We start from the raw sequence: 57,671 nt of genomic DNA on the forward strand, positions 1-57,671 counted from the left end.
CTCGCCCAGCGCGCCCGCACGCGCGCCCCGGCGCACCGAGGGCCCCGCCATGCGCGGGGCCCTTCTCGTTACCCGGCCGGCCTTCCTTCCGGCCCGCGCGCTCCGGCGCACCGTAGGCCCCGCTTCGTGCGGGGCCTTCTGCGTTCCCGTTTCGGATCGGTGCTTCTCTTTCGCGTTCCCACCATTGCCAATGCAAGATTCAATAGGTTCGACGCAAGACCTCGAACAAAGGAAATATATACCGCTATCAGGGGCGTATTACACTTTACGCAGAAAGCGCGATGCGTATCGGCGCAGGTTCGTTGCGAAGACGGAGGGTGTCGCATGATTACCGATCTTCGAATTGACGAAGCCCGTAAGCGGTTGTATTACGAAAAGGGCTATTGGCAAACGAAGACCCTGATCGACGTCTGGAACGAGGGGCTCGAATCCCATCGGGACAATATCTACGTGAAGGATGGCGGCGGGCGTTTTCTTACCTATGGCGAGACCGATCTGCGCGCTTCCAAACTTGCGACCTGGCTTGAACGTCGAGGCGTCCGCAATGGCGACATCGTCAGCTTCCAAGTGCCTAAATGGGTCGAGTTCGCTGTGATCTACCTTGCGTGCTTGAAAGTCGGTGCCGTGATGCATCCCGTGGACGCTAACCTCTATGGCAAGCCGCTCCTGGCACTGCTCGACCGCGTTGCGCCGGTCGTGTTCATCACTCCTACCGAGTTCAAAGGCATGAGCTGCTCGGAACGCTGCGGCGCCATAGACGGCATCCCATCCATTCGGAGCATTCTGCTTATCGATCGCGAGTCGAAGGCGAAGGCTGCATTCGATGGCGCGGAACTGCTTTCCGATATGCTGGTGGCAGAGCAGCCTTTCGAAAAGGCCGCCGAGTCAAGGTCCGATGAGGTTGCATGCATTCTCGCCACCTCCGGTTCCACGGGATCGCCGAAAATGGTCTTGCATACGCATAACAACATCTTGTTTTCCGAACGCGCATATCTTTCGGTTCTCGATTTGAGGCCGCAGGATTGCATGTGGATGCCCTCGCCGCTCAATCATGCGACCGGTTTCTATCACGGTCTCATAGCGGCGTTCCTGCTTGGGAGCAGCGTGGCGTTGCAGCAGGAGTATTCGCCGTGCAAAGCGCTCGATTTCGTTCGCAGCAAGGGATGCACCTGGTCGCATGGGGCGACACCCTTCATCTACGACCTTCTCAAACTGCTTGAAGAACGGAACGTCAGAGACTATCCGCTGCGTCTCTATCTGTGCGGAGGGGCTCCTGTGCCTCAGTGGCTGATTTCGCGTGCCTATGAAAAGGGGATCCTTCTCTGCGAATCCTACGGTTCGACGGAAAGCTGTCCTCATGTCGTCGTTCCTCCCGAGAAATGCCTTGAATGGAACGGTCGGTGGTCAGGCATTCCTTACGAGGGCATAGAGGTTCGCGTCGTCGACCGCTCACGCAAAGCCGTTCCCTTCGGCATTCAGGGGGAAGAGGCTTCTCGAGGGCCGCATCAATTCGTCGGATACCTTAATGAGCCTGCGCGGACCGACGCTGCGCTGGATGCCGATGGATGGTTCTATAGCGGCGATTTGTGCGTTGAAGATGACGAGGGACGCATTCGCATCACGGGAAGAATCAAGGATGTCATCATCCGCGGAGGAGAGAATATCTCTTCGAACGAGGTGGACTCCTTTCTCAACGGGTGTCCTGGCATCGGGGAGCATGTATCGATAGGGATGCCGGACGAACGGCTCGGCGAGAGAATCTGCACCTTCGTCGTGTCTCAGGGCGAGCTGCCGAGCCTCGATGAGGTGAAGGCCTACCTGGCGTCCAATCACGTGCCTAAGCGCGTTTGGCCGGAAAGGCTCGAGCCGATAGATTCCCTTCCCTACACGGCAACGGGGAAGGTGCGGAAGCATGTTCTGGCTGCCGAGCTGAAGAAGAGGATGGAGGAAGGGGGATGATGACGTGAAAAGCACCGAATACAGCGTCACCCGGTCGAGATCGACCTTCAAACCACGCGTCGCGCCAGACGACCTGCCTTTCTACGAGGCATCTGACGACTCGATCGCCATCGGGGTAAGCGGAGCGCTTCCCTCTGCGTACTCAGGGGATGCGCGCACGCCCGTCGCCGAGCCTGCGTACGTGGGTTTCTTCGATTCCTCCGAGGAAGCCCGGGATACGTCGTGCGAGTTTCTAAGCCTTGCCGATCTTCCGGAAGGCGTGAAGCTCGATTACGCGTTCGTGGGGAGCTTCAACAACAATGCCTTGAAGATCATCTGGGACATAGACGATGCAACCTATTCGATCGATTGGGTTGCGTTGAAGTCGTTCACGGGAATGCAGCTGAAATACGTCCTTCCGAAGAAACGCTCTCCGATCGTGTTCGCCTTCGCAGAAGAAGACGCCTTCGCATACTGCGACAAGGATCCTTGCATCGAGTGCAAGTTCCGCTGCAAGGTAGGGATGATTGCCTATTTGTCAATAGGCAATCTTGGAATCGTGCGCATGCCTCTGGATAGAATGGCAACCCCAATGCCGGCGTCTTCTTCGGGAATATAGATCATGAACAGGGAATTCTATGCAATCATTGCGTATCTCAATGATTCTTTCGCAAAACAGCTCACAGCATCAATTGGATATTTCCATCGTTCCAATACAAAATAGTCGCCGTAAGAGCTATTCAAGCTCGAGAAAAAAGTCGCGTGACCAAAAGGAGGATGTATGAATCCCAACGCGAAAATCTCCGATGAGCAGTTCGAGGCTTACCTGAAGCAGATTCGCGAGCTGGCCGAAGGCCCGTTCGATGAGATGCAGAAGGAAATCGAGGTCACGAACACGTTCCCGGAGGAGTTCTACGAACTCGCCAAGAAGAACGATCTGTATCGTTACTACCTGCCTTCCATATACGGAGGATGGGATCTTTCCGAGCTCGAAATTCTGCGTGTGCAGGAAGAATTCTCCCGCGGTCCTGGCGGAATGCGCATGCATCTCCATCATGCGGCCGACCTCAACTGGCGCATTCTCGATGATTACGGCACCAAGGAGCTTAAAGATCAGCTGATGGACAAGTTCCAGGACAAGTCCGTCTATATCAACTTCGCCCTGACCGAGCAGACCGGCGGCACGGGTGCCGACATCCACACCACCGCCATCAAGCAGGCCGACGGCACCTATCTCCTCAACGGCGAGAAGTGGCTGATCAGCCACACCGACTGCTCTGACTACACCTATGTCATCGCCGTCACCGACGAAAGCAAGGAGAAGGACGACCGCCTGTCCGCCTTCGTCGTTCCGAACGATGCTCCCGGCTTCGAAATCGTCCCGATGTCCCACATGATGGGCTGCCGCGGCGCAGGCCATGCCGGCCTGAAGTTCACCAACGTCAAGCTTGATCCCAAGTATCTGCTTGGCGTAGAGGGCCAGGGCATGGAAATCGCCATCCATTCGCTTTCCGTCTCTCGCGTCCACATCGCGTGCTCCAACCTCGGCATGGCCCAGCGCATGCTCGAGATCTCCCTTAAGCGCGCCAATGACCGCGTGACCTTCGGCAAGCCGATCGCCACCCGTCAGATGATCAAGCAGAAGATCGCCGAGATGCAGAAGATGATCCATGTCCTCCGCACCGCCATCTACGACTTCGCGCGCGACTACGACATCAACCCGACGAACGAGTACGTCACCGAGAAGGCCGCTATCTGCAAGCTCTTCTCCATCGACACCGTCAAGCTGGTCTCCGACGAGATGCTCGAGATCTTCGGCGGCGACGGCTACTTCGAGGACAGCCCCTACGGCCCGACCGAGCGCCTGTATCGCGACTGCCGCGCCATGTGGCTCGAAGAGGGCGCTCCCTGCGTCCAGCGCATCACTATCGCGCGTCAATGCCAGGACTTCGACGGCCAGATCAAGTACAACTTCTAATCCGTCACGGGAAGTCTTGTCTGGAACGGAATCGCAGAGGAGGGCTGACGGTCTCGTCGGTCCTCCTCCTTTGCATCGGGATGCATCAGTTCCCGTCACAGTTCTAAGGAGAAGATATGAGCAAGCCTCTTGAGGGAATCAAGGTCGTCGACCTCACGACCTTCCTGGCTACGCCGACCACCGGTCGTGCTCTGGGCGAGTGGGGCGCCGACGTCATCAAGATCGAGGCCGCCAAAGGCGATCCAGGCCGTGTGAACCAGGCCGTCGTGTTCGGCATGACGGCCGACGACGACGAGAATCTCGGCTTCGATATGGCGAACATGCATAAGCGTTTCATCAGCCTGAATCTCAAATCCGAAAAGGGACTCGAGGTTATGCATAAGCTGCTCGCCGAGGCCGACGTGTTCATCACCAACATGCGCGCCAAGTCTCTGGCGAAGATGGGCCTCGACTGGGAGAGCCTGCATGCTCGGTATCCTCGGCTCGTCATGGGCCATGGTCTCGGCTACGGCAAGAAGGGTCCTGAAAAGGATAACGCCGGATTCGATGTCACCTGCTACATGGGTCGCGGCGGCGTATTCGGAACCACGGTGAACAAGGGCGACGCCCCTATGATCCCGACCAACGGCTACGGCGACTTCCAAGCCTCCATGTTCCTCGCATCCGGCATCCTCGCCGCCCTTATCGGTCGCGAGAAGACCGGTGCCGGCGATTACGTCACCTGCGCCTTGGAGCATGCTGCGATTTACGCGCTCTCTACCGGCATGGTTTCCGCGCAATACGGCAATCAGTATCCGAAGAGCCGTCGCGAGGTCAACAATCCGCTCAACAACGTCTTCCATTCCAAGGATGACAAATGGGTCGTCCTCTGCCTTCCCGAATACAATCGCGACTGGCCGAGGGTCATGAAGCTCATCCATCGCGAAGACCTTGCCGAGCATCCCGATTATTCCGATGTCCAGGCTGTGAACAGCAAGGGCCTTGCCGGTGAGGTCACCGATATCCTCGATGAGGGATTCGCGCAGTTCACGCGCGACGAGCTGCTCGATATGTTCGGCAAGAACGATATGCCGTGCGAGCCTGCCCAGACGCCGCTCGATGTGTACGAGGATCAGAACGCCCTCGTGAACGAATACATCAAGCAGGTCCCCTATCCCAAGGGCGGCCGCTGGTGCCCGACCGTGCCCGTCCAGTTCGAGCTGAACGAGACCGCCGAGCTTGAACCTACCGGAATGATGGGTTCTTCTACCGAGGAGGTCATGGTCGAGCTCGGGTACACCAAAGAAGAAATCGATGCGGCAATGGCCGATGGCTCCGTGTGCGGACCCGTCAAGCTTGCGGTTCTTCAGGGCAAGTAACCATTCGGGGCAGGTTGGGTGAACCGTCGCGTGCATTCACCCTGCGATTGCGCGATCCTTTGAGGACGAGGAGCCCTCCCGAGCAGGGAGGGCTCCTCGTCGTTTTTCATCAGAATGCCGAAATTGACCAGATATCATAGGTCTGGACAGCGGCATTCGCACCCTATCCATAATGCAAACGATATAATCCATGAAATATAGCCTTGCCTTGCATGTTCCCGAGCCATGGGTGCGGGCGCGTTCGGCGCGGTGGAGCGAAAGGGGTTCTTTTGAATATCTCCCAGCTTCAATATTTCTGCAAGCTCGCAGAGCTGCAGCATTATACGAAGGCCGCTGAACAGCTGTATATCACGCAACCCACGCTCTCGAATTCCATTGCCCGGCTTGAAGAGGAGCTCGGGGTCCCGCTCTTCGAGAAGAGCGGAAGAAACGTCCGCCTGACGAAATACGGCAAGGAGTTCAATAAGTACGCGACCAAAGCCCTGAATGCCCTTCACGAGGGCAGCGATATTCTCAAGGAACAGATCGGACAATACAGCGGCACGGTATCCGTCGGAACCATCTATACGATCCAAGACTGCTATATTCCTCAGTTGATCAGGGAGTTTCGTGCAAAGTTCGGTTCAGGTCCTCTTATCGACCTCTATCAAGGATTGACCAGAAGCCTGATCGAAGGCTTGGAAGCGGATGCGTACGACGTCGCCTTCACCGCATTCGTCGACGGCAAGGATCATCTTGCATTCGTGCCCGTGCTTCGTCAGAACCTCGTCGCCATCATTCGCAAGGACAATCCCCTCGCGGAAAAGCGCATGCTGTCCTTCGATGATTTCGACGGCCGCTCCCTTGTCACGTATCGCGAAGATACGTCCTTGGGCGGAGAGGTCAAATCCCTGCTCGAAACGCACGACGTCGTGCCGAGCGAACGGTGCGACGATGAGATCACCCTCGCCTCTATCGTTGCGGCAGGAGAGAATTCCATCGGCTTAAGCCTCGATACGGTCGGCGCCTCGCTGTTCGACGAGCTGACCGTCAGGCCTGTCGAAGAGGTTCCGGACGGGTTCCATACGGTATATCTTGTATACAAGAAGGGGATCTACCGCAGTCCCACGGTCGAACATTTCATCGAGCTTGCCACGCAGATGAAATACGAGAAAGAACCTCCTCGCATCGACGCGAACCGATAAATGACGTTCGCCAGGACGCCGCGGGAAGCCGCTCATTCAAATGTCCTCCCGAAAGTCACCTATAAATTTACATAAATAAAGTCAATCAATTCGACGAAATACCGACATCCAATCCTATTGGCGCTCATTGCAGCCACCTCATATCATGAGACCAGGTTGGTATTTGATGCGGTTGTCCTGCGTAATTGCAGCGAATGCCAACCATGGGGTTCGGTACGGCTTGCAAGAAGGTCAAATCGATTAGGAGGAATGCCGTGAGCGCAGTTCAGAGGGCAACGAAGTATATGTTTGCCATCGCCACCGTATATATGTGCTATTTGACGCATGGCGTGCAGGCTATCATCTTCAGCCAGAATCAAGTTAATTTCTACACGCAGTGGGGCTTCACGGACGCCACGGCCGGCGCCGCGGCGGTCGCGATGGCGATCACCTGGACGGGCGTCGGCAAATTCGTCAGCGTTTGGATCGGTGGCGAGATTTCCGACCGTATCGGCCGCAAGATCCCTGCCGTCCTCGGTGCCGTCATGTATGTCGCCTGCTTCGCCATCATGCTCGTGAGCACCAACGTCACCGTCGCATGCGTAGCGGGCTTCCTTTCCGGCGTCGCCACGTCCGGCTTCTGGGATGGAGCGCTGTATCCGGCGATTGCCGAGGCCAATCCCAAGTATGCCGGTTCTTCCACCATCGGCATCAAGGCGGTCATCTCCGTTTCCGGCATCGCGTATCCTCTGCTTGCCGCCTGGAACGCCGGCGACTCCTGGCATATCAACATCATCATCCCGATCGTCATGTCGGTCATCTGCGTCGTCTTCGCCGCCCTTACCCCGTTCGTGTATGACGACGAGCGCAAGCAGAGCGTCGTCGATGACAGCAAATCCAAGAACGCCGCCGAGGCCGAGATTCAGGCCGCGAAGGACGCCATGCTCCGCACGCCTAACGGTCTTGAGAACTTCATCACCCTGTTCTTCGGCTTCGTGATCATGTTCATCATGTACGGCGCCCAGCAGTACTCCAAGCAGTTCGGCATCACGAACCTCGGTCTTGATCCCGTCGCCGCTGCCGGTTTGACGTCCATCTACACCGCCGGTTCCATCATTGCGGTTCTCTTCTGGGCCTTCATGATGGGCAAGCTTCGCTGGAATCCGCTCAAGGTCATCCTGATCGACTCGATCCTCGCCTCTGTGGCTCTGGCCGTCGTGATCCTGGCGCTTCCGCTCGGCATCGGTGCCGGTGCCGTCTACTTCGGCATCGCCGTGCTCGGCTTCTCTGCCGCGGGCGGCATGCTCCAGACCGGCGTCACCCTGCGTCAGCTCATCGTTCCCGGTCCTCGTGGCCGCAACGTCGGAATGTACTACACGTTCATGGGCTTCGCCTCCGTGTTCCTTCCCTTCATCGTCGGTTCCATGACCACCGCCGTCGGAGAGGCGAGCGCCGTTTGGATCATGATGGTGCTGCTGCTCGCTGCCGCGATTCTCTCCACCCTCATGTGCCTGTATCTGGTTTCCCAGTACAAGAACCTCTTCGGCTATAGCGCCATGGAGCCCATGAAGGACTAGTCGGCATCGTAGTCGTACCGCCGATCGCCTAATCGAAGGAGGCTGCCGAGGAATCGGCGGCCTCCTTCCGTGTATCGGGGTCGAATCGCTCGAACGAATCTATGAGATGTGGCATAAGGAAGACTTGGCTTGTCGAGCATGCTTCGTCTCGCCGCCGAGCAATGCGGCCGCGAGGCTCTTTGCGTTTATGCTGCGCGACCATACCCACGGCAGTCGGCATCTGCCGTTGCTCGGTGGCGATTGCCGAAGCCATCACGCGGTGCACCTTGCGCCTGCACGCGTCTATACTGAGTCGATCAAGGCGCATCAATCGAGAAAGGCAGCATCTATGAACAAAGCCGTCGTCACCGTCGTCGGAAAGGATGCCGTCGGCATCATCGCCCGCGTATGCACGTATCTGGCGGATCATCGCGTGAACGTGCTCGACATCTCCCAGACCATCCTCGACGGTTTCTTCAACATGATGATGGTCGTCGACGTGACCGATGCCGATGTCGAATTCTCGAGCATCGTTGAAGACCTTGAGGGCTTGGGTGAAGAAATCGGCGTACGCATCCGCTGCCAGCGCGAGGAGATCTTCACCAAGATGCATCGCATCTAGCCGCGCGCAGCAAGCGCCGCCCGGCCTCCCATGCGCGAGGTGCCGTCATCCGAGGGCGGTTCCGTCTTCGTGCATCATCCCCGCCAACCGAGAAGGAACGTTCATGCTGAATATCACCGAGGTCCATGAGACCAATCAGATGATCGAGCAGGAGAAGCTCGACGTTCGAACCATCACGATGGGCATCAGCCTGCTCGATTGCGCGGGCGACACCGTCGAAGAACTCGCCCAGGCCATCTACGGTAAAGTGACCGCCTGTGCGAAGGACCTCGTCTCGACCGGTCGTGCTATCGAACGAGATTACGGCATCCCTATCGTGAACAAGCGCATATCCGTCACGCCCGTCTCGCTCGTCGGCGCGCGCGTCTGCAAGGCGCCGGAGGACTACGTGCGGCTGTGCCACGCCCTCGATGATGCGGCAAAGGCTGCGGGCGTCAACTTTCTCGGCGGATATTCCGCTCTGGTCAGCAAAAGCATGACGAAATCCGATGAGCTGCTGATCCGCTCGATCCCCCAGGCGCTCGCCGAAACCGACTTCGTATGCTCGAGCGTCAACGTCGGCTCCACGAAGACGGGCATCGACATGGACGCCGTGCGCCTCATGGGCGATATCGTCAAGCAGACCGCCGAGGCCACGGCCGAACGCGACGGCCTCGGCTGCGCGAAGCTCGTCGTATTCTGCAACGCTCCCGACGACAATCCCTTTATGGCCGGCGCCTTCCACGGCGTGACCGAGGGCGACGTCGTCATCAACGTGGGCGTTTCGGGTCCTGGCGTGGTGAAGCGCGCGCTCGAGTCCGCGCGCGGCGAAAGCTTCGAGGTGCTGTGCGAAACCATCAAGCGCACGGCGTTCAAGGTGACGCGCGTCGGTCAGCTCGTGGCCCAGGAGGCGAGCCGTCGTCTCGGCGTGCCGTTCGGCATCATCGATCTCTCGCTCGCGCCGACCCCGGCGGTGGGCGACAGCGTCGGGGAAATTCTCGAGGAGATAGGTCTCGAACAGGTGGGCGCTCCCGGCACCACGGCGGCCCTCGCGCTGTTGAACGATCAGGTCAAAAAAGGCGGCATCATGGCGTCGAGCTATGTCGGCGGTCTTTCCGGCGCCTTCATTCCCGTGTCCGAGGACAAGAACATGATCGACGCCGCGGCATCGGGCTGCCTGACCATCGAAAAACTCGAGGCTATGACCTGCGTTTGCAGTGTCGGCCTGGACATGATCGCGATCCCTGGCGACACGACGCCTGCGACCATCGCCGGCATCATCGCCGACGAGGCGGCCATCGGCATGATCAACCAGAAGACGACTGCGGTGCGCGTCATTCCCGTCGTCGGAAAAGGCGTCGGCGACGTCGCCGAGTTCGGCGGCCTATTGGGGTACGCGCCCATCATCCCCGTCAACACGAAGAGCTGCGAGGCGTTCGTCAATCGCGGCGGCCGCATCCCGGCGCCGGTGCATTCGTTCAAGAACTAGGAACGGTCTGGGCGATGAAAGGGCGCGATCTTAAGGAGGACGCGGCTGCGCGGGTGCGCGTTTCGGCGCTGGGCGCTCCCTATGCATGGGTCGAAACCCTCGACGATCCGCGCCTCGATGTGTTCGCGCGTCTGACCGAGGTCCAGCTCCGCAACAAGCTCGAACCTGAGAAAGGCGTCTTCATCGCCGAGAGCATCAAAGTGATCGATCGCGCATTGGATGCGGGCATGGTTCCCGTTTCGGTCCTGATGACGCCCGAATGGCTGGATGCGGCGGCCCCGACCGTCGCGCGCATCCAGAAAGCTTCGAAGCCTGCGCCGACCTTGCGTGGCGGCGTTTCGGGCGGAGGCGTTTCGGCGCGGGCGGCTTCGTGCGGGGGCGATGGTGCGGAAGGGCCCTCGGCATGCACGTCCGTGTTCGTGGCTCCCGTCGAGGAGCTGAAGCGCTTGACCGGCTTCGCGCTCACGCGCGGCATCCTCTGCGCCATGCGACGCCCGAAGCTGCCGAGCGTCGAAGAGCTGTTGGCGGGCGTTCGTCCCGGCGGCGCGCGCAGGATCGCCGTGCTCGAAGGCATCGTCGACCACACGAACGTCGGGGCAATCTTCCGCTCGGCCGCCGCTCTCGGCGTGGATGCCGTGCTCGTTGCTCCGACGTGCTGCGATCCTCTGTATCGCCGATCGGTGCGCGTATCCATGGGAACGGTGTTTCAGGTTCCATGGACGCGCATCGGCAATGACGCGCATGATTGGCCGCGCGCCGGGCTCGAGGAACTGCATCGCCTGGGATACGTCACGGCCGCCATGGCGCTTTCGGACGATTCCATCCCGCTCGATGACGCACGGCTTGCAGCGTGCGAAAGGCTCGCGCTCGTGTTCGGCACCGAGGGCGACGGCTTGACGGCCCGCACGATCGAGGGATGCGATTACACGGTGCGGATCCCGATGGCGCATCACGTCGACAGCCTGAACGTCGCTGCGGCATCGGCCGTCGCGTTCTGGGAGCTGTGCCGGTAGAGAGGGGGAAGATCCTCATGCTGTTCGAAGATGCCTTGGGCATACGTAAAGTCGCGGTCTCGAAGGACCGGGTCGAGCTCGAGATGGATATCGTTCCCACTCTGTTTCAGCCGCACGGATTCCTGCATGGGGGCGCAACGCTTTCGCTGCTCGAGACCGCGGCGAGCATGGGAGCTGACGAGCGGGCCGATTTCACCTACGAAATGAGCTTCGGCACCAGGGCCGATATCCGGCATCGAAAGCCGGGGAAGCGCGGTGTGCTGCACGGCGTCGCCGAATTTCTGGATGAGGAGGAGTACGCCCCGGGCGCTCGCAGGCAGACCTGGCGCGTGACGGCGCGCGACGATGCGGGCGACGTCGTCTCCGAAGGGACGTTCCAGACCAAGATCGTCACCATCGAGTACTTCGAGCGGAAGAATCATTCCGGCAGAGACGGCCGATGAAGCGTGGTCGGACCGCTTTTCCGATGCGCCGATCGGTTCAGCCTCCCGCATGCGGACCCTTTGCGACGAGTGCGGCGTCGGGCAGGGTCTCGTTGGTTCCAACGCCCGCATGCGGGCTCTTTGCGGTGATGCAGGCCGCATGTGTTCCATGCTGGTAGAATCGGGATGCAATCAGAAACCGTCTTCGGCACTTCTCGGGACGATGACGCGAGGCGAAGCGTGAAACGGCGGGCGACCTGTTGCAGCGCAATCAAAAGCCGTCCTCGACGCTTCTCGGGACGGCGCATACCAGAAGGGAACGCCATGGTTCTTTCGGACCGCGATATCAAAGACCAGATGAGCAAGGGCCGCATCGTCATCGAACCGCTGGTCGAGGACAATATCCAGCCTGCATCCGTCGACGTGCGCCTCGGGTCGAATTTCCGCATCTTCCGCAATTCGTCGCATGCGTTCATCGATCCCCTGACCGACCAGCCGGGCCTCACCGAATCCATAGACGTCGCCCCTGGCGGTACGTTCATCCTGCAGCCGGGGCAGTTCGCGCTCGGCACCACGCTCGAACGCATCGCCGTGCCCGATGATATTCTGGGCAAGCTTGAAGGGAAATCGTCGCTTGGGCGTCTCGGCCTCATGATCCACTCGACGGCCGGTTACGTCGATCCCGGTTGGGAAGGGGAGATCACGCTCGAGCTTTCCAACGTGGCCACGCTTCCCATCGTCCTGCATCCGGGCATGCGCATCGGCCAGATGTCGTTCGAACGCATGACCTCGCCGGTCGAACGTCCGTACGGTAGCGCGGGCCTCGGCAGCCACTACCAGGGGCAATCAGGGGCTTCTCCCGCTCATCGCCTCTAAGGGCATTTACGTAAGGGCACCTTCGGAGATTGCAGAAAAATCGACGGCCGCCTCGGTGCGAAGCGGCCGTCGATGGTGTTTCCCCTGTGCGTCAGCGAGCGCGAATCTAATGCTTCTTCAGCGCCCTTGTACCTGCAGCCGTGCCGATGGCCGCTGCGGCGATGAGCGCCGTCGCGACGAACGGCAGGGAGCTCATCGGATCGCCCGTCCGAGGCATCGTTCCGCTAGACGTGGTCTTGGTTGCGGTTTGAGTCGTGGGGGCGGGGGATTTCGCCTCAGGCTTCTTTTCAGGCGTCTTCGGATCGCTCGGAGCCTTGGCGGTATACGCCAGCTTCGGAATATCGAAGTCTTCCGCTGCACCCTGAACGCCCGCGGAATTGACGGGCAAAAGCGTCGCCTTGGTGTTGGTGGCAAGCTCGTAGTCGCCCGGCTCGGTCGGAGCCTTGGCCAACGCGACGTCGTACGTCAGCTTCACGGGCGCGAAGTTGGAGATCGGCTCGTGCGCGGTGAACTCGTAGGCGTCCGCATCCGCATCGTACATCAGGGTGAAACGTGCATTCGGGGATCCCGTGCTATGGAAGCTCCAGGCGTTCTCGCCCTCTTTCGTGGCTTCGAGCTGCTCGTCGCCGACGCTGACCGTTGCCGTTCCGGGGACGAAGTCGAAATCGTAGCTTTCGCCCTTGCCCATGGAGTCGGTGATCTTCGACCCGGCGCCGCAGGCATACAGGATGTTGTTGGCGATCTGCGTGAAGTCGAGCGGCATGCCTCCGTTGAGCTGGTTCATGAACTTGACGGAGAAGTCGGAATCGTCGCCTGTGCGCACGGCGTAGCAGGCGTAGCCTTCGCCCTTCAGAGCCTGCCATACGGTGTAGGCTTCATAAACCGCACGGTCAGGCGCCATGGCATGGTCGGCCTGGGTGCCGTGCTCGATGAAGGCGAAGCTTGGATCGGTGATGGCGCCCGTCGCGGGATCTTTCACCATGCTCGTGGCATCGTTGCCGTAGGTCTTGAAGTCGCGCGCATACGTATTGCCGTCGTTCGCAACCCATTCGACGAGGTGGGCATAGTAGGTATCCCAGTCGCCGTAGGGCATGGCATAGGTGGCTGAGCCAGGCGTGCGCGCCTGGCGCCATTCGTCGATCATGCCGAAGTACACGAAGTTCTTCGGATCGATCTCGCTTGCGGCCTGCTGAGACGTCGGATCGGTGTACGAATACTGGTAGTAGATGTCCTTGACCATGCCGTCTTCGGCCGTGAACAGGCGCGTCAGGCCATCGCTCACCAAGATGACATGCTTGCGGCTCGCGGGCGTATCCGTATCCGCATCAAGCATGGCTTTGGCTTTGGCGAGGCCGTCCTGCATGTTCGTGCCGGATTTCAGATCGCCCGTGTAGCCCCCTGCGATGGCTCCCTTGAACGCATCGACGTTGCCGGCGTTCAGCTCCGAGAGATCCTTTTCCACATGGCCGTCGCCCCTGAACGACACGACGCCCACCTTCACCTGGTCGGCGCCCGCCACTTCGGCGACGAGCTTGTCAAGCGTCGCCTTGGCGTCGTTGATGGCGTCGTCTCCGCAGCTTGAATTGTCCACGACGAACACGATGTCGGATGAAAGCTTGGCCTCGGAGCTCGGTAGCTGGAGCGTGACGCGGGCGGTCTTGCCCTCGTCGACCCACGTTGCCGCCTTCGATTTGGAAATCGTCCAGGTGCCGGCATCCGCCCATGCGGGTGCCGGAAGCGCGATGAAGAGGGCGGCGCCCAGCATGGCAGCGCATGCGAGGGCCAGAATCCCCTTCTGGCGCAGTGACGGTATGGTCTTTCTCATTGCGTCCTCTCTTCCCCTATGAATATCCCTGCGGTGTAGACCGATGCGTGCATTGTACGCCTCGATAGCGATGAAATGTTCAAGAAGTGGCTGTTCGCTGCATATTTTCGGGGTGCATTGCGCGCCGAACGGACGCGAAGGTGTGGAATCGATCTATGCGGAACGGTCCGCATGATGAAGGGGAGACGCATCGACGAGGCAGAGAGGCGCACGGCGTGCGTTCGCCCGTCGTCTGATACCATGGGCGCATCATGATTCCATGTGGGGAGGCGCCGTGAGCATACGCAACGAACGAGGCGAGCTCATCGCTCTCGAGCCTCTCCTTATCGGCTCGTCGGTATCCCTCTTCTTCCTGCGTGCGTTCGTGGATCATTCAGGGCCTCTCTCGCAGGTCATCGGCAATGCGGCGCTCCTATGCCTGATCGCCGGCGTCGTCGCCGGATTGGCGATGGCCGCCGCGGCCGTCGTTTCGTGGAGCTTCGGGTCGCATCGCGGATCGATGCCCGTGGCTACCATCCACGGGCGTATGGGGCTGATCGTGGCTGCGGTCATGCTGCCGATCGTCGGCTGCGCGTTCGCCCTGCCGAATCCCGGATTCGTGCCCGCGATCATTGTCGGAGGCCTTTTCTGCGGTATCGGCATCGCGCTCCATCTCGCCTTATGGGGTGCCATCTACTCGACGTTCGTCCCGCAGACGATCCTTTTGAACGCATCGGTGTCCTACCTCATGGCGTCGATCGCCCATGGTGCATTCCTTGCGAGCCCTCTCGCGCTTTCGGGTGCGGACGGCATCTCGGTTCTTGTCGTGGCCGACGCTGCGGCCGGCCTCTGCATGGCCGCGGAGCTTCGGCGGGGCGCATCCTCGCACTTTCGCGATGGCGAAGCCGTCTCCGATGCTCCCGCTTCGACGCATGCGTCCGATCTTTCTCGGGGCATCCTGACGCGCGCATCTTTCGTCACGTTGGCCAAGGTTCTGTGGAAGCCCCTGGCAGGCGCGATGATCGTCGCATTCATCCTCGGGCTGATCTGGAATCCCGCGCCTGCCGGGGAAGGATCGGGCTCCGAAGCGGGTACGCTTTGGGGCGCGGTTTCGGGCCCTCTGCTCGCGGTGGGCGTCATCGTGCTGCTGCTGAAGCGCAGCCCGCGGGAATTCACGCTCCACTCCATGCAGAGCGTGCTGCTTCCCGCCTCGGTCACGGTGCTCATGGTCATGCCGTTCTTCGATACGGGCGATCCGCGCGTCATGGTCGTCACGAGGGTTCTCACCACGCTTTCCTTCGCCATCGTAGGCATCGTGATCTGGACGACCTGCGCCGCATCGGCCAGGACCTCCGATCTTTCGGCCGTCGTGGTCATGCCGGTCGCGTTCGCGATCATGGCCGCATGCTTCGCTGCAGGCATCGTTCTCATCTGGCAGATCGGCGAAGGAGGCAAGCTGCTGTGCCTCGCGGTCACGGCGGTCTATCTTATCGTCACGAATGTGGCCATGGCGTTCGAGGGCGATACGCGGACCCCGCGCGAAATCGAGAAGGATGCGGCGGCGCGTTATCTTGAGGAGCGGACCCGCCTTGTCGTCGATCGGTTCGGGCTTACGGGCAGGGAGGCCGAGGTTCTCGGCTATCTCTGCCGCGGTTTCAGCCAGGTGTATATCGCGCGGGAACTCTATATCTCGGAGAACACCGTCCGCACGCATGCGAAGCATATCTACGCGAAGACGGGCGTGCATTCCCGTGAAGAGCTGCTCGAGCTCCTTAACGGCTAAGGCGATGCGGAATACCCGATTCTTGCATCAGATGAATCATCCGGCATAAGGAAAGTCTCTCATTTTCCATGTCAAAGAAACAGGAGACAGGCCGCTCCTTTGCGGACCCCTCAAGGGCCAAGGCGGTGTTCCGGCGGCACAGCTCGGTATTCACCAGGCTAAACGCACGCATCACCGAAGCGGGTGATGTGTCCGCGCGGGGGAAATCATCGGCTTAGGCGATAGGCATCTCCCTTTCCGCGCCGTACATTCCTTCCTGTCGGCGCAGCCGACATCAGGAGGGGTCGCGTGGGGCGCGTCATCATCCCGAGACGATCGGGGAGCCGTGCGCGGCGTATCGAAAGGAGACATGATGGCTGAGAAGATGAAGGTATCGCGGCGCTCGTTCCTCAAGGGAGCTGCCGTCGGAACGTTGGGTGCGGCATCTCTTGCGGGACTGGCGGCCTGCGGTTCCTCGGCATCCGACGCTGCGGCGACCAAGCCCGCATCCGACGGATCGATGGCGACGGGCAAGGCATACGACGTTCTGGGCACATCGTATTCCTCGAACGGCCGTGCGAACGACGGCGCCGTGAAGGCCGCCACGACTCCCGAGGAATACCTTGCGGCCAAGGGCGACGGCGTGCTGAGCGCGGGCGGCGCCTGCGACGCCCTCGGCATCGCGCCCGAGGACTTCATGCTGAACGTTCCCGCCTGGCTAGGCGAGAAGCCTGCGCTCGAAGCCGAGGAAGACGGCAGCTGCGACGTTCTGGTCATCGGCGCCGGCAACGCGGGAACCACGGCAGCCCTCAAGTGCGCCGAATCCGGGCTCAAGGTCATCCTCGCCGAGACCCAGACGTACGACGAGTACGACGAATACGCCTGCGACATGGCCATGTACAACTCGAAGCTCTTCCTCGACAAAGGCACGCCCGAGATCGATCCCATGGACATCTTTAACGAGTACATGCGTCTGTATCGCGGCCATGCGCACCAGAGCATCGTGCGCGATTTCGCCACGCGCGGCGGCGAGGTGCTGGACTGGATGGTGGATACCTACATCCCCGCCGAGTACACCGATGCCTACGCTAAAACCTCCAACTACAAGGGCAACGACAACTTCTCCGGCATCTGCGCCGGCCAATACTCCTTCCGCGGCATGACCCAGTGGCGCGACGTGGACACCAACGTGAACATGTGGCCGTTCGTCATCCGCACGCTGCACACCGCCTTCGAGGGTTTGGGCGGCGAGATCCGCTGGGGATACCAGGGCATCGAGCTTGTCGGCGGCAACGGCGAGGCCGTGACGGGCGCAGTCTTCAAGGATATCGACGGTGCCTACAAGCAGGTGAACGCCAAGGCCGTCATCTGCTGCGCCGGCGACTTCGGCGGCAATCCCGACATGAGGCTCGACCTGTCCGACCAGATGCGCAATCTTGCCTGGTCGTTCGGCAAGGATCGCACCGACGTCGCTTCCACGATGGGCATGGGCCGCGACGGATCGGGCATTCGCATGTGCCTGTGGGCAGGCGCCACGATGGAAGGCGGCCCGCGCGCCGGCCAGGCCGCCGGCATCAACGGGGTTCCCGGCTTCGCGTTCGGCGGCGCATGGCCCTGCTTCGGCGGCGATGGCAAGCGCTTCATGAACGAAAGCCTGATCAAGCATGGATCGAACGGCTATTTGGACATGCTTCCCGCCGATTCCCTGCTCGTCAACGTGACCGATTCCAACTGGGAGACGTACCTGAGCTATCAGGGCTACGGCCATGAGACCATGGACCGTTCCAGCGACTACATGGTCGAAGAGGTTCGTGAGAACATGAAGAACTACGTCACCGGCGCCGACGGCTTCGACGTGCGCGCGTTCGCCCGCTTCGGCAAGGAATACAGCAAGGTGTATGCCGCCGACACGCTCGACGAGCTCGCGGATATCGTCGGCTATACGGGAGAGGCCAAGAAGAACTTCCTTGTCGAGGTCGCGCGCTACAACGAGATGTGCGAGGCCGGCAAGGACTCCGACTGGGGATGCGATCCCCAGAACCTGTTCGCCATCAAGGACGCCCCCTTCTTCGCCTCGTTCTCGAAGACGTCCAACCAGGTGAGCGGCGGTCTGTGCCAGCATGCGGCCGTGTGCACCGACGGAAGCTACCGCGTGCTGTACGGCGATAAGACCCCGATCGAGGGACTGTACGCCGCAGGCAACAACTGCGGCCAGCGCTACGGCATCCAGTACGCCACGCCGACTGCCGGCAATAGCTGCGGATCTGCCTTGATCAGCGGATACTGCGCCGCTGAGCATGTCGTCGAATCGCTCGGGAAATAAGGCCCTTCCCCTTCGCCCCTCCATGGGGAAGGGCGTGCGGCGCGCGTGCGCTACCATGATGGCCGGCCGTCTGCAAGGGCGGCCGGCCTTTCGTCGGAATTCGGAGGTGCGGTATGGAGAAGCGTCCGGTGCTGCTCAAGGTCGAGCTGCCCTTTCGCCTGAAGGAACGCGATCATTTCGCGGAAGACATGGTCGTCGGCTGGGACAGCGAGCGCATGCGTACGTATGTGCAGGCTCTTATCAGGGAGATGCTTGCGAACGCCGGGCAGTTCGACGACTGCCAGGTTCAGGCCGTGCGCTACGGCGGCGGGACGGCGAGCATGGCGGGCCAGGCGCTTGCGGATATCTCTGCGGCCATCCATCGCGTCTTCGATGTGGCGCCCGATGCGTCCGTGACCATGAGCGCCGCTGTGTCCAATATCTCGGGCGCGACCTTTCCCTTCTTCAAGCGGGCAGGGGTCCAGCGCTTCGACATGGAGATGATGGCCCTGTTCCAGCCCATTTTCGCGCGATGCAACAACGTCGATGCCTTCGATTTCTTCGCCATAGCGTGCGACAGCTTCCTTCATGCGTATGCGAACGACACGCTCGGGCTCGTGCTCGCCTATGGGATAGGAGGCGTGTCGATGCAGGATTTCCGCAGAAGCTGCCTTGCAGCGACCGGGTCGGACGCCGTGCACGTCTCGTTTCTGAAGGCCGACAAGGGCGATCTGCCATCTCATGACGAGACGGCAGCCCAGGAGGCGCAGGCGCGCGAGGTCTTCGGCGCCGCCGGATTCGTCGAATACCTGCCGATGCGGTTCGCGAGGCCCGGGCATGAGGATCGGTTCCTCGCATCGTATGCGGCAGGCGCCGACGTGCTCGCGTTCGGCCTGGGGGCCGAAACGCGTTTCGGTGGGGTCGTGAGCACGAACACGTCGGATTTCGACACGTACGCGAACCATTCGACGGACTATACGAAAATCACCGTCGCCACAAAGAAGGCGTGAGCGCCGGATCCTTCTCGTTTCAAATGGCATTTCATGCATGTCATATATGCCGTACGTTCTGAATAGGCGAATCGACATAGGCGCGAAATGCAGGCATCGTCACGTATTTTCCCTCTTTTCGACACCGTTCTGTTTACGTATCATGTATGACGTCGTCTGCGTGGACGAAGCGCGCACTGCGCTTTTCCGTGCGGACGACCGAGCCGTTCGATCGAAGCAGAAGGGATACTCCAGCATGAGCGCTTACGAAAAAGCACGCTGGTTGAACGTGCGCATGTTCCGCACGTTCGGCATCGCTGCTTTGTCGGCCCTGATCGCCGCATCGCTTTCTCCGATGGCAGGCGCATCTATATCGACGAAAGCATATGCCGACGACCCGTCCACGGCAGAGTCTTGGGTGCAGGACTACAAGCAATTCCAAGGCCGCGATACCGTGTCCGACATCACCTGGTTCGATTTCACGGGCGCGACGAACACCACTGCGGTCGCTCCGCGTAACGACCGCGCGCTGTCGGTCGGCACGACATGGGAAAAGGAGCTTTCTCCCGATTACGTCGTGCATGTCGAGGTCGTGGGCCTCAAGCCCTTCGATGCCACCGACACTTTCAAGGCTCGAGTGGAAGGCACGGCCGATGCGGCCCTCTACGACGAGAACGCAATCAATCGATACCGGGACGGCCAGCCTGCCGACGTCGTCTTTTCCAAGCAGGATTCCTATTCCCTTCTGAAGACCTACGGCGTCACGGTTCCGGGAACCCCGGTCATCCGCCCCAATAAGGACGGCGGCAACATAGGAGTTCAACTCAAGGTTTCCGCCACCTATCGCGGCGAACCCGTCAAGCTCGACATGATCGTCGCCTCGGGCGAAGAGGCCAATTCCGAGGAGAAGGAGATCTACACGACCGACGGCGAGCCGTGGGAGCTTCTCACTCAGGTTTCCGACGATACGACCGAAGTTTCCTATAAACCGTTGACGTACAACACGGGCATGTGGATATCCAATACCCAGTATCCGGCGCGATACTGGGGTAATCTCAATCCGGCAGCTTCCGCGCATTCCATTGCGGACACCCACGGCGCGATCGGCGGCACCCAGACCTTCGGCGACGGCATCGGCACGCAGGTGTTCGGCCCTGTCATGACGGCGCAGAACGGAGCCATTCCCGCAGGTTGGCAGAAATACGACGCAAACGGCAACAACAGGCTGCGTTACTCGCTGCCCGTGGTCGTCGCTCGCGATGTCAGCAATATCGGGATCTACGTCAATTCGCGCGGAGCCCAGAGCACCATGCTCGGCATGGTGCTGAACGACGAGGGCGACGCTCCCGCATCGTACGGCGAGGCCACGCATGTCATCAATCTCAAGGGAGACATGCCGTATCTGGGTTCCGTACGTCCTGATATGGGCATAAAGAACGCGGACTCCACGGCATGGACTTCCGATGACGATACGGGCGACGCGGACGAAGGCGAAGGGCAGCTGATGAACGGCGGCACGTATGCCGTTTACCGCGCTTCGGACGATACCTATGAGCTTACGGTCCAGGCGCATCCTGGAGCAACGGGCAAGGCCTATGCCAAGGGTTGGGTGGACTTCAACAACAACGGCACGTTCGACGAGGGCGAAGGGTCCGAAGCAGCCGAGGTCACGGCAGACGGGGATCTCAAGCTGAAGTTCACGGACATCAAGCAGAACGTCGATACGAGCATCGCGGAATTGGGTACGCGCGTACGCATCTCTCGTGACGCTAAAGACGTGGAGTCGCCTACAGGCCAGGCATTCTCCGGCGAGGTCGAGGATTTTCTCGTCCAGGTGACCGTTCCGCCGCGCGGCTCGCTCGAAAAGACATCCGCCAAGCAGGGCAAGCCTCAGGCGGCGACCGTGGCGTTCTCTTCCTACGGCATGCTCGATCATAGCACCGATGCCAATTCGATCAACGAAGCGTCAGCTCCCGTCATGGTGAAGCCCGACGGCACGATCGTCCAAACATCTGAACTTGATGGAGATGGCTATTATGCCGTGAGCGGCGAAGGCAGATACAAGATCGAAGCGTCCGGCAAAGACGTGAAGGCCGCATTCGTGCCCGAACGCGGCTTCGCAGGTCCGGCACAAGGCATCGCGATCCGTCGCGTTGATGCCAATGGCCAGACCACAGGTTGGAAGAGTACGAATGATGCGCTTGAGAACGTGAGCTACGCTTCCACGATGGACGGCATGTTCATTCCTACGGTCGTGCCGCTTGCGCCTATGGCTATCCCGGCGACTTCCGAAGACATTCAGGGAAAGCCCCAGTCCGGCAAACCTTCCTTCTCATCCGAAGACGAATCCGTCGCGTCGATGGATTCCTCGACGCTTACGCTCGTCGATCCTGACGGCAACGAGGTCAAGACCCTCGCGGTGAAAGACGAGGGCACGTACGGACTCCATTCCGACGGCACCGTCGTTTTCACTCCTGAGCCTGGGTTCACCGGCAAGGCTTCGGGCGTCAAGGTACAGATGAAAGACTCGCTCGGAAATGCTGCGCAAACCACGTATACGCCGTTCGTCAATCCGGTCGTGCCTACGGCGCAGGGAGCCTCCTCGACGGGAGAGCAGGGCGTGAAGCAGCAAGGCACCGTCGCGTTCACGGCCGGCGTGGGCAAGAATTCCGACGGCACCACCGGTACGGTCGATCTCGATCCGGCCACGGCGATCCTCATCGACGGCAGCGGCAACCCGGTGAGCTCGCTGACGATTCCTCATGAAGGCACGTATAAGATAGAAACCACGCAGGATGGCAACGTCACCGTGTCGTTCACACCTGAAGTCGCTTTCACGGGAAAGGCCACTGGCGTCACGGTTCAGATGAAGGATAAGAACGGCACGCCCGCCACGGCGAAGTACCTGCCGACGGTCATTCCAGTCGCTCCTTCAGGCAACGATGTCGTGAGCAGCGATATCCAGGGTCAGCCTCAGACGGGCACGCCTACGTTCAAAGGCGGAAACGATGAAGTCGGCATTGACGAGAACATTCCTCCCATGATCGTCGACAAAGACGGCGGTCTCGTCGAGTCTCTCGTTGCGGCCGGCGAAGGCGCCTACCGTATCGATACGAATACGGGCACTGTCACGTTCTCTCCGGAGCCCAGCTTCACGGGGAAGGCTGCCGGCATCACGGTTCAGCGCACGGATATTGTCGGCAACAAGGTAACGGCGACGTATACCCCGACGGTCATTCCCGTTACGCCCGCGGGCACGCCTGCCACCTCCACAGGCAAGCAGGGTCTGCCTCAGGCCGGGACGCCCACGTTCGCTCCCGGTACGGTGAATGTCGGCGGCGTCGATAAATCGGTGCCGCTCGATCCTTCCACGTTGACGCTCGTCGACGGCGATGGGAACGAGACCGATAAGGTTACGGTCTATGGGGAGGGTTCATACGTCCTGAACTCCGACGGATCCATAACGTTCACGCCGAATCCCAGCTTCACGGGGACGGCTACCGGCGTCAAAGTCCAGATGAAGGACAAGAACGGAACGCCTGCGACCGCTATGTACACACCGACGGTCACTCCTGTCACACCCAAGGGCACCGATGTGACCTCGACCGGCAAAAAAGGGCAGCCTCAGACGGGAACCCCCGTCTTCACGCCCGGCGATCCGGATGTCCCCGTCACCATCTCCGCTGGCAATCCGGCGAAACTTGTGGTGAACGGTGTGCCGACCGATGAGACCGCCGTTCCTGCGCTTGATGCGAAGGGCAACGAGGTCGGCACCTATACGATCGATCCGGCCACAGGCACGGTGGCGTTCACGCCGCATGCCGACTTCGTCGGCACGCCTGTTCCTGCAACGGTTCAGGCGCTCGATGTGAACGGGACGCCCGTGACCGCCACCTATACGCCGACGGTCGTCGATGAGCCGAATCCCGTTCAGCCGGATGACAAGAATCCGAGCAAGAAGCCCCAGGGTGCTTCTTCTACCGAGCAGGGTGGCAAGAAGGTTGCTCAGCAGAAGACCTCATCAAGTTCGTCAGGGTCTAAGATCCCGAAGACCGGCGATTCCTTGCCCTTGACGGCTCTCGCGGGTATCGCGATCGCTTCCGGCACCGCTTCCGCGGCCATCATCGCATGGCGCAGGCAGGAGCGTCGCCCAGACAGGAGCATCTGACGGCGGCGGCATCGGACGGGGAGCAATCGGCTCGGCATGTCCGACGTGACAGACTAGAGTGAAGGCCGGGGCCTGAAGCGGATGTCGTTTCAGGCCCTACGGCTTTAAGAGCGACTTGAACCTGCAATGTCGACGTCGCGATCACGGCCTATGGAACCGTATCTGCCGAATGGCTCGCACGGTCGCGCTCTTCATGCAGGGACAGCCCGGCACGGTTGCGCTCTTCACGTCGAGTCTGTGAATCCTGCGGTGCTGCCCTTGTTGGCCGCATGCGCGCCGTTGCAGTCGCGTCGATCTAGGCTCTTTTATGGAAGTCGCTGATGAGTTCCTGGCGGTTCGCCATGCCGGTCTTCTTCAGGATGTTGTGCACATGCACCTTCACGGTGCTGAGCGCGATGCTCATGGTCGAGGCGATGTTCTGGTTGTCCTTGCCGAGCAGCACCTGCGTGAGCACTTCCTGCTCTTTGTTGGAAAGCCTGTAATGGTCGGCGTATGCCTCCATGCCGTCGTTGATAAAGGCGGTCAAACGATCGCTCTCGGTGACCGGAGGCCTGCGGAAATGCAGGTTGAGCACTCGTAGGTCTGCGTTCACCGAGTAGAGGGCGCACCAGAGCATGAGCATGTTCTCCATCGGATTGCGCTCAGGGAAGATGAAGATCGTGCCCTTGACGAACTCCGGAGCTTCCACGACGAACATGAGCATGACGTTTTCGAAGACGACGGCGGCGCCCAGGACGAACATGCCCCAGAACAGCTTTCCCTTCTTCTTGGCTTGGCCGCGCATGGCTCCCGTCGAGCGGGCCGTCTGGTATACGGCGAAGCCGAGCGTCCAGAACAGGAAGACTCCGCGCATCGAGACGAATACGAACTCATGCACGTTTCCATGGGGGATGGCGAGTTCGACGATCACGCTTCCGAGCGCGAATGCCACGCCGGGCGCAATGAGCATCGCGCGGTTCTTCACCTCGAAGAAATCGCAGACCATAAGCCACAGGGGGACGAACACGCCCGCACCGGTCAGAATCATGCCGTACGGCTGCCCGACCAGATAGATATAGGCTCCGCGTTCGCTGAGTTGGTCGAGGGAATGGCGCAGGAGGAAATCGTCCTGGAACACCACGGCGACGTCGAAGAAATAGAAGAGGAAGGCGATCGCCGCAAGCAGATAGACGCGCCTTCGCGACACCACGTAGGTGGAGAGGCTCAGGGCCGCGGCCATGACCGCGATGAGAAGAATCACGAGCGTGTAATAGAACAGCGCTAGGTTGGCCATGAAAACCTTCCTGCCCAAGCGGGTTGCAATGCCGATTCAAAGTTTAGTGCTTTCGAATCCCTAAACGGACGAGATTGTAAGTTTTGCTCTTTTAGTCTATTGAACAGGTAGTTTATATTCTAAACCCGGTTTACATCCCTATAGCCACCCGTATTAAGCATGGTAAATGTGCATATGACATCCATATAATGTGCATATGAAGGTGCCGGACGGAGATGAATCCGACGGGGTCGCGAGCCATCGTCGAGAAGGCTGTCCCTATGAGGCGTCGGAATCATCGCTGGGCACGTAATCACGAGGACGGGAGCGATCCCGTCGTAGAGAAAGGAGCCCGACATGGGCGTCAGCCTCAGTGGTCGCAATTTCATCAAGCTTCTCGACTTCTCGACCGAAGAGATCGAGTATCTGCTCAAGCTCTCCAAGAACCTCAAAGATATGAAGCGCGCGGGCGTTCCGCATCGCTACCTCGAGGGCAAGAATATCGTCCTCCTCTTCCAGAAGACCTCCACCCGCACCCGCTGCGCCTTCGAAGTGGGCGGCATGGATCTCGGCATGGGCGTCACCTACCTCGATCCCGGCAGCTCCCAGATGGGCAAGAAGGAATCCATCGAGGATACCGCCCGTGTTCTCGGCCGTATGTATGACGGCATCGAATTCCGCGGCTTCGCCCAGGAAGACGTCGAAGAGCTCGGCGCCAAGGCCGGCGTGCCCGTCTGGAACGGCCTGACCGACCTGTGGCATCCCACCCAGATGCTCGCCGACATCCTCACCGTGCAGGAGAACTTCAACTACGAGATCAAGGGTCGCACCCTGGTGTTCATGGGCGACTGCAAGAACAACGTCGCTCGCTCCCTCATGGTCGTGTGCTCCAAGCTGGGCATGAACTTCGTCGCCTGCGGCCCGAAGCACTGCATGCCCGCCGATGACGTGATCGAGGCCTGCAAGCCCATCGCCGCCGAGAACGGCTGCTCCATCCTGCTCACCGAGGACGTCAAGGAAGCCTGCACCGGCGCCGACGTCATCTACACCGACGTCTGGGTTTCCATGGGCGAGCCCGACGAGGTCTGGGCCGAGCGCATCAAGGAACTCGAGCCGTATCGCGTGACCAAGGAAGTCATGGCCATGGCCAAGCCCGAGGCGATCTTCCTGCACTGCCTGCCCGCGTTCCACGACACCAACACCACGATCGGTGCCCAGAAGGCCGAGCAGTTCGGCATCACCGAGATGGAAGTCGAGGACGAGGTGTTCGAATCCGCTCAGTCCAAGGTCTTCGACGAGGCCGAGAACCGCATGCACACCATCAAGGCCGTCATGTACGCCACCCTTAAGTAGAGACTGGAGACACTGACATGCCTTACACCAAAGGAGAGGGAAAGCGCGTCGTGATCGCCCTCGGCGGCAACGCGCTCGGCAACTCCCCGGCCGAACAGCTCGAGCTCGTCAAGAGCACCGCTAAGAACATCGTCGACCTCATCGCCGACGGCAACAATCTCATCGTCAGCCATGGCAACGGCCCTCAGGTCGGCATGATCAAGAATGCGTGCGACTTCGCCCATTCTCGTGACGGCAAGACCCCCGATGTCCCGTTCCCCGAGGCCGGCGCCATGAGCCAGGGCTACATCGGCTATCAGCTGTCTCAGGCGATTCTGAACGAGATGAGGCGTCGCGGTATCATGCGCTCCACCGCGAACATCATCACGCAGACCGTCGTGAGCCCTGACGATCCGGGATTCAAGAACCCGACCAAGCCCGTCGGAGCCTTTCTCACCGAGGAAGAGGCCAAGGCAAAGGCCGAGGAGACCGGCTACGTCTACAAGGAAGACGCCGGCCGCGGTTGGCGTCAGGTCGTGGCGTCCCCGAAGCCTGAGCGCATCGTCGAGTTCGATGCAGTGCAGGACCTCATGAATGCCGGTTATATCGTCGTCTGCACCGGCGGCGGCGGCGTGCCCGTCTTCGAGAAGGACGGCGCGTATTCCGGCGTTCCCGCGGTCATCGACAAGGACCGCTCGAGCGCACGCATGGCTGCCGACTTCAAGGCCGACATGCTCATCATCCTGACGGCGGTCGAGAAGGTCGCCATCAACTTCAACACTCCCGAGCAGAAGAACCTCGACCACATGTCCGTTGCCGACGCGCAGCGCTACATCGAGGAGGGCCAGTTCGCTCCCGGCTCGATGCTGCCGAAGGTTCAGGCCTGCCTGGAGTATCTTGCTGACTATCCGTCGGGCAAGGCTCTCATCACGTCCCTTGAATGCGCCGAGGCGGCCATCAAGGGCGAGACCGGCACCACCATCACGGTGGACTAGAAAACACCTTGCCAAGTTAGATACGGCTCTATCCAGACCCGCCCATGAGGCAGGCGGGTCTGGGAGGCTATGTCCCTGGTCGCCCATTGGGTGTTAGACGGGATCGATGGGCCGGTGCTGCGACCTTTCTTCGATTCCAAGCCTTTGCCGGGTCCGCACATGAGGCATGCGGACCTGGCGAGGCTGCTTCCAGCTTTCTCCTTCCGGGAAAAGGCGACCCCCCTCTGTTCCATAATCCACAGAGCTCAGGAGGATACGTATGTCCGAAGCAGCTGCTGCTGCGCCGACCGCGTCGGCCACGCAGAAGAAAAAGAAGAAGTTCAACGTCCCCACCGCATTCACCATTCTGTTCATCATCACGATTCTGGCCGTCATCGCCACGTGGTGCATCCCGGCAGGCAAATATGCAAAACTGTCGTATGTGCCCGATAGCGGCCAGCTCATGATCACCCAGCCTGATGGCTCCACCGAGATGCTGGAAGCCACCCAGGAGGCCCTTGAGGCCAACCCCGAGACCGCCGGCATGGCCGTCCAGGTCAGCAAGTTCGTCGACGGCTCCATCACCAAGCCGATTTCCATTCCGGGCACCTACACCGAGCTTCCTTCCAAGAGCAAGGGCCTCGATGAGATCACCTTGTCGATGGTGCGCGGCACGATCGACGGCGTCGACATCATGGTATTCATCTTCGTCCTGGGCGGCCTGATCGGCGTCGTGAACCTCTCCGGAGCGTTCGAGGCCGGCCTGCATGCCCTGACCAAGAAAACCAAGGGTCGCGAGTTCCTGCTCGTCTTCCTCGTCTCCGTCTTCATGCTCGTCGGCGGCACCACCTGCGGCCTTGAGGAAGAAGCGGTCGCGTTCTACCCGATTCTCGTGCCTATATTCCTGGCCCTCGGCTATGACTCCATCATCTGCGTCGGCGCCATCTTCCTCGCCGGATCCATGGGCACCACGTTCTCGACGATCAACCCGTTCGCGGCCGTCATCGCATCGAACGCCGCGGGCATCAACTTCCTCGAGGGCATCGGTTGGCGTACCGCAGGCCTTATCGTCGGCGGTATCGCGGTCATCGCATACCTGTACTGGTATTCCAAGAAGATCAAGGCCGATCCTACGTTCTCCTACACCTACGAGGACCGCGAGCACTTCGCCGAGCTCTATGCCGTTCGTGCTTCCGGCACCGGCCATGACTTCAACTGGCGCAAGAAGGCCATCCTCATCCTCTTCGTCGCCGCCTTCGTCATCATGGTCTACGGCGTCATGGCTCTGCACTGGTGGTTCCCGCAGATGGCCGGTTCGTTCCTGCTGATCGCCATCATCTGCATGATCATCTCCGGCAAGAACGAGAAGGAATGCACCGAAGCCTTCACCGCCGGTTCCGCAAGCCTCGTGGGCGTGTCCCTGATCATCGGCCTTGCTCGCGGCATCAACCTGATCCTCGACGAGGGCCTGATTTCCGACACGATCCTGTACTGGGCGTCCAATGCGGTCGCCGGCATGCCCGGACCGATCTTCGTCGTGATGGTCATGCTCGTGTTCTTCCTGCTCGGCTTCATCGTTCCGTCCTCTTCGGGCCTCGCCGTTCTGGCAATGCCCATCTTCGCGCCCCTCGCCGACGCCGTCGGCATCGATCGCTACACGATCGTCTGCGCATACAACTGGGGTCAGTACGCGATGCTCTACCTTGCGCCTACGGGCCTGGTCATGGCAACGTTGCAGATGTTGGACATGAAGTATCAGCATTGGCTGAAGTTCGTCACGCCGATGGTCATCTTCCTGCTCGTGTTCGGCAGCGGCATGCTGATCGCCCAGACCTTGGTCTAGGGGGACGTGCACGGATCCATGTTCGTGCGTCGAGCATAATCCCGCCGTCGCTCCCTGGCCTAAGGGACACGCGCGAACCCATACCGTCGGCTCGAACGATCCGACGTGCCGAGGAGGCCGCCTACGGGCGGCCTCCTTTTTTCTGAGGGTCTTTCTTTGGTAGCGTGTCCACGCGGCTGGGGATGCCTTCGTCCCATCCCTCGCGCGCGGCTATCTGGTCGAAGCGTGTCCATGCGGCCTAGGATGCCGTCGTCTGCGCGCAGCCTCTCTCCGACCATGCGCCAATCGAGCTCTCTGCATGAAGTGCGAGGGGCGGCAAGCCGCCCGCTATGCGGATGGACGCGTGTCGCTTTGCCATGTACACCTCGCTGAACCTCGAAGCCCCCGCTATGCGGGTGGACGTGCGATTGCACGGGCGGTCGTGATTGTGCGGGAGGTCATGACCATGGCTGATGGCCATGATTGTGCGAGTCATCATGAGTACGGCCCGTTTTTACCGAAGCCCGCAGGGACGTTCGCGTCTCCATTGGCTCTTCGCGGGTGCCTTTGCCGCGGTGCGAAGGCGATCGTCGGCTTGTGCCGTTCAAGCCCGGCATCGATGCTTTCCTGTGAATATATAATCTATTCACTACCTAAAATACGAATAATATAGCTACAAGAATAACTGGTAATACTATGTAAGATAGTTAAATCATGAATAATTGACAGGTATGATCCGAGGGTATTAGAGTGGGGTCGTTCGAGATATCGAGAGGAAGGATTGCCATGAACGATGCATTGAAATCCCTGCGGCAGATGAACAAGGCGAACAAACTCGTTCGCTTCGCATTCAAGAAGTTCGGTCCGAAGAGCTACAAGCGCGGTCAGGGCGCCCTGCTCCAGGCGCTTCTTGACCATGATGGAGCAACGCAGCGAGAGCTTGTCGATGAACTGGGCGTAAGCCGCGGCGTCTTGAAGGATTGCGTCAAGAAGGCCGTCCGTCGCGGGTATGTCGTCATCGGCGATGCCGAGGCGGCGAAGACGTATACCGTCACGCTGACCGATGAGGGTCGCGAGGTCGCGGTCAAACGTCGCAAGGCGCACGAGAAGACCGCGGAAGAAATCCTGTCCGTGCTGACGCCTGAAGAGCAGGCTCAGCTTGATGCTCTGACCGAGAAGCTGATCGTTGCTATGAAGGACAAGGGCGTTTCCTGCAAGGGCAAGGGCCGCAAAGTCCATCGCAAAGGTCATTTCAAGAAGCATGGCCATGCGCATGGCGAGTGCACGCATGTGCATCACCATCATCACGCGTAATCGCTGCGCATATCGTCGCCGCCATTACGCGTAATCGTTGCACGCACGCGCATCGCTGCCATCGCGCGCAATCGCTGCGCGTATCGCCACGGCCGTCGCCACTGCCATTGCGACCATTGCGCATGGTCGCCGGGCATGAGGGGCGTTTTATGGAGGCTAGAGGCTAGATGCCGGTTAAGGAAGCTGTCTCTGGTTCGTTGGATGCCTGTGGCGGCCGAAGATGCCGGCAATATCGATGGATATAGAGGACAGCCGTCGCTTTTCGTCGTATCGGTTATGTCGCGATACACGATCCTAGGCGACGGCCGTCCGTTTTCTTCCGCAGGGCCGGCGTCGACTTCCGACACCGTGATCGGCGCATGACTTGACGTATGACCCCGGCAACGATCGGCGCACGATCCGGCTAGACCCAGTGTACGACGAAGTAATTACGTGCGGCGTTCTCCCCGTATTCCAAAACCGATGCGATTTCCAGCGCCGCGATCGGCACATGACCTGGCGTATGACCCGACGCGCGATCGGCACATGACCTGGCTCACGACTCTCCTGTACGACCCGGCTCGCGAGTCTCCTGTAGGTGAAAACCCTCTCTACTGCCAAAAAATTAAAGCTTAGTATACCCTATAGGGGTATATTTTCAGCACATATGTTGTAACAACAACCGAATTTCATCTCATCATGGATACTTTTGTTGTAAATACAACATAAATTGCGTCCGAGACTCTCTAAACAGCGATTTTTTGGCATCGGCTCTGAATTTTTCGATGTAAAACGCCCTATACCCCCCTGTCCCATTCAATCCACTTCGGGCCAGCAACCTTGAATTGGGAGCGGCTTTGCGTCAGGCCAGCACCTTTACATCAGGAAAGGTTTGATATCGGACCAGCAGCCTTGAACTAAGGGTGGTTTGGTATCAGACCAGCGGCTTTGCGTCAGGAACGATCTCGCATCGTTTGTACGTCGGGGACGGTTGGCACCGGACGGAACGCTATGCCGTCGTCGCGAGGATGAAGTGTTATGCCGCTATCGTGAAAAAGAAAGGAGAAAAGGAGAAGAAGGACGAACGAAAAAAGAAGAGCAGGTCAAAAGATCTCACCGTTTCTGCAAAGGAAAGAGCCGCGCCGAGAGCGAGGGTGAAATCTTGTCGGTGCCGAGGCCGAGAACGGGATCGAGAACGAGAACAAGGGTAAAAACCTCGTCGCTACCGCGAGGGAATGAACATCTCCAAGAGTTCCTCGCGCGAGTCCGCTCCGGTTTTCCGATAGATGTTCCTCACATGCGTGTAGACGGTATTTTCCGATATGACCAGGGTCTTTGCGATATAGACCGACGAGTGTCCCCGTCCTATGTAGCCGAGGATCTCGCGCTCTCGCGGGGAAAGGCGGAATGCATCGCCGATTTCTTCCGCCTTCTGCTTGAAGAACGTATCGTCCATCGCAGGCGCCGCGTGCTCCGCAGCGGCGGACATTCCGTCTTGATCGTCCGCAACGGCGACGTTCTCGAAACCGCCCTCAAGACTTCCGAGCTCACATCCTTCTCGCGACGAATCAATGAGACGCGCGTTTCCGATGATGGGCGGAAGTATGAGGTAGGCCGCATATACAGCGATGATGGATGTGGGGATGAACCAGGTCTCGGAGGGTGACGAGGCGGAACCGCTCGCCAATCCCGCCGCGCTTGCGAGTGCAAATGCAAGCGTGAGACCCGATACCACGAGCGACGTCGGGAACTCTCCTGCATTCGATCCTGCAAGCCCCAAGCCCAGGGCAAGCAGTGCGGCAATGCAGAAGAACGTGTAGGTGACGGCGGAAAACGCTTCGGGCATGAAGGCCCAGTGTTCGGGCAACGTGATGAAGACTACGGTGGCGAGTGATGCGATGGGAAGCAGCACCTGATAGAGCGTATGCAGAAGCGGTCCGTCGGAGGGGCGCAGGCAGAATACAGCGACGATGAGCGCCCCAAGCGCGCCGCCGACGGATTCCGCGCTGATCGCGTCGAAGAGCATGGCGTGCGAGACCCCCATGAAGTATGCGAACATCGCCAGCCCGACGATGGCCGGCATCAGGACCGATGCGAACCGGCGCATCATGCCCTTGGAATCGAAGGGAGCCTCCTCCGAAACGTTCGCGAAGGAATTCGCTTTCGCCGGTCGAGTGCCTAGCTCGAAGCGAGATGCATCCGATGGGTTCGCATCGCCGCGCTCCGATGCGTTCGCGCGGGCTTGCGCTTCGCCCTCCCGGTCCGTGAGATGGACAGCCTCTTCGATGCGGGAGGCATCAGGGGAAGTCGCGCTGATGGCACCCTTCTTGTCAGGAGAGGTTGCGTCGATGGCAATAGCGTTCTCCGCGTCGAATTTCGTCGCTCGGACGGCCGCCGCGGCGCTTATGGAGTCTTCGGTCGCAATCGAGCCTTGTGCATGCTTGCGGTCAAGCAAGGAAGTCAGAAGAGGCCAGAACGAACCGGCGAGCACGAGCAGTGAGCACACTGCCACGAGAGGTGTAGCGGGAAGGTACGTGAACAGCCAGTTCGTAACTGCCGTCGTGCCTACGGTCAGGCAGAGCGTTAGGAGCAGCCGTCGGGGCCCTTCTCCCGAAAACGACTTCGCCCATATGATGAACAAGGGAATGATACATATTCCCGCCAAGGTGCCCGAAGCGCCGACCGCCATCGGCGCGAAGGGGAAGACTCCCGCGCACGACAGGTAGAACGTAAGCATCGATGTCGCATAGAGGGCGCACGCGATCCAGGGCAGGACTTCGGAGGATAGAGTCCCGGAAGGCAGGATGCTGGAGGGCAAGGCGCCGGAAGGCCGTGCGCCAGAGGGCAGGACGTTTGAGGACGGCGCACCGGAAGGCGAGGTGCTGGAAGGCCGGGCACCGGCGGACAGGACGTTGGAGAATCGGGCGCCGGAGGACAAGGCACCGAAGGGCAGGGTGCCACGGAACATCGTTTTGCCAGGCAGCATCTGTCCGCCGAACCCGCCTGTTTTCAGCGTTGCGAGGAACAGTATGGCGGAGGCGAAGATAGCACCTGCCATCAGAGGCTCCACGAACGCCTTCACGATACCGTCGGCTATGGCGATACCATTGAAGGGGACGACGTTGGGAGAATACAGGGGAATCGTTGCGAAGAATGCGATGAACGCGAGCAGACGCATGGCGTATGCGTCAGGGTTTCCTGGGTGCTCTTCCATGCGCTCCTTCTTTCGGGATAAGGATCATGCGGCATCGGTCTTGCTGCGTCGTTCTCAAGCTGGCTCGTGAGCACCAGAACGGTACGCTCGGGGCCGCGCGGGGAAAGCTCCTCGGCAAACCGGCGACCTTTGAGATGCGTCTTGCGCGGCCCCGGGATTCGCATGCTGCGTTCCAAGGGGCTCGCATCATAGGGGTTTCCCAGCATCGCATCTCGTATCTTAGGGGATTCGCATCGCGCCGCCGTCCAAGATACCTAATTTCCTTGATGCCTGAAAGGCCAGTTCATAGCTAAATGCATAGTTTCCGCGATGTGCAGGCGGCAAGCAGCCGTCTAGCATTGCCGGCAACGTCGATGAACCTGCGAGCAATGCCAACGCACCTGCAAGCAACGCTAAGACGCTTGCCTGCATCATATGGGCATGCAGACCTGTGGCAAGCGAACCTGTGGGCATGAGAACCCGCGGTTCTGCAACACGCGGGTCTACGGATCCGCAGACCTCGCAGACTCGCGGGCATGCGAACCCGCGGACATGCAGACACGCAGACCTGCGGAGCTCGTTTCATCGGCGCTCGCATGACCGTCGCCCGCGCTTACGGAGGGCGCTCGTCCGCATAGGTCGGACGAATCGGATGGGTCGGCGGCGCAAAGGAAAGAGGGAAGGGAATCGCAATGTCCGAACTGACTCGTAGGAATTTCTTGAAGGGCCTCGGCATCATGGGCGCCGGCGGCGCGGCTGCGGCGGCACTGGGCGGATGCGCTCCGAGCGCATCGGGGATCGGCGCGGACGGCTCGTCTTCAACGACCGCAGCCGAGCTTCCCAACCAGTCATGGCGCGTCGCCCCTGAAGAGGTTTCCGACTTCGCGCAGGAAATCGATTGCGACGTCGTCGTCTGCGGCCACGGTTTCGCAGGCATCACCGCCTGTCGCGAGCTCGCCGAGGAAGGCAAGAAGGTCTACCTCGTGGAGAAGCAGACAGAGGAGGGCTATGCTGCGGTCGGCAACGAATTCGCCTCGCTGAACGCCAGCATCCTTCAGGAGCGCGGCGTGCCCCATATCGATCCGGTCGAGTTCTATCAGAACTATATGACCATCACCGGGAACTATCCCAACCAAGAGCTCGTGATGAAGTTCTGCCAGAACTCCGGCGCGAATTCCGATTGGTATCTCGAAGGCCTGAGCGATGATGATTTCGCGACGATGACCACGGCGTTCTTCCCTCAGACCGAGCATCAGCTCGATCATCTGGGCGCCATCAAGTTCTGGCCGTCCGTCTGCAGCTTCTACGGCGATTGCAACCAGACGAAGATCCATGGCTACAACCGCGAGGCGGCCAAGGCCGCGGGCGCCGAGTTCCTTTTCGCGACCGAGGCGCAGTACGTGATCATGAAGGACGGCAAAGTCGCCGGACTGGTGGCTTCCAACGAGAGCGGCAACATCAAGTTCGCCTGCAAGGCGGTCGTCATCGCGTGCGGCGGTTTCGGCGGCAACGTCGAGATGATGAACGATCTCATGCCCGATATGTACCATGCGCTCGTCGAGGGGGAAAGCCTCTCGTCCATGTCGCCCAACAACGGCCGCGGCGTGCAGATGGCCTACTGGGCCGGCGCGCATCTCGAGACGTGCCCCATCCCGGGCATGAACATGAAGGGGCTGTCCGTTCCCGGCAAGATGAACTGCCTGCCGCAGGCTGTCTGGCTCGATGAGCGGGGCAAGCGCTTCTGCAACGAGTTCTATCCGACCGCCGAGCAGCGCGGCCTGCAGACCGTGTACAAGACGCGCAAGACCAAGTTCGCCGTCCTCGACGCCAACTTCCCCGAGTACCGCCAGTACACGATCCCCCAGCATGCGGGCTTCAACGCCACCGACGAGAACATCGCCAACCTGCAGGCATCGCTCGACAAGGCCTATGCGAAGTTCAAGGGCACGTACGAAGAGCCTGCGGGCGGGGAAGAGAAGAAGCAGATGGGTCCGATGGTCGAGGTCGAATACATCGCCGACGACACGCTCGAGGGCCTGGGCCGCCAGCTCGGCTTCGAGGGCGATGCCCTGCAGACCTTCCTGAAGAGCATCGAGGATTACAACTCCTATTGCAAAGAAGGCGCCGATCAGGAGTTCGGACGCGATGCCGCCGTGCTCTTCCCGGTCGATACCGCCCCGTTCTACGCCTGCACCTTCGATCCTGCGCTGGGCGAGACGATGGTCACCTGCGGAGGCATCCTGACCGACGGCGACCAGAATGCGGTCGATGCGAACTACGACCCGATTCCCGGTCTCTACGTGTCGGGCAACGACTGCGGGCGCCGCTTCGGCTACGAATACATCACCCCGATTCCGGGCATGTCGCTCGCCATGGCCATCACGCTCGGGCGCGAATGCGGCAAGTCCGTCGGGAAATTCCTCGCGACCGCGTAATCGACGCGCGGCATATCGGGTCCGGGCGCACACCCCTCCGCGCGTCCGGGCCGCAAGAAGGGCCTCCGTTCGAACGTGTCGAGCGGAGGCCCTTCTATTACCGTCTTGGCCGGTGGGCCGGGTTTCTTCATTTCCCCGACAGTTCGGCCTATGCGCCGGCGAATCAAAGCGCGTTGAAGCCGTGGATGCCGCCGATGAAGACGAAGATGACGAATGCCCAGGTCGGATTCAGCCGGTCGCAGATGCTGGTCGCCGCTTCGGCGCGCGGGCCGCAGACGCCGCCTCCGATCTTGCGTCCGAACCACCGGATGATCTTCCCGGCCGTAACGAGCAGGATCTTCGCGCCGAAAATGGAGGCGCCGCCGAAGATGAGCGCCCATCCGATGACGGAGAGGGATAGGGAATCGGATGTTTCCGCCGCCCCCTGCACGATGAGCCCGATGAGGAAGATGACGGCGAACGAGCGGATCCAATAGGTGCCGTCGAGATAGGGCAGGGCATGCTCCCATGCGCCGATCTGCTGGATGGGTTCCTGCTTCGTACGATTCTTCTTCGCCATGGTCGTCTCCTGCGCGCTCGTATCGCTCGTATCGGACAGGTTGCATTATCGCGCAACGTGCGCGCATCGCATGCGTCGTCGAGGCATATTTCGGATGAATCGGCCTGCAGAAAAGGGCGTCCGTCGCGTTCAACGGCATATGCGCCATGCATGTCGGCTCTTGGACGACCTGCATGGATGGCGCGCCGGAACGTTCCCGGCAGCGCGTGTCCCGATACGTCTGCAAACAGGAGAATATGAACCGTCCGATGCCGCCCGACGAGCGTGCGGGCTGCTGCCGATGCCGCCCGACGAACGTGCGGGCTGCTGCCGATAGCAATGGTACCGACGCCCGAAGGCTTGTGGCGCGCGACGCGCATTCGGGCTACTATCGGTATGAGTTTCCTGGGGTGAACAACGATCGGCACGCGTGCGTCTCGCAGCCGGTCGAGGTTCGCGCTTGCTGCGATAGGATGTGCGTTCATGATAAAGGTACGGCTCGTGAGGCTGCTCGCCCACGCGCGGAAATACATCGTATATCAGGTCGTCTGGCAGTGGATTTCGCTCCTTTGCCAGATCGCCATCGTGCTGTGCGTGGCCGCTCTCGTATCGCACGCCGCGAGCGGCGACCTTGCGACGGTGGATGCGGCGTGGCTTGCCGGCATCGTCGCGGGGGCCGCCCTGCGCTTCGTCTGCGACCGCAAGGCGGCGAAGGCGTCGTTTGCGGCGAGCGTGGACGTCAAACGCATCCTGCGCGGGCGCATCTACGACAAGCTGCTGCGTCTGGGCGCCTCGTACCGACAGAGCGTGGCGACCTCCGAGGTCGTGCAGATGGCGGGCGAGGGCGTCGAACAGCTCGAAACCTATTTCGGGCGCTACCTTCCGCAGTTCTTCTACGCCATGCTCGCGCCGCTCACGCTTTTCGGCGCGCTTTCGTTCGTGAACCTGCCGTCTGCGCTGGTCTTGCTCCTGTGCGTTCCTCTCATTCCGGCAAGCATCGCCGCGGTCCAGACCGTCGCGCGCCGCCTGCTTTCGCATTATTGGGATGCCTATGCCGGGCTGGGCGATTCGTTCCTTGAGAATCTGCAGGGCATGACCACGCTCAAGATCTATCGAGCCGACGGCGAGCACGCACGCCGGATGGACGCCGATGCCGAGCATTTCCGCCGCATCACGATGAAGGTGCTCACGATGCAGCTGAATTCGACGACGGTCATGGACATCGTCGCGTACGGCGGGGCCGCCGTCGGCATCATCACGGCGCTCACGCAGTTCTACGCAGGAAACGTCGGATTGTTCGGCGTCGTCATGATCGTCCTTCTGGCCTCCGAGTTCTTCATTCCCATGCGCGTTCTGGGATCGTTCTTCCATATCGCGATGAACGGCATGGCGGCGAGCGACCGCATCTTCGCCCTGATCGATGCGCCTGAAGGGAAGAAAGGCGATATCGAGGTGCCGTGCGACGGCATCGACATCGTCCTGCGCGGCCTCCGCTTCTCGTATGCAGAGGGCCACGAGGTGCTGCGGGGCGTGGACTTGGATGTTCCCCAGGGCAGCTTCGTCTCTCTCGTGGGCGCGTCGGGCTGCGGCAAATCCACGATCGCAGGCGTTTTGATGGGGCGCAACGAAGGGTACGAAGGAAGCGTGCAGGTCGGAGGCGTGGAGCTTTCCGACGCATCGGAAGAAAGCCTGATGCGTGCCATCACCACGCTTCCTCACAACAGCTATGTATTCAAGGGCACGATCGCCGAGAACCTGCGCATGGCCGCACCCGATGCCACGGACGGGCGTCTGTGGGGCGTGCTCGAGGAGACGCGGCTCGCCGATTTCGTGCGGATGCAAGGAGGCCTGTCTTTCGAGCTCGAGGAACAGGGAAGCAACCTCTCGGGCGGGCAACGGCAGCGTCTGGCCTTCGCCCGTGCGCTCATGCATGATTCGCCCGCATACATCCTCGACGAGGCCACGTCGAATATCGATGTCGAAAGCGAAGAGGCCGTCATGCGTGTCGTGCATCGACTGACGCGCGAGCACGGCAAGACGGTGGTGCTGATCTCGCACCGCCTGGCCAATGTGGTCGCTTCCGACCGCATCTGCCTGCTGGAGGGCGGCGTGATCCGCGAGTCCGGCACGTACGAGGAGCTCATGGCCGCCGACGGGGCCTTCCGCGCGCTGTTCGATCAGCAGATGGCGCTCGAACGATTCTCGACGCAGGAGGTCGTGGCATGAAGGACATGAACGCAACGTCCGCGCGCCGCTCGGGCGCGGCCATCATGGGTCGTCTCATCGTCCTGGTCAAGCCGTTGGTGCCCATCATGGTGCTGGCCATTCTCCTGGGATCGGTCGGCTACCTGTGCGCCATCTTCATCACGATTCTGGCCGCCTTCGGCATCTCGGCCGGTCTCGAAGGCGCTTTTGCGGGGGCGTCTTTTCCCTCCGAGGCTCTGGTCGATATGCCCGTCGCAGGACCCGTCGGCATCCCGGTGCTCTTCGTCGCCCTCGCCGTCATGGCGGTGGCGCGCGGGCTTCTGCACTACGGCGAGCAATATTGCAACCACTTCATCGCATTCCGCCTGCTCGCCATCGTCCGCCACCGCGTCTTCGCCGTGCTGCGGACGCTCTGCCCCGCGAAGCTCGAGGGACGCGACAAGGGCGATCTCGTTTCGCTCATCACCTCCGACATCGAGCTGCTCGAGGTCTTTTACGCCCATACGATATCGCCCATCGCGATCGCCGTCATCGTCTCCGCCTGCATGGCGGCGTTCATCTCGACGCAGAGCGCGGCCGTCTCGCTGGTCGCCCTTGCAGGCTACACGGTGGTGGGCGTTCTTATCCCGATCGCGCACGGCCGTCGCGGCGCGCAGGTCGGCTTCGCGTTCCGCGAATCGTTCGCCCGGATGAACGGTTTCATCCTCGAGTCGTTGCACGGCCTGGACGAAACGATCCAGTACGGGCAGGGCGCCGTGCGCGGCCGTGCCATCGACGAGCGCTCGCGCGCGCTGGGACGGCTGCAGGAGGGGCTTGCCGGCATAGAGGCATCGCAGCGCTCGATGACCAACGCCGCCATCCAGCTCTTCTCGGTTCTGGCGCTTGCCGTCTCCGTCTTCCAGTTCGGCATAGGGTCCATAGGGTTCACGGCCATGATCGTCTCGACGGTCGCCGTCATGGGTTCGTTCGGTCCGGTGGTGGCTCTTGCGAGCCTTTCGAACAACTTGAACCAGACGCTTGCCGCCGGCGAACGCGTGTTGGCATTGCTTGATGAGAAACCCCAGGTGGAAGATATCGAAGGGGAACAGCCTGCCTCGTTTCATGGGATGGTTGCCGACGATGTGTCCTTCGCGTACGCCGACGACGAGATCCTTTCGGGCATGTCGTTCGACATCCCGAAAGGCGCGGTCGTGGGCATCCACGGCCAGAGCGGCAGCGGGAAGTCGACGCTGCTCAAGCTCATGATGCGTTTCTGGGACGTGACCGGCGGGTCGCTGTCCGTACGTCAGGCCTCAGGCCCTGCGCGCGATCTGCGCCATGTGAACACGACCGATTTGCGCAGCTGCGAGTCGTACGTGACGCAGGAGACCTGGCTGTTCCACGACACGATCGCCCGCAATATCGAGGTCGGGCGTCCCGGCGCATCGCGCGAGGACATCGTCGCTGCGGCGAAGGCGGCTTCAATCCATGACTTCATCGAGACGTTGCCGGACGGTTACGACACGAACGTCGGCGAGCTGGGCGATACGCTTTCGGGAGGGGAGCGTCAGCGCATCGGCATCGCACGTGCGTTCTTGCACGACGCGCCGCTCATGCTGCTGGACGAGCCGACGAGCAACCTCGATGCGCTTAACGAGGGCGTGATTCTGAAATCGCTGCGCGACCAGGCGGGTGAAAGGACCATCGTGCTCGTATCGCATCGCGCATCCACGCTCGCCTTCGCCGATACCGTTATAGAGATGGAATCCGGCCGCGCGAGCTGAGGAGGATTTCCAAAGACGAACTCATGAGGCGCTAAGGATTGCGTTCCGATTGCGGCCTGCAGCCTCGCGCCGGTCGTGCGATCCGGGGCCATTGCCCCTGGCCAGGGCGCTTCTCGGCCGGAAGCTCATGTGCGGTTTCGGCGCCACGCGGAGGGCGTCATGCCGGTTTCCCGGCGAAACGCCGCGCACAGGCCGCTGCGGTGCTTGAATCCGACCTGCCGCGCCACGTCGTCGATCGTCTCTTCGGAAAACGCGAGCAGCTCCTCCGCTTTTCTTATGCGAAGACGGATGCCGTATGCCCCGATGCTTTCTCCCGTCACGCGTTTGAAGGTCTCGCACAGGTACGTGCGTCCTACATAGAGCCGTCCTGCAAGCTCGGAAATGGTGAGAGGCTCATCGATGGTTTCGGAGAGAACGGTCTTCGCGGCGCCCACGATATCCTCGTCGGCATGGCGGCCTGCGGCCTGGCGACGCATGGCCTCGTCGTGTCGGTACGCCGCGAAGCTCCCGATGGCTTCGCGCATCTTCCCTGAATAGAACAGCGATGCTCCCGGCTTGGAGGCGTGCCGCATGGACAGGGAGCGCAGGATCTCCCGGAGTTCGAGCGATTCGTCGAGCGAAATCGGGGCGTTCGTTTCTTCGAAAGCTGCGGCGGCTTCGGGATTGCGGTCCAGGAACGGCTCGAACAGGATCACGTTGGCGGCTCGGTATACCTGGTCGGTTTCCAAGAGGAATGCATACGATCCCGGATGCATGGTGGCTGCCATGACGTGGTTTTCGAGCCCAGGTGAGAACGGGGCGTTCATTTCGAGAGCCGCATGGTCCCAGGGCGACCGGTCCGGCGTTTCGGATGCGGTTCGGCGCAGCGCCTTCATGTCCGCGGCCGATACAAGGGACAGCATCGCGTAGGGGGTCTCCGGTTTTTCCTCGAGGATGGTCGGGGCGTTCATCTTGACGCACAGCATGACGATGGCGCAATCGTCCTCGATGGGGCTCGACCACATCCATCCGCGCGCGAGCATCGAATCGATGCGCATGAGCGATCCATAGGCGATGGGAGCCGGAGAGGCTCCGAACTGCATGAGCTGCGTGGCGAAGACGCTGCGCACGCGCGGATCCAGCGCTGAAAGCGCTCGTTCGAGATCGTTTTCGACGGCGCGAGGCATAGAGCCTCCTCACTAGGTCTGCACTGTTTCGTACGGAATGCGTTGCCAATCGTTCGTCTTGCAGAATGAGGCGGCGCGCATCTTCTTCCAATAGTTAGACTACTTTAACAAAATAGGACCCGCATGTGGAAGGAAGGAACAGCATGTCGAAAGGAAAGGAAGCGCAGAAGGGGGTTCTGACCAGGCTGCTCGCCTTCGCCGGACCTCATAAGCGCCTTACGTTCCTCGGGTGCGCGCTCTCCGGCGCATCCATGGTGGCGAGCATGGTTCCCTATGTCGCCATTTGGCTTGCGGCTCGGGATTTGATTCAGGCGGCGCCTGACTGGGCGGCCGCGACGAACGTCGTCCAGTACGGCTGGATCGCGTTCGGTTTCGCCATAGGCGGCCTGGTCGTGTATTTCCTCGGGCTCATGTGTACGCATCTCGCAGCGTTCAGGACCGCGTCCAATATGCGCAAGCAATGCGCCGAGCACCTGATGAAGACGAGTCTCGGGTATTTCGATACGCATGCATCGGGATCGCTGCGCCGCCGCATCGACGGATCGGCTGCCGCGACCGAGACGATGCTCGCCCACAATCTCGCCGACATCGTGGGCACGATCGTGCTGTTCGTCGGCATGGTCGTCCTGCTTCTCGCCTTCGATTGGCGCATGGGGCTGGCGTGCCTGATGGCAGCCGTCGTATCGGTCGTCTGCATGATGTCCATGATGGGCGGCGACCGCGCTCGGGTGATCGCTGAATTCCAAGCCTCGCTCGAGGATCTGGGAAAGGCCGGCACCGAATACGTGCGCGGCATTCCCGTCGTGAAGATATTCCAGCAGACGGTCTATTCGTTCGCCGCGTTCCGCCGCGCGATCGAGACCTACAGCGAGAAGGCCCAGTACTTCGAGGGAAAGATCTGCCGCATCCCGCAGAGCATAAACCTCACGGTCACCGAGGGCGTCTTCGCGCTGCTGGTGCCGGCGGTGGTCCTGCTGGCTCCTACCGCCGCCGATCTTCCAGGATTCATCTGCGACTTCGCTTTCTATGCGGTGTTTTCGGGCATCATCTCGACGGCGCTCGCGCGCGTGATGTTCGCGGCGAACGGGCTGAACACCGCAGGCGATTCGCTTTCGCGCATCGAGGAGGTCATGGCGGCTCCTGAGATGTCCGTTCCAGAGCATCCGCAGCGTCCGGCGGACTTCTCGATAGAGTTTCGCGATGTGAGGTTCTCATATGCGGGCGCCGATGCCCCGGCGATCGACGGGATTTCCTTCAAGGTTCCGGCGTCTTCGACGTTCGCGCTGGTCGGACCGTCGGGTGGCGGGAAGACGACCGCCGCGAGCCTCATTCCCCGATTCTGGGACGTCGATGAGGGCCAGGTGCTCGTCGGCGGCGTGGACGTGCGCGACATCGATCCGCATGAGCTGATGGCCCTCGTGTCCTTCGCATTCCAGAACGATCGGCTCTTCCGCATGAGCGTCTTCGACAACGTGGCCATCGCGCGTCCGGGCGCCACGCGCGCCCAGGTGGAGGAAGCGCTCGAGGCGGCGCAGTGCGCCGATATCGTAGCGAAGCTTCCCCAAGGCCTGGAAACCCAGGTGGGATCCGAAGGCGTGCACCTGTCCGGAGGCGAGCAGCAGCGGATCGCCTTGGCGCGCGCCATTCTCAAGGATTCCCCCATCGTCGTGTTGGACGAGGCCACGGCCTTCGCCGATCCCGAGAACGAAGCGCTTATCCAGAAGGCGATCGAGCGTTTGGCCGAAGGCCGGACGGTCATCATGGTCGCCCATCGCCTCTCGAGCGTCGCCCATGCCGACGGCATCGTGGTGCTCGATCGCGGGCGTGCGGTCGAGTCGGGAACGCATGACGAGCTCGTCCGCGCAGGCGGGCTGTATGCACGCATGTGGAAGGACTTCTGCACCGCGATTGACTGGAAAGTCGGAAAGGAGGTGTCGTAGATGCTGTTCGGGGAAAAATTCAAGCATGCGTACGCGCTTACCGATTCCGGCGTCGCCATCGCGCGCCGCGGTACGTTCTGGACCGTCGTCGTCAATCTGGTCGACATGGGCGGCATCATGTTTCTGTATCTGCTCATGAAGCAGCTCATGGACCATCTGTCGGGAGAAGGCGATCTTCCGGGCATCGTCCCGTACGCCGTCGGGCTCGTCGCGTTCCTGGCCGTATCGTTCTTCGCGCACTTCAAGCAGTACGGCGCAACCTACAGCAGCGTCTACGGAGAGGTGGAGGCGAAGCGCCTGTCGATCGCCGAGCGCCTGCGTCGTCTCCCGCTTTCGTTCTTCGGCCGTCATGAGCTTGCCGATCTGACGGAAGTCCTGATGGGCGATGTGGCGACGCTCGAACATGTCTGGTCGCACGTGCTCGGGTATCTCTACGGCGCCTATATTTCCACGGCGATCGTCGCCGTCGGGCTTCTTGCGTTCGACTGGCGGCTGGCCCTCGCCGCGCTCTGGGGCGTGCCTGTGGCGTTCGCCCTGCTGTTCGGTACGCACCGGAAGGTTGCGAGCAAGCAGTCCGAGGTGCGCATCGCAGGCGTGCGCGTGGCCGAGGGCCTTCAGGAGATGCTCGAGAACGCGCGTGAGATCCGCGCGACCAATCAGGAGAAGCGCTATCTTTCCGGGCTCTTCGGCATGATCGACGACCACGAGCGCAAGATGGTGCGTACCGAGCTCATGTCGGGCATGTTCATCAATGCCGCCGCGGCCATCATGCGCCTCGGCATCGCGTCGACGGTGCTCGTGGGCGCCTCGCTCATCGCGACAGGACAGATCGGGTTCATGACGCTCTTCGCGTTCTTCCTGGTCGTGACGCGCATCTACGGGCCGTTCGATCAGGCGCTGGCTCTCATTGCCGAGGTCTTCTACTCGGAGGTGTCGGCGACGCGCCTGCAGAGCATCTACGACGAGCCTATCGCGGGCGGGAAGGAATCCTTCGCGCCTTCGGGCCATGACATCGCGTTCACGGATGTGAGCTTCGGATACGATACGGACACGGTGCTCGAGAACGTGTCGTTCACGGCGAAGGAGGGCGAGGTCACGGCGCTCGTCGGTCCGTCAGGTTCGGGAAAGTCGACCTGCGCGCGCCTGGCTGCGCGCCTCTGGGATGCCGATTCCGGCACCATCGAGGTAGGCGGCGTGGATATCCAGACCGTCGAACCCGAGGTGCTGCTCGGCGATTACTCCATGGTGTTCCAGGACGTCGTGCTCTTCGACGACAGCATCATGGGGAATATCCGTCTGGGTCGGCGCGACGCCACCGACGAAGAAGTGCTGGCTGCCGCACGTGCTGCGAACTGCGATGATTTCGTGAGCCAGCTGCCTCAGGGATACGATACGCCCATCGGCGAGAACGGCGCCCGGCTCTCGGGCGGCGAGCGCCAGCGCATCTCCATCGCCCGCGCGCTGCTCAAGGACGCTCCCATCCTGCTGCTCGACGAGGCTACGGCGTCGCTTGACGTAGAGAACGAGACGCAGGTCCAGCAGGCGCTTTCGCGACTGATCGCAGACAAGACCGTGCTCGTCATCGCGCATCGCATGCGCACGGTCGAGAATGCCGACAAGGTTGTCGTCCTGAAGGAGGGCCGTGTGGTCGAGCAGGGAACGCCGGCTGAGCTGCGCGCGCGGGAAGACGGTCTTTTCGCGCGCATGACGCGGCTGCAGAAGCTTTCCGAGGCGTGGTCGATCTAAAAAAGGGGGACGGCCGCGTTGAAGAAGGAACTCCCTGGGACGATGCCGCCCCAGGGAGTTTTTTTTAGATCGCCGTGCAAGTGGCCTTCATGGCAAAGCTCTACCCCTAGGACGATGCCGCCCCAGGGAGTTTTTTTAGGGCCGAACTGCCCTTCAACGTGCATTGAAAACTCATTGAGACGAATACGGAAAACAAAATCGCTGCCCGACAATTCGCCCGCAATGGATACGCAAGATCATTGGGCTGCGGCATCTGCGTGGACGAATGCCCGCAGGACGTCTTCGCCATCGAAGGCGGCATCGACGATTTGCACGCAATGGACGCACAAGATCATCGGCCATGTTTTGCACGTTAGAATGCAGGCAATAGCGGCGGAAGGCTTCGGCCGCTATCTGAAAAAGCCCGATGCGTCTGGCTCCCGTCTCTTCTATGCTCTCGAGGCGGTATCGCTTTGGGATGAGCTCGAGTTGCCGGTTGCATTTTGGCCGGAGGCGGCTTCGTTCGACGATGCCGATGAGTCGTTCGAGTCGGTCGAGGGAGACGACGAGCCGGAACCGTTGCCGTTCGACGCGTTCTGATCGGAGCCTGAAGAGCCCGAACCGTTCGTTCCGGATGAACCGTTGGATCCGGCATTGGCATCGCCTGCGCCGTTCGAGGCATCTGCGGAAGATCCGTTTTTGCTGTTGGACGAGGCATTCGAGTTCGAATCCGCGGTCGAGTCGGCGTTGCTTCCCGTCTTCGTCGACGATGAATCGTCGTTCGCTGCGGATTGCTTGTCCGCGTCGGATTCCTTGGAGTCGGACTGGCTGTTCGAGCTGCCGGTATCGGACTGTTCGGTTGCCGGCGTGTCGCTTGCAGTGCCGAAGACGGCGTCGGACACGCTCGATTTCTCTCCGATGCCCCTGCCTTCCGTCACGGCGAAGATGATGAAAGCCGAAAGAGCGATGGCGATAAGCCCTGATGCGATAGCGACGATCACGACGCCTCGTTCCGTTTTCGCCCGATTGGCGCGGCTTATTCTGGTTGCGCGGAGGGTTGCCGTCCGTGCGCTGTGGGATCGGGCAGCGCTTCGCTCCATGGGAGGCAGTGCGGAGTCAAGGGTGTCGGAGGATGGCATTGCACCGCTTTCACCATAGAGGACTCTCGTACGCTGCGCGTCGTAGGCGTCTTGCATGCTGCGGAGGATCTTCGTGCCCTGCGCGTCGCAGGCCTCTTGCGCGCTCTGCGCGCCGTGCACGCCGGGGGTTCGCAGGGTGCTTACATAGGGATCGCGTGCGGTTGCCACGGTTTCGGCCCGATCGCTTCCTGCTAGGCCGACTCCAGGTAGAACCTCGGTTTTCCCGTCGGGGCCGAAGACGCCCGTCGCCTTCTCTTTAACCTTGTCGGCCGACTTTGCGATGGTGTTCTTGTATACCTGCGTCGATACGGTCGACACGATAGAGCCGAGCGCGACGCCGATGACCGACCCTGTAAAGCCGATGATCGATGAGAAGAACATCGAGGTCAGAGCAGCAAGAGCTGTTGCTGCGATCTGGATCGGAGATATTCCGGTGAAAATGCCTTTTCGCTCGGGTTCGGGTTGCTTTTCGATGTCGGGCGACGCGTCGGCCGAGACCTGACTGGCTGAAATCCGATCGGGACTGGCTGGAATCCGACCAGTCGGGACCCAGTCAGCCGGGGCTTGGTCGGCCGGAACCCGATCGGCTGAAACCCGATCGGCTGAAACCCGATCGGCCGGGCCTTGATGAGTATATTGAAACGAACTGCTCATATCGACTCCTTGTTCGACTCTTACCGTAGTTGCGGGATGGCAGAGACGGGAAAAACGTTACGAACCGTAAACTCATCCCGACGTGCTCTGGATATTTGCTGCATCGTTTCGCGATAGTGCGCGGAGCGCTGAAGCCCGCTCGGTCCCGTCCAGCATGTATGCAGGCTGCATTCATGAAGTCCAGCCTCAGCGCGGAGTGCTGAAGCCCCGCTTGAACTCGTCCAGGGGTTCGCTTGATTTTGTATAAGGTACCGCTTGGCCCCACCCGGGGGTTTGCCCGGTTCTATCCAAGGGCTCGCTTCTGATTTCATCCAGGGGTTTTGCGCGACTGTCGAAATGCGTGCGCACAGATTCACTCCCAACTGACAAGAAATCAGTGCTTAGGGGGATTTTGCAAGTCGAATGTGCGGGCAAAGCTTTCGCATAGATCAATATCAAGGCTTGTATTGAGATAGGCACAAGATGTAGTTGTTGAAATCATCCTGTCTCATAAGATTCGATTCATATTTTGATTCCCTATACCCCCTAAGCGTCTATATTTTGGCAGTACGAGGCGAAGTACGCGCGTTTTTTCGTTAAGCTCTGATTTTTTTGGAAGATGTCCTGCCGTGCGTTTGCGAAATGAAGGGTTCAGGCGGCGACCCGCCCGACGAATCCTCTAGCATACCCGACGGACCCTCTGACGTCGGCTTTCGTCACACGACGAGATCCCTTGACACTGGCTTTCGTCACACGACGAGATCCTCTGACGCCAGCTTTAGGCGCCCGACGGGACCCTCTGATACCAGCTTTCGATGTCCGACGGAACTTCCTGACGTCAGCTTTCGATACACGATCGATCGCTACACGCCAAGCAGCCTTCGGCTCGATTCCGTAATCCTCTCAAGCGCGTCCTCGCCGCGCAGGGCCGCGATGCCCTCTGCGGCGCGCCGAAGGTCGGCGATCCATTCGTCGGCCGATCCTTCGTATCCGGCGGCAGGCGGCCAGTCGGTTTCCAACAGCAGCTGGGCTATCGGTACGGCTTTCACGTATTCTCGACCTTTGCGCGTCGCAAGCGATCGGGTACCGAACGAGAACCGGCATCCGAGCTTGATCGCGCGCGCGAGCTCCTGCGACGATCCGCTGAACCAATGCAGGATGCATGTGCACGACTCGATTGCATGCATGCGTTCGAGCAGATCGAGCACCGTATCAGCGCTCTTCACCGCATGGATGGAGAGGATGCGGCCTCCTTCGGTCGCGCAGATCTTAAGGACGCGGGAGAACGCTTCGACCTGCAGGGCTTTCGCTTCCTCGACGGTTGCGGGGCGTCGGCACCTTCCGCCTGCCTCTGTCTCGTCGTCGGCCGCGATGCTTCCCTCAAGGCATCTCTTCCCGAAGTCGAGGCCTATCTCGCCTACGAAACGCGTCTCGCGCGCCAGGTCGGCGGATGCCTCGACATCCTCATACGTCACGCGCCCGTCGGCTACCCACCAAGGATGCATGCCTGCTCCGATGTGCACGTTCTTGCACGGGGCGAGCGCCTTGCGCGCCGATTCGTATGCCGCAGGGGAAACGGTTGCGGCGAAGGCTCCGATTCCGAGCGCCTCTGCTTCATGCGCAATGCGTGCAGGGTCCTTCCAGAAGTCCAGGTGACAATGCATGTCGAAGAGGCTGGGAGGAATATCGGCCATTTCCGCTCCTTTCGGCATTACCGAAATGCATGCTGAAAGGCATTATTGGCGTTGCATTCGCGCGCTTCAAGCATGGATGTCGGTTTTTTCGATCTCGCGCGCTTTGCGTGGATCGACGTCTTTTTATAACGTCGACTTTTTAGGTTGGATCTGCGGGGCCGACATAGGGTCGACGAAGAAAGGCCCGTTCACCCAAGGGAATGCTATGCTGTGCGCCTCACGGATCTTGTAGCCGATCGAGAGGCTCGTTCACCCAAGGGAATGCTTGAGAATATGACCGAAGGTATGGTTGAGGGCATAGCCAGGGACATGACGGCATCGGCTTTGTCCCGCACCCTGTTCATGTCAAGAATTACGGCGTGCTGCGGGTGGAATGGTTCGATGGCGGCATGGGATAAGATGATCTTGGTATTCCTGTGCGCGAAGAGAGGGCCGATCCAGCGAGCGAGCGTGAATGGTTAGCGTCAAGGCATTCCCGTGCGCGGAGAGGGATCGATAGACTGCATCAGCACGTCAGAGCCTAATAGCAGGGCATTCCCGTGCGCGAAGAGGGGTCGATCCGACCGGTCGCATTGCGTCAGACAGTTCGGCGAAAGGGAGGCGGCGGATGGAGAACATGGACGGCGATGTCATGACGAAGGACATCGTCATCAGGGAATTCAATATCGCCGACCGTGCAGCGGCCGCGCGCTTCGCCATGGAGGGCATGCATCTTGACCGCTATGTCGAGAACGCGCTTGAATGCTGGATATACGAAAAGTATGTCATACGGGAGGCCCTTGCTCGTTCGAACTATCTTATCGGCGCGTATCAGGATGATAGGCTCGTCGGCTTTTTGTTCGGATGTTTCAAGGGGCGGCCGCTCCCTTATCGCGATTCACGATTCATCTTCCTTCAGCGCCTGTTCAAGCTATTGGCAAGGCTTTCGCCTTCCTCGTCTCGGGACGATGCGTACGATGCGGCGAACCGCGCCATGAAGGCGTCGCTTCGTTCTGAACCTGATGTTGAACTGGTGTTTTTCGCGATCGATCCCGCCTGTAAAGGGAAGGGCGTCGGCACCAAGCTGCTCGCCGCCTTCGAGCGCGCCTGCGCGGGGATGGATATGTTCCTGCGCACCGACGATGCCTGCACCTATCAGTTCTACGAGCACCGCGGCTTCATGCGCGCGGCAGAGCGCGATGTCGCGATGGGAGGCTCCAAGGGGGCCTTTACCCTGAAGTGCATGATGTACGTGAAGCATGTGGATGCATAGGGCATCGACGAGGCGACTTTCATGTCGGATGTCGTGCAGGAAAGAACCGATTTCCCCAGAGGAGCTTATCCGCATCATCATTCTGGGGGTGACAAGGGTTTCACCGATTCCCTTGAAGGAGCGCGAGGCGGCTAGCCTTCAAGCCCGACAATGGTGCGGATAACCTCGCCAGCTATCATCTGGCCCATGATGGGCGGGAAATACGGCATCGTGCCCAGCCCGCCGCGCTGTCCGCGCTCTTGACCTTCAGGCGTCGTCGCGGCGGGCGCCTCCTCGGTCGAGAAGAGGACGCGCAGGCGGCGGATGCCGCGCTTGCGGCATTCTTTGCGCATGATGCGTGACATGCGGCAGTTGAACGTGTCGTTGATATCGGCGAACCGCAGGAGCTCAGGATGCAGCTTATTGCCGCCTCCCATGGCGCTGACCAGCCAGAATCCATGCTCCTGCGCGGCTTGCGCAAGAGCGAGCTTCGTCGAAACGGTATCGATCGCGTCCACGACGTAGTCGGCGCGCAGCGCGTAGTCGCTCACGATGGCGTCGACATTTTCCTCCAGCACGAACGCATCGACGACCTCGACCGTCGCCGTAGGATTGATGTCGGCGATCATATCGCGCATGACCTCGGTCTTCTTCTGCCCGAGGGAATGCTGCCAGGCGACGGCCTGGCGATTGAGGTTGCTCGGCTCCACCACGTCATGGTCGACGAGGATGAAATGCCCGACGCCGCCGCGCGCAAGCGCCTCGGCGCAGTTCGAACCGACGCCGCCGATGCCGATGACCATGACCGTGGCCGCAGCGAGCGCCTCGACACCCTCGGGCCCGATCAGGCGCTCTATGCGAGAGGTTGCGTCTTCGTCTGCGGACATGGTATCTCCTGGTCGATTGCGCGCGATGACGGATCGGCTTCGCGGGTTGCCGTCATCGCGGAGGGATGCGGATGCGTCCGAAGGCGTACGAACTTCCAGCGAATCATCCTTCGCGCGGCGAAGTCGTGCGATTCCGAATGCAGTGCAGCGTGCGATGCTCGCGATTATAGCGCGCTACGCAGGCTCGTAGCGGAATGCGCCCGTCCCATCGACGCGCCGCGCGATGCGTCTCTCGTTGACCAGATGATCGAGCACGACCATGCCGTTTTCCAATATGCATTGCTTGAGCAGGATAGGCGTTTCATCCCAGGATTTGCCGCGCGTGTTCCAAGGGACGAGGCGAATCGCCTGCGTTCCCGTGATGCCGGGGCGTTCTTTGATCGCCTCCCACGTTTGTTCGACGCGCCGGTGGCGATGGCCGATCAACCAGTCGATACGCTCGTTCACACCGTCTTCGATCTCGCCGTGCGAATGGAACAGGCGCGATACCCGCAGATCTTGAACCTTGCGGAGGCTGTCCAGGTAGTTTTGCAGGGTGTTCGGGTCGGAAACCGAGAAACGAAGTCCGGGCGAAAGCACGAAAAGTATGTGGTCGCCGCCGAAGTAGACACGGCTTTCGGGTTCGAACAGCGTCAGATGCCCCTGCGTGTGGCCCGGCGTTTCCACCACGCGCAGCGAAAAACGTCCGACATCGATCGTGTCGCCCTCGCCGACGAAGCGCAGGTTGCGTTCAGGCGATATCCAGCAGTCATGCGCGAGTCCTTGGGCCGCTGCTTCCCTCATGTAGCTCTCGGATGCTCCCTCGGCGCGAATGCGGTCTTCCAGCTGCCGCACGAACAGATCGGTTCGCTGGAACGCGCTTGCCTCGAAATCAATGCGCGAGAGATAGAGCGGGGCATCTGCGGGAACGACGCGATCGACGAGGCCGGCATGGTCCATATGAAGATGCGTGAGGAAGTATCGCGCGCGCGAAGGGTCGATGCCCAGCTCGTCGAACGCGGCCATCAGGTACGCATACCCTTCATCGGACGGTGCGCCCAGATCGACGACCAGGCAGTCGTCGCCGTCTTTGACGACGTAGCAGTTCGTGCCGCGCGTGATAACGTTCGGGTAGGGAACGTCGATCAGGAAGACCTCGGGCGTCGAGGCCACGCGTATGCAATGATTCATAGGGACCCTTTCTGTTAAAGGAATGCCCTGCATGCGGGTTGCGAATGGCGGTCGGCAACGGCCGTCGTGTCAAGGGCGGCCGCCATCGAGCTCGATCATGCTGTCGTTTCCGCGAGATTATCCGTCTTACAGCTGTCATTCTGCGCGTCTTTTCGGCTGACGAAGAGCAGCAGCAGGAATCCGGCCACGCCGGCGACGAGCGATGCGGATAGGATGCCCACCTTCGCGATAGTCACGGCCACCGGGTCGACGAACGCGAGGTTCGCGACGAAGATCGCCATCGTGAAGCCGATGCCGCCGAGCAGCGCAGCGCCCACCATATGCGCCACGCGCGCGCCGGACGGCAGGCCGGCCAGCCCGGATTTCACCGTGATAAGGGTCATGGCCAGGATGCCGGCGGGCTTGCCGACGAGCAGGCCGAAGAACACGCCGTAGAGCACGGGGCTCGCGAATACGTTGCCAAGCGTGCCGTCGACGAGGCACACATCGGCGTTCGTGAGCGCGAACAAGGGCAGGATCAGGAAATATACCCAAGGATAGAGGTATTTCTCAAGACGTACGGCAGGCGGGATGACCTGTTTTGCCACCTTTGAGAGCTCGGCTACGGCTTTCAGATAATCGCCTTGCGCGATGACGGGCGTTTCAGGAGCGAAGCTCTCGCGGGCCTGTTCCACCTTCCGCCCGCTCCAGTCGGCGAACGTATGCAGGTTCACGTGCGATCCGGAGGGGATGGCGAAGGCGAGCAGCACGCCGGCGATCGTCGAGTGGATGCCCGACGAGAAGATGCAGTACCACAGCACCACGCCGAGCGCGATATAGGGGGCGAGCGCATATACATGCCGCTTGTTGAGCGCGATGAGCACGATCATGACGAGCGCCGCTGCTCCGAGCCACGGGATGCTCGGCGACTGCCCGTAGAAGATGGCCAGGATCAGGATGGCGATGATGTCGTCGGCCACGGCGAGCGTGCTCAGGAATACGCGCACGCCTGAAGGGATGCGATCGCCGAGCAGCGAAAGGACGCCCAGGGCGAACGCGATATCGGTGGCGGTGGGGATGCCCCAGCCGCTTGCCGTGGCGGTGCCGAAGTTGAAGGCGACGAAGATGAGGATGGGCGCGACCACGCCGCCGGCCGCCGCCATGATCGGCAGGATCGCCTGACGGATGTTCGTGAGCTCGCCGACCGTTATCTCGTATTTGATCTCAAGGCCTACGAGCAGGAAGAATATAGCCATGAGCACATCGTTGATGAAATGCGCGAGCGTCATCGAGCGCACGTTCTCGCCGAATCCGAAGGTCAGGTGAGCATGCCAGAACCCAAGGAAGGCGTCGTAGATCGGCGAATTCGCCACGATGAGCGCGAGAATCGCGGCGACAAGCATGACGCCTGCGGCCTTCGTGGACGAATGCGTGAATTCGATCCACCTGAAGTAATGCTTCACGCGTTCCTTGGTCTCGTCTATGTAAAGATCGTGTTCGGTCTGCATGGGTCTATCTCCTTGCTGGCGGCCGGCGATGGGAATCCGGCGGTGCGGTGCGCGGGCGCATAGAGGCGGTACAGGCGTGGCGATGAGACGGGCCATGCGCCGAAGTGCGCGGGCGGAAAACGCGATTGGTTTCAAGCGATTCACTTTAGCATGGAGAACGATGCGTGCGGAAATCGAAACGGATCGGTAAACGAATGAAGGCGCCGACGACGATTCGCCGGCGCCTTCATTCGCGAGGCGCAAAAAAAGTTTCTGCTTTCACTCCGCCGTCCCACGAGCAGGGCAGTGGGGATCCGAGCTACACGGGCGGCGGAGCGGAACCCCGGATCGGATCCTCAGTCCCAGACCTCCTCGGCGATCTCGCGCACGAGCGCGACCTTGGCCCACTGCTCGTCTTCAGTCAGCTTGTTGCCGATTTCGCAGGATGCGAAACCGCATTGCGGGGAAAGGCAGAGGTCTTCCAGCGGCACGTAGTTGGCTGCTTCGCGGATACGGGCGATCACCTGCTCCTTATCCTCGAGCTCGGGGCTCTTCGTGGTGATGAGGCCGAGCACGACCTTCGTCCCGGGCTGAATCTGAGCGAGCGGGGCGAAGCCGCCGGAGCGCTCGTCGTCGTACTCGAGGAAGAAGGCATCTGCGTGTTCGCGGGCGAAGAAGGTGGAGGCAACGGCTTCGTATCCGCCGGAGGATGCATACGTGGAGTGGTAGTTGCCACGGCAGACGTGCGTGTTGATGGTCAGGCCTTCGGGGCGGGCATCGAGGACGCGGTTATTGATGGAGAGGAACTGCTCCTGCGTACGCTTGAGCCCCTCGGCGTCGCTGCCGAAGAAGGCCTCGGCCTTCTCGTCGCAGAGCATGCCCCAGCTGCAGTCGTCGAACTGGATGTTTCGGCAGCCCGCATCGAAAGCCTGCTTGAGGAAGGCTTCGTATCCGGTCACCAGATCATGTTCAACTTGTGCATCGTTCTCGTAGAATTCCTCGGTATGCGCGCGGTTGAAGGGCAGGACGAGCTGTGCGAGGAACTGCGCGGGTGCGGGAATCGTAAGCTTTGCCACGACGTTTTCGTCTTCGAGCGCCTGAACGAAGCGGAAGTGCTCGATGAAGGGATGCTCGCCCTCGAGCCTGATCTTGCCGGTTGCATAAGTGTCGTCGATCTTCGCCGTTTCGCCATGAAAAGGCAGGCCGGTCTCGGTCTTGCTGTGGCCGATGCCCGCGAATCCCCACATGAAGTCGAGGTGCCAGGTCGCGCGGCGGAATTCGCCGTCGGTGATGACGCCGAGACCGGCCGCCTTCTGTTTTGCGACCAGGTCGCGGATCGCGTCGTCCTCGACGGCCGTGAGTTCGGATCGGGAGATCGTTCCCGCCTCGAAGTCGGCGCGCGCGCGACGCAGCGCTGCAGGGCGCAGGAAGCTGCCGACCACGTCGAATCGGTGCGGGGTTTTCTTATCGTATGCGATGGTCATGGGTCTCTCCTTCACGAGCCGGTTGTTCGATGCGGAGAATCCTATCACCGTGGTTTGCTATTCACTAATATTTAAATTTGATATATAGATATAGAAATTATCTATATCAATACTGAGAGGTGTCCCTATAGTTCTATCAACCAGAAGTTTCGACCGATATCCCCTTATGAGGCAATGCGTGCGCAGGTTCCCTGCGAAGGGCACGGAAGGCGCGACACGAACATACGGATTACGGCGTGGGCTCGAGTCAACGCGAGGCGGAAAACATCGATTCCGATCCGTCGAAAGACGATGGATGCAGATTCGGGTCATCGGGCGCGAGGACGTCTCATGCCGAGGCACGCCAGCGTGAAGAAGAAAGCGGCGAAGCCCCACATGATGGCGAGTGGTGCGGTGACCGCCTCGAGCCCCGCGCCGCGCAACATGACGTCGCGCAGAGCCTCTGTGCCGTAGCCGAGCGGCAGCGCCGAGGCGACGGCACGCAGCCAGGCGGGGGCTTGCGAGAGGTCGAAGATGCCCGAGAGCATCAGCTGCGGCATGACGAAGGCGAGCAGCAGCTGGATAACTTGGAAAGGGCTTTCCGCCAGCCCCGAGACTGCCAGGCCCAGGGTGAGTGATACCGCCGCCATCGAGGCCGCGAGCGCCGCGATGAGCAGCGGCGAGCCTTCGTTCGGGAAGCCTATCACGCACACGGTGAAGACGATCGTGGTGGCCGTGTACAGGAGAGCGATCAGGCCGAACCCGAGCAGGTAGCCGCTGGCGACCTGCCAGCCCCTCACGGGCGTGACGAGCAGCCGCTCCCGCGTGCCGCAGGTCCGCTCTGCGAGCAGGCTCATGGAGCCGGTTATGAAGACGAACATGAACACGAACAGTCCGATGAAGACCGGGCCGTAGTAGTCGAAGACGGACCAGTTCCCGCTGCCGTGGAGATAGTCGACCTCGATAGAGGTGAAGGGCATGGAGCCCTCGATGTCGGGGATGTCGTCCGCGAGCGATTCGGCCTCTTCCACCGCCTCGCGGACGCCGGCGGGCAGGCGTGAGAGCGTCTCGTCGTCGATGTCGAGATCGATGGAATCGATGCGCTCTTCGAACCCCTCGGCCTGGGAGAGAAGCTCGTCACGGGCAATCTTCTGCTGCTCGACCAGGGCGGATTGGACGGCGGAGAGCGCGGCGGCGGTGCGCGAGGCGTCCGCGCCCTCGACGCGCACCTCGAGGACGTGGCCGTCGCCCGCCGAGACGACGGCATCCACCTCAGCCGCCTCCAAGAGCCGCTGCGCCTCCTGGGTGTCTACGGCCTGCAGGGTGCAGTCCTCGTCGCAAAGATGCGAGACGAAGCCATCGGGGACGTCGACGAGCGCGAGACGGGGCACGTAGGCGGGCGATCCCAGGACCAGGTAGAACAGGAGAAAGGTGACGCAGGGGGCAACCACAAGCGTGGCGACCATTCTCTTGTCGCGGGCGAACTCGACGACGATGCGGCGGGTCACCGCAAGCAGCCTACGCATGGTCGCCCTCCTTTCCCTCCGGCTCCACCAAGGCGATGAACGCCTCTTCCAAACTTCCCGTCGACGTCGACTCAAGAATCGCGTGCGGGAAACCCGTCCGCACGAGACGACCGTCCCTCATCAGGGCGACGACATCGCAGCGGGCAGCCTCATCCATGGCATGGGTCGTCACTAGCAGCGCAGCGCCTTCGGCGGCAAGCGTTCTGAACAAGTTCCAGAGCTCGGCGCGCCGTACCGGGTCGAGCCCTACCGTCGGCTCGTCCATTACCAGGATCTCGGGTTTCGCAAGAAGCGCTACGGCAAGTGAAAGGCGGCGTTTCATGCCGCCCGAGAAGCTGTCGACGAGCTGGTCGCAGGCGTCTTCCAAGCCGATGAGCGGCAAGAGCTCCGCTATCCTCTTCCTGACCTTCGTGCGGGCAAGCCCCTGGAGGGCGCCGAAGAATTCCAGGTTCTCACGGGCAGTGATGCCCTCGTACAACGCCGTATCCTGAGGCATGTAGCCGAGCTTCGATCTCATCGTCGGATAGGGTGCCGTCTCGTTGCCGAGGAGCACACGGCCTGAAGTCGGGACCTCCGATCCGACGACGAGGTTGACGAGCGTCGTCTTGCCGCTCCCGGAAGGACCGATGAGCCCCGTTACCTGACCTTGTCGAACCTCGAGCGAAACGCCGTCGAGCACGGACTTTTTTCCGAAGCTCTTGAATACGCATTCGATGCATACGAGCGTTTTCCCTTGAACCATAGCGGCTTCCTTCCATAAAATGGACATTGTGTCCGATTTGATTGTGCGGAACGGATTGCATCCGTTCAAGCGACAGAACAGGCGAATGTGTCCGATTTTCATGGAGGGGTGCGTATGGAAGAGCATGATTCAAAGACTGTCGCGGCAACGAAACAGCGCATCACCGACAGCCTGTTCGAGATCATGAGAGACGATTCGATAGAGCACGTGACCGTGCGCGAAGTGTGTGGGAAGGCCGGCATCACGCGGTCTACGTTCTATACGCACTTCTCAAACGTCTACGACGTGCGCGACCGATGCGAGGCCGAGATATCCGAACGGGTCGAACACGTGTTTTTTCCGGAAGTTCTCAGCACGCTCGGCTTGGGAGGGCGCCGAGGGTGTGTGCGGGTCGCACGGCGCGTCGAAGAGGCGCTTGGGGATCATTTCGATCATCTCGCGGTGCTCCTCAACGGGGGTGACCCGGCTTTTGTCGAAAGGGCGCGCATGGCTGCGATGGATGCGGTCTCCTCTCACCTCGGTATCAAGAAGATGTCCGAGCGGCAGGCTCTCGTCTTCTACGGGACGTCGAGCATGCTCCTGAGCATGTACGCGCACTGGCTTGTGTCGGATCGCAGCATGCCGCTCGAAGAGCTCGTCGCGACGGCCCGTTCCGCCGTTCTG

General features: G+C 60.8%; 39 protein-coding genes (1 of these 39 running past the window's edge). 26 read left to right on the forward strand and 13 right to left on the reverse strand.

The features are described 5' to 3' along the window. Window positions 1-324: 324 nt before the first annotated feature. The 11 genes from HMPREF1155_RS04335 (at window position 325) to dcd (ending at window position 12,394) form a co-directional block, all read left to right on the forward strand. On the forward strand, window positions 325-1,959 hold the full coding sequence (locus HMPREF1155_RS04335) for an AMP-binding protein (RefSeq protein ID WP_009078062.1): 1,635 nt from the start codon (window positions 325-327) through the stop codon (window positions 1,957-1,959). A 4-nt stretch (window positions 1,960-1,963) separates the two neighbouring features. Beyond that, a complete protein-coding gene (locus tag HMPREF1155_RS04340; protein ID WP_009077940.1) occupies window positions 1,964-2,557 on the forward strand; it encodes a hypothetical protein in 594 nt (197 codons plus the stop codon). Between the two features lie 162 nt (window positions 2,558-2,719). Further along, a complete protein-coding gene (locus HMPREF1155_RS04345; protein WP_006363376.1) occupies window positions 2,720-3,916 on the forward strand; it encodes an acyl-CoA dehydrogenase family protein in 1,197 nt (398 codons plus the stop codon). Window positions 3,917-4,032: 116 nt separating this feature from the next. Next, complete coding sequence (locus tag HMPREF1155_RS04350) at window positions 4,033-5,274, forward strand: CaiB/BaiF CoA-transferase family protein (protein WP_009077897.1); 1,242 nt, start codon at window positions 4,033-4,035, stop codon at window positions 5,272-5,274. Between the two features lie 269 nt (window positions 5,275-5,543). Continuing rightward, window positions 5,544-6,458, forward strand: coding sequence for a LysR family transcriptional regulator (locus tag HMPREF1155_RS04355; RefSeq protein ID WP_009078033.1), 915 nt, complete (start codon window positions 5,544-5,546; stop codon window positions 6,456-6,458). Between the two features lie 284 nt (window positions 6,459-6,742). Continuing rightward, the gene (locus tag HMPREF1155_RS04360; protein WP_009077829.1) at window positions 6,743-8,014 is read left to right on the forward strand and encodes an MFS transporter; all 1,272 of its coding nucleotides are present in this window, start codon (window positions 6,743-6,745) and stop codon (window positions 8,012-8,014) included. Window positions 8,015-8,342: 328 nt separating this feature from the next. Further along, window positions 8,343-8,615 carry an ACT domain-containing protein gene (locus tag HMPREF1155_RS04370; protein ID WP_009077734.1) on the forward strand — a complete coding sequence of 91 codons (273 nt, stop codon included), beginning with the start codon at window positions 8,343-8,345 and terminating at the stop codon, window positions 8,613-8,615. 103 nt (window positions 8,616-8,718) lie between these two features. Beyond that, window positions 8,719-10,083 (forward strand): PFL family protein, encoded by a 1,365-nt coding sequence (locus HMPREF1155_RS04375; protein WP_009077916.1) that lies wholly within the window; start codon window positions 8,719-8,721, stop codon window positions 10,081-10,083. A 14-nt stretch (window positions 10,084-10,097) separates the two neighbouring features. Then, window positions 10,098-11,096, forward strand: coding sequence for an RNA methyltransferase (locus tag HMPREF1155_RS04380; protein ID WP_009077852.1), 999 nt, complete (start codon window positions 10,098-10,100; stop codon window positions 11,094-11,096). A gap of 17 nt (window positions 11,097-11,113) precedes the next feature. Further along, entirely contained in the window at window positions 11,114-11,539 is a 426-nt protein-coding gene (locus HMPREF1155_RS04385) for a PaaI family thioesterase (protein ID WP_009077919.1), read from the forward strand. Between the two features lie 303 nt (window positions 11,540-11,842). Further along, entirely contained in the window at window positions 11,843-12,394 is a 552-nt protein-coding gene (gene dcd, locus HMPREF1155_RS04390) for a dCTP deaminase (protein WP_006363357.1), read from the forward strand. Between the two features lie 106 nt (window positions 12,395-12,500). On the opposite strand, the gene HMPREF1155_RS04395 is transcribed toward dcd, so the two are convergent. Then, complete coding sequence (locus HMPREF1155_RS04395; RefSeq protein WP_009077899.1) at window positions 12,501-14,219, reverse strand: vWA domain-containing protein; 1,719 nt, start codon at window positions 14,217-14,219, stop codon at window positions 12,501-12,503. 274 nt (window positions 14,220-14,493) lie between these two features. On the opposite strand from HMPREF1155_RS04395, the gene HMPREF1155_RS09055 reads away from it, so the two are divergent. The 4 genes from HMPREF1155_RS09055 to HMPREF1155_RS04415 all read left to right on the forward strand — a co-directional run bounded on the left by HMPREF1155_RS09055 (window position 14,494) and on the right by HMPREF1155_RS04415 (window position 23,419). Further along, window positions 14,494-15,981, forward strand: coding sequence for a helix-turn-helix transcriptional regulator (locus HMPREF1155_RS09055; RefSeq protein WP_202898208.1), 1,488 nt, complete (start codon window positions 14,494-14,496; stop codon window positions 15,979-15,981). A 352-nt stretch (window positions 15,982-16,333) separates the two neighbouring features. Then, window positions 16,334-18,283 (forward strand): FAD-binding protein, encoded by a 1,950-nt coding sequence (locus HMPREF1155_RS04405; protein WP_009077988.1) that lies wholly within the window; start codon window positions 16,334-16,336, stop codon window positions 18,281-18,283. A gap of 113 nt (window positions 18,284-18,396) precedes the next feature. After that, the gene (locus HMPREF1155_RS04410; RefSeq protein ID WP_009077814.1) at window positions 18,397-19,272 is read left to right on the forward strand and encodes a hypothetical protein; all 876 of its coding nucleotides are present in this window, start codon (window positions 18,397-18,399) and stop codon (window positions 19,270-19,272) included. 235 nt (window positions 19,273-19,507) lie between these two features. After that, complete coding sequence (locus HMPREF1155_RS04415; RefSeq protein WP_238319105.1) at window positions 19,508-23,419, forward strand: GEVED domain-containing protein; 3,912 nt, start codon at window positions 19,508-19,510, stop codon at window positions 23,417-23,419. Window positions 23,420-23,714: 295 nt separating this feature from the next. On the opposite strand, the gene HMPREF1155_RS04420 is transcribed toward HMPREF1155_RS04415, so the two are convergent. Then, window positions 23,715-24,692 carry a helix-turn-helix transcriptional regulator gene (locus tag HMPREF1155_RS04420; protein ID WP_009077740.1) on the reverse strand — a complete coding sequence of 326 codons (978 nt, stop codon included), beginning with the start codon at window positions 24,690-24,692 and terminating at the stop codon, window positions 23,715-23,717. Between the two features lie 336 nt (window positions 24,693-25,028). On the opposite strand from HMPREF1155_RS04420, the gene argF reads away from it, so the two are divergent. The 4 genes from argF to HMPREF1155_RS04445 all read left to right on the forward strand — a co-directional run bounded on the left by argF (window position 25,029) and on the right by HMPREF1155_RS04445 (window position 30,113). Then, complete coding sequence (gene argF / locus HMPREF1155_RS04425; protein ID WP_006363349.1) at window positions 25,029-26,024, forward strand: ornithine carbamoyltransferase; 996 nt, start codon at window positions 25,029-25,031, stop codon at window positions 26,022-26,024. 17 nt (window positions 26,025-26,041) lie between these two features. Then, on the forward strand, window positions 26,042-26,998 hold the full coding sequence (arcC, locus tag HMPREF1155_RS04430) for a carbamate kinase (RefSeq protein WP_006363348.1): 957 nt from the start codon (window positions 26,042-26,044) through the stop codon (window positions 26,996-26,998). A gap of 259 nt (window positions 26,999-27,257) precedes the next feature. Next, complete coding sequence (locus HMPREF1155_RS04435) at window positions 27,258-28,820, forward strand: YfcC family protein (RefSeq protein ID WP_006363347.1); 1,563 nt, start codon at window positions 27,258-27,260, stop codon at window positions 28,818-28,820. 765 nt (window positions 28,821-29,585) lie between these two features. Beyond that, window positions 29,586-30,113 carry a MarR family winged helix-turn-helix transcriptional regulator gene (locus tag HMPREF1155_RS04445; protein ID WP_009077884.1) on the forward strand — a complete coding sequence of 176 codons (528 nt, stop codon included), beginning with the start codon at window positions 29,586-29,588 and terminating at the stop codon, window positions 30,111-30,113. A gap of 1,201 nt (window positions 30,114-31,314) precedes the next feature. Here the strand turns inward: HMPREF1155_RS04445 and HMPREF1155_RS04455 are convergent. Continuing rightward, on the reverse strand, window positions 31,315-33,306 hold the full coding sequence (locus HMPREF1155_RS04455) for a helix-turn-helix transcriptional regulator (RefSeq protein ID WP_009077934.1): 1,992 nt from the start codon (window positions 33,304-33,306) through the stop codon (window positions 31,315-31,317). A gap of 671 nt (window positions 33,307-33,977) precedes the next feature. Here HMPREF1155_RS04455 and HMPREF1155_RS04460 point away from each other — a divergent pair. After that, a complete protein-coding gene (locus HMPREF1155_RS04460; RefSeq protein ID WP_009078043.1) occupies window positions 33,978-35,720 on the forward strand; it encodes an FAD-binding protein in 1,743 nt (580 codons plus the stop codon). A gap of 163 nt (window positions 35,721-35,883) precedes the next feature. Here the strand turns inward: HMPREF1155_RS04460 and HMPREF1155_RS04465 are convergent, their stop codons facing one another. Then, complete coding sequence (locus HMPREF1155_RS04465) at window positions 35,884-36,279, reverse strand: hypothetical protein (RefSeq protein WP_009077977.1); 396 nt, start codon at window positions 36,277-36,279, stop codon at window positions 35,884-35,886. A gap of 462 nt (window positions 36,280-36,741) precedes the next feature. Between HMPREF1155_RS04465 and HMPREF1155_RS04470 the strand changes: the two genes are divergently transcribed. Next, window positions 36,742-38,484, forward strand: coding sequence for an ABC transporter ATP-binding protein/permease (locus HMPREF1155_RS04470; protein ID WP_039993374.1), 1,743 nt, complete (start codon window positions 36,742-36,744; stop codon window positions 38,482-38,484). Further along, entirely contained in the window at window positions 38,481-40,226 is a 1,746-nt protein-coding gene (locus HMPREF1155_RS04475; RefSeq protein ID WP_009078029.1) for an amino acid ABC transporter ATP-binding/permease protein, read from the forward strand. Before HMPREF1155_RS04470 ends, HMPREF1155_RS04475 begins: the two co-directional genes overlap by 4 nt. A gap of 125 nt (window positions 40,227-40,351) precedes the next feature. Here the strand turns inward: HMPREF1155_RS04475 and HMPREF1155_RS04480 are convergent, their stop codons facing one another. Then, the gene (locus tag HMPREF1155_RS04480) at window positions 40,352-41,392 is read right to left on the reverse strand and encodes a helix-turn-helix transcriptional regulator (RefSeq protein WP_009077992.1); all 1,041 of its coding nucleotides are present in this window, start codon (window positions 41,390-41,392) and stop codon (window positions 40,352-40,354) included. 143 nt (window positions 41,393-41,535) lie between these two features. On the opposite strand from HMPREF1155_RS04480, the gene HMPREF1155_RS04485 reads away from it, so the two are divergent. Both HMPREF1155_RS04485 and HMPREF1155_RS04490 read left to right on the forward strand, forming a co-directional pair. Next, on the forward strand, window positions 41,536-43,332 hold the full coding sequence (locus HMPREF1155_RS04485; protein WP_009077975.1) for an ABC transporter ATP-binding protein: 1,797 nt from the start codon (window positions 41,536-41,538) through the stop codon (window positions 43,330-43,332). Further along, window positions 43,333-45,078, forward strand: coding sequence for an ABC transporter ATP-binding protein (locus HMPREF1155_RS04490; RefSeq protein ID WP_009077840.1), 1,746 nt, complete (start codon window positions 43,333-43,335; stop codon window positions 45,076-45,078). It abuts the gene before it with no gap. 428 nt (window positions 45,079-45,506) lie between these two features. Here HMPREF1155_RS04490 and HMPREF1155_RS04495 read toward each other — a convergent pair whose 3' ends face one another. Continuing rightward, window positions 45,507-46,850: a hypothetical protein gene (locus HMPREF1155_RS04495; RefSeq protein ID WP_009077807.1), complete on the reverse strand. Its 1,344-nt coding sequence runs from the start codon at window positions 46,848-46,850 to the stop codon at window positions 45,507-45,509. Between the two features lie 842 nt (window positions 46,851-47,692). Then, a complete protein-coding gene (locus HMPREF1155_RS04500; RefSeq protein ID WP_009077990.1) occupies window positions 47,693-48,523 on the reverse strand; it encodes a TatD family hydrolase in 831 nt (276 codons plus the stop codon). Window positions 48,524-49,130: 607 nt separating this feature from the next. Here HMPREF1155_RS04500 and HMPREF1155_RS04510 point away from each other — a divergent pair. After that, the gene (locus tag HMPREF1155_RS04510) at window positions 49,131-49,775 is read left to right on the forward strand and encodes a GNAT family N-acetyltransferase (RefSeq protein ID WP_009077871.1); all 645 of its coding nucleotides are present in this window, start codon (window positions 49,131-49,133) and stop codon (window positions 49,773-49,775) included. A 131-nt stretch (window positions 49,776-49,906) separates the two neighbouring features. Here HMPREF1155_RS04510 and HMPREF1155_RS04515 read toward each other — a convergent pair whose 3' ends face one another. The 6 genes from HMPREF1155_RS04515 to HMPREF1155_RS04540 form a co-directional block, all read right to left on the reverse strand. Beyond that, window positions 49,907-50,641: a ThiF family adenylyltransferase gene (locus HMPREF1155_RS04515; protein ID WP_009078079.1), complete on the reverse strand. Its 735-nt coding sequence runs from the start codon at window positions 50,639-50,641 to the stop codon at window positions 49,907-49,909. A gap of 174 nt (window positions 50,642-50,815) precedes the next feature. Beyond that, window positions 50,816-51,811, reverse strand: a complete 996-nt coding sequence (locus HMPREF1155_RS04520; protein WP_009077831.1) for an MBL fold metallo-hydrolase — start codon at window positions 51,809-51,811, stop codon at window positions 50,816-50,818. A 95-nt stretch (window positions 51,812-51,906) separates the two neighbouring features. Further along, window positions 51,907-53,298: a Na+/H+ antiporter NhaA gene (gene nhaA / locus HMPREF1155_RS04525; protein WP_009077942.1), complete on the reverse strand. Its 1,392-nt coding sequence runs from the start codon at window positions 53,296-53,298 to the stop codon at window positions 51,907-51,909. Between the two features lie 335 nt (window positions 53,299-53,633). Beyond that, entirely contained in the window at window positions 53,634-54,761 is a 1,128-nt protein-coding gene (locus HMPREF1155_RS04530) for a 5-methyltetrahydropteroyltriglutamate--homocysteine S-methyltransferase (RefSeq protein ID WP_009078081.1), read from the reverse strand. 308 nt (window positions 54,762-55,069) lie between these two features. Then, complete coding sequence (locus HMPREF1155_RS04535; protein WP_006363323.1) at window positions 55,070-56,266, reverse strand: ABC transporter permease; 1,197 nt, start codon at window positions 56,264-56,266, stop codon at window positions 55,070-55,072. Then, complete coding sequence (locus HMPREF1155_RS04540; protein WP_009077732.1) at window positions 56,259-57,008, reverse strand: ABC transporter ATP-binding protein; 750 nt, start codon at window positions 57,006-57,008, stop codon at window positions 56,259-56,261. The genes HMPREF1155_RS04535 and HMPREF1155_RS04540 overlap by 8 nt, the downstream gene beginning before the upstream one ends. A 114-nt stretch (window positions 57,009-57,122) precedes the next feature. On the opposite strand from HMPREF1155_RS04540, the gene HMPREF1155_RS04545 reads away from it, so the two are divergent. Then, window positions 57,123-57,671 carry the 5' portion of a TetR/AcrR family transcriptional regulator gene (locus HMPREF1155_RS04545; protein WP_009077800.1) on the forward strand. 30 nt of this gene lie beyond the right edge of the window, so the window shows 549 of its 579 coding nt (coding positions 1-549); it begins with the start codon at window positions 57,123-57,125; its stop codon lies off the right edge, out of view.

Origin of the sequence: Slackia sp. CM382 (assembly GCF_000293015.1) — a bacterium.
Classification (GTDB): Bacteria; Actinomycetota; Coriobacteriia; order Coriobacteriales; family Eggerthellaceae; genus Slackia; species Slackia exigua.

Coding starts and splice junctions, on each gene's coding strand:
- HMPREF1155_RS04485 (WP_009077975.1), top strand. CDS start 41,536: ATGTCGAAAGGAAAGGAAGCGCAGAAGGGGGTTCTGACCAGGCTGCTC.
- nhaA (WP_009077942.1), bottom strand. CDS start 53,298: ATGCAGACCGAACACGATCTTTACATAGACGAGACCAAGGAACGCGTG.
- HMPREF1155_RS04460 (WP_009078043.1), top strand. CDS start 33,978: ATGTCCGAACTGACTCGTAGGAATTTCTTGAAGGGCCTCGGCATCATG.
- arcC (WP_006363348.1), top strand. CDS start 26,042: ATGCCTTACACCAAAGGAGAGGGAAAGCGCGTCGTGATCGCCCTCGGC.
- HMPREF1155_RS04515 (WP_009078079.1), bottom strand. CDS start 50,641: ATGTCCGCAGACGAAGACGCAACCTCTCGCATAGAGCGCCTGATCGGG.
- HMPREF1155_RS04535 (WP_006363323.1), bottom strand. CDS start 56,266: ATGCGTAGGCTGCTTGCGGTGACCCGCCGCATCGTCGTCGAGTTCGCC.
- HMPREF1155_RS04395 (WP_009077899.1), bottom strand. CDS start 14,219: ATGAGAAAGACCATACCGTCACTGCGCCAGAAGGGGATTCTGGCCCTC.
- HMPREF1155_RS04510 (WP_009077871.1), top strand. CDS start 49,131: ATGGAGAACATGGACGGCGATGTCATGACGAAGGACATCGTCATCAGG.
- HMPREF1155_RS04465 (WP_009077977.1), bottom strand. CDS start 36,279: ATGGCGAAGAAGAATCGTACGAAGCAGGAACCCATCCAGCAGATCGGC.
- HMPREF1155_RS04520 (WP_009077831.1), bottom strand. CDS start 51,811: ATGAATCATTGCATACGCGTGGCCTCGACGCCCGAGGTCTTCCTGATC.
- HMPREF1155_RS04455 (WP_009077934.1), bottom strand. CDS start 33,306: ATGGAAGAGCACCCAGGAAACCCTGACGCATACGCCATGCGTCTGCTC.
- HMPREF1155_RS04405 (WP_009077988.1), top strand. CDS start 16,334: ATGGCTGAGAAGATGAAGGTATCGCGGCGCTCGTTCCTCAAGGGAGCT.
- HMPREF1155_RS04380 (WP_009077852.1), top strand. CDS start 10,098: ATGAAAGGGCGCGATCTTAAGGAGGACGCGGCTGCGCGGGTGCGCGTT.
- HMPREF1155_RS04435 (WP_006363347.1), top strand. CDS start 27,258: ATGTCCGAAGCAGCTGCTGCTGCGCCGACCGCGTCGGCCACGCAGAAG.
- HMPREF1155_RS04410 (WP_009077814.1), top strand. CDS start 18,397: ATGGAGAAGCGTCCGGTGCTGCTCAAGGTCGAGCTGCCCTTTCGCCTG.
- HMPREF1155_RS04375 (WP_009077916.1), top strand. CDS start 8,719: ATGCTGAATATCACCGAGGTCCATGAGACCAATCAGATGATCGAGCAG.
- HMPREF1155_RS04470 (WP_039993374.1), top strand. CDS start 36,742: ATGATAAAGGTACGGCTCGTGAGGCTGCTCGCCCACGCGCGGAAATAC.
- HMPREF1155_RS04445 (WP_009077884.1), top strand. CDS start 29,586: ATGAACGATGCATTGAAATCCCTGCGGCAGATGAACAAGGCGAACAAA.
- HMPREF1155_RS04490 (WP_009077840.1), top strand. CDS start 43,333: ATGCTGTTCGGGGAAAAATTCAAGCATGCGTACGCGCTTACCGATTCC.
- HMPREF1155_RS04335 (WP_009078062.1), top strand. CDS start 325: ATGATTACCGATCTTCGAATTGACGAAGCCCGTAAGCGGTTGTATTAC.
- HMPREF1155_RS04495 (WP_009077807.1), bottom strand. CDS start 46,850: ATGAGCAGTTCGTTTCAATATACTCATCAAGGCCCGGCCGATCGGGTT.
- argF (WP_006363349.1), top strand. CDS start 25,029: ATGGGCGTCAGCCTCAGTGGTCGCAATTTCATCAAGCTTCTCGACTTC.
- HMPREF1155_RS04540 (WP_009077732.1), bottom strand. CDS start 57,008: ATGGTTCAAGGGAAAACGCTCGTATGCATCGAATGCGTATTCAAGAGC.
- HMPREF1155_RS04345 (WP_006363376.1), top strand. CDS start 2,720: ATGAATCCCAACGCGAAAATCTCCGATGAGCAGTTCGAGGCTTACCTG.
- HMPREF1155_RS04480 (WP_009077992.1), bottom strand. CDS start 41,392: ATGCCTCGCGCCGTCGAAAACGATCTCGAACGAGCGCTTTCAGCGCTG.
- HMPREF1155_RS04420 (WP_009077740.1), bottom strand. CDS start 24,692: ATGGCCAACCTAGCGCTGTTCTATTACACGCTCGTGATTCTTCTCATC.
- HMPREF1155_RS04350 (WP_009077897.1), top strand. CDS start 4,033: ATGAGCAAGCCTCTTGAGGGAATCAAGGTCGTCGACCTCACGACCTTC.
- HMPREF1155_RS04360 (WP_009077829.1), top strand. CDS start 6,743: ATGTTTGCCATCGCCACCGTATATATGTGCTATTTGACGCATGGCGTG.
- HMPREF1155_RS04530 (WP_009078081.1), bottom strand. CDS start 54,761: ATGACCATCGCATACGATAAGAAAACCCCGCACCGATTCGACGTGGTC.
- dcd (WP_006363357.1), top strand. CDS start 11,843: ATGGTTCTTTCGGACCGCGATATCAAAGACCAGATGAGCAAGGGCCGC.
- HMPREF1155_RS04475 (WP_009078029.1), top strand. CDS start 38,481: ATGAAGGACATGAACGCAACGTCCGCGCGCCGCTCGGGCGCGGCCATC.
- HMPREF1155_RS04415 (WP_238319105.1), top strand. CDS start 19,508: ATGAGCGCTTACGAAAAAGCACGCTGGTTGAACGTGCGCATGTTCCGC.
- HMPREF1155_RS04385 (WP_009077919.1), top strand. CDS start 11,114: ATGCTGTTCGAAGATGCCTTGGGCATACGTAAAGTCGCGGTCTCGAAG.
- HMPREF1155_RS04500 (WP_009077990.1), bottom strand. CDS start 48,523: ATGGCCGATATTCCTCCCAGCCTCTTCGACATGCATTGTCACCTGGAC.
- HMPREF1155_RS04370 (WP_009077734.1), top strand. CDS start 8,343: ATGAACAAAGCCGTCGTCACCGTCGTCGGAAAGGATGCCGTCGGCATC.